The 57,671-nt window shown below is 65.2% G+C and carries 36 protein-coding genes, 1 tRNA gene and 1 pseudogene; 31 read left to right on the top strand and 7 right to left on the bottom strand.

The features are described from left to right. Window positions 1-14: 14 nt before the first annotated feature. Window positions 15-1,406, bottom strand: coding sequence for an MBL fold metallo-hydrolase (locus ASD55_RS16320; RefSeq protein ID WP_056767787.1), 1,392 nt, complete (start codon window positions 1,404-1,406; stop codon window positions 15-17). A gap of 164 nt (window positions 1,407-1,570) precedes the next feature. On the opposite strand from ASD55_RS16320, the gene ASD55_RS16315 reads away from it, so the two are divergent. From ASD55_RS16315 to ASD55_RS16295, 5 genes are read left to right on the top strand one after another with little or no spacing between them, the layout of a single operon-like run. After that, window positions 1,571-1,843, top strand: coding sequence for a PepSY domain-containing protein (locus ASD55_RS16315; RefSeq protein ID WP_056767785.1), 273 nt, complete (start codon window positions 1,571-1,573; stop codon window positions 1,841-1,843). Between the two features lie 29 nt (window positions 1,844-1,872). Continuing rightward, window positions 1,873-2,469: a cytochrome b/b6 domain-containing protein gene (locus tag ASD55_RS16310; protein WP_056767782.1), complete on the top strand. Its 597-nt coding sequence runs from the start codon at window positions 1,873-1,875 to the stop codon at window positions 2,467-2,469. 4 nt (window positions 2,470-2,473) lie between these two features. Next, window positions 2,474-3,148 (top strand): response regulator transcription factor, encoded by a 675-nt coding sequence (locus tag ASD55_RS16305; RefSeq protein WP_056767885.1) that lies wholly within the window; start codon window positions 2,474-2,476, stop codon window positions 3,146-3,148. Further along, the gene (locus ASD55_RS16300; protein ID WP_056767779.1) at window positions 3,145-4,524 is read left to right on the top strand and encodes an ATP-binding protein; all 1,380 of its coding nucleotides are present in this window, start codon (window positions 3,145-3,147) and stop codon (window positions 4,522-4,524) included. The genes ASD55_RS16305 and ASD55_RS16300 overlap by 4 nt, the downstream gene beginning before the upstream one ends. Window positions 4,525-4,555: 31 nt before the next feature. Further along, window positions 4,556-4,978: an OsmC family protein gene (locus tag ASD55_RS16295; protein ID WP_056767778.1), complete on the top strand. Its 423-nt coding sequence runs from the start codon at window positions 4,556-4,558 to the stop codon at window positions 4,976-4,978. A 103-nt stretch (window positions 4,979-5,081) separates the two neighbouring features. Here ASD55_RS16295 and ASD55_RS16290 read toward each other — a convergent pair whose 3' ends face one another. Next, window positions 5,082-6,368: a divalent metal cation transporter gene (locus ASD55_RS16290; protein WP_056767775.1), complete on the bottom strand. Its 1,287-nt coding sequence runs from the start codon at window positions 6,366-6,368 to the stop codon at window positions 5,082-5,084. Window positions 6,369-6,547: 179 nt separating this feature from the next. Between ASD55_RS16290 and ASD55_RS16285 the strand changes: the two genes are divergently transcribed. Next, the gene (locus ASD55_RS16285) at window positions 6,548-8,947 is read left to right on the top strand and encodes a phosphoketolase family protein (protein WP_056767773.1); all 2,400 of its coding nucleotides are present in this window, start codon (window positions 6,548-6,550) and stop codon (window positions 8,945-8,947) included. 14 nt (window positions 8,948-8,961) lie between these two features. Here ASD55_RS16285 and ASD55_RS16280 read toward each other — a convergent pair whose 3' ends face one another. The 5 genes and pseudogenes from ASD55_RS16280 to ASD55_RS16260 form a co-directional block, all read right to left on the bottom strand. Then, on the bottom strand, window positions 8,962-10,155 hold the full coding sequence (locus tag ASD55_RS16280) for an acetate/propionate family kinase (protein WP_056767770.1): 1,194 nt from the start codon (window positions 10,153-10,155) through the stop codon (window positions 8,962-8,964). After that, window positions 10,152-11,060, bottom strand: a pseudogene (locus tag ASD55_RS16275) (bifunctional enoyl-CoA hydratase/phosphate acetyltransferase); the annotation flags it as partial. The pseudogene ASD55_RS16275 and the gene ASD55_RS16280, both read right to left, overlap by 4 nt. A 113-nt stretch (window positions 11,061-11,173) precedes the next feature. After that, complete coding sequence (locus ASD55_RS16270; RefSeq protein WP_056767768.1) at window positions 11,174-13,699, bottom strand: cation-translocating P-type ATPase; 2,526 nt, start codon at window positions 13,697-13,699, stop codon at window positions 11,174-11,176. Window positions 13,700-13,721: 22 nt separating this feature from the next. After that, window positions 13,722-14,159 (bottom strand): universal stress protein, encoded by a 438-nt coding sequence (locus ASD55_RS16265; protein WP_056717146.1) that lies wholly within the window; start codon window positions 14,157-14,159, stop codon window positions 13,722-13,724. A gap of 193 nt (window positions 14,160-14,352) precedes the next feature. After that, window positions 14,353-14,913 (bottom strand): GspH/FimT family pseudopilin, encoded by a 561-nt coding sequence (locus tag ASD55_RS16260; protein ID WP_082542832.1) that lies wholly within the window; start codon window positions 14,911-14,913, stop codon window positions 14,353-14,355. Window positions 14,914-15,065: 152 nt separating this feature from the next. On the opposite strand from ASD55_RS16260, the gene uvrB reads away from it, so the two are divergent. From uvrB to ASD55_RS16135, 25 genes are all read left to right on the top strand, one after another. Then, on the top strand, window positions 15,066-17,090 hold the full coding sequence (uvrB, locus tag ASD55_RS16255; protein ID WP_056717148.1) for an excinuclease ABC subunit UvrB: 2,025 nt from the start codon (window positions 15,066-15,068) through the stop codon (window positions 17,088-17,090). A gap of 89 nt (window positions 17,091-17,179) precedes the next feature. Then, window positions 17,180-17,254 (top strand) — tRNA-Val (locus tag ASD55_RS16250). 1,067 nt (window positions 17,255-18,321) lie between these two features. After that, window positions 18,322-18,843, top strand: coding sequence for a type VI secretion system contractile sheath small subunit (gene tssB, locus ASD55_RS16245; protein WP_007807831.1), 522 nt, complete (start codon window positions 18,322-18,324; stop codon window positions 18,841-18,843). A 6-nt stretch (window positions 18,844-18,849) separates the two neighbouring features. Next, a complete protein-coding gene (gene tssC, locus ASD55_RS16240; protein WP_056767764.1) occupies window positions 18,850-20,343 on the top strand; it encodes a type VI secretion system contractile sheath large subunit in 1,494 nt (497 codons plus the stop codon). Between the two features lie 127 nt (window positions 20,344-20,470). Then, window positions 20,471-20,959 (top strand): type VI secretion system tube protein Hcp, encoded by a 489-nt coding sequence (locus ASD55_RS16235; protein WP_040673222.1) that lies wholly within the window; start codon window positions 20,471-20,473, stop codon window positions 20,957-20,959. A 206-nt stretch (window positions 20,960-21,165) separates the two neighbouring features. Next, a complete protein-coding gene (locus tag ASD55_RS16230) occupies window positions 21,166-21,957 on the top strand; it encodes a type VI secretion system accessory protein TagJ (protein WP_056717150.1) in 792 nt (263 codons plus the stop codon). A gap of 16 nt (window positions 21,958-21,973) precedes the next feature. Further along, window positions 21,974-22,477, top strand: coding sequence for a type VI secretion system baseplate subunit TssE (tssE, locus tag ASD55_RS16225; protein WP_056717151.1), 504 nt, complete (start codon window positions 21,974-21,976; stop codon window positions 22,475-22,477). A gap of 6 nt (window positions 22,478-22,483) precedes the next feature. Beyond that, window positions 22,484-24,367, top strand: coding sequence for a type VI secretion system baseplate subunit TssF (gene tssF, locus ASD55_RS16220; RefSeq protein WP_056717171.1), 1,884 nt, complete (start codon window positions 22,484-22,486; stop codon window positions 24,365-24,367). Further along, the gene (tssG, locus tag ASD55_RS16215) at window positions 24,331-25,353 is read left to right on the top strand and encodes a type VI secretion system baseplate subunit TssG (RefSeq protein ID WP_056767761.1); all 1,023 of its coding nucleotides are present in this window, start codon (window positions 24,331-24,333) and stop codon (window positions 25,351-25,353) included. The genes tssF and tssG overlap by 37 nt, the downstream gene beginning before the upstream one ends. 118 nt (window positions 25,354-25,471) lie before the next feature. Beyond that, window positions 25,472-28,216: a type VI secretion system ATPase TssH gene (gene tssH / locus ASD55_RS16210; RefSeq protein WP_056717172.1), complete on the top strand. Its 2,745-nt coding sequence runs from the start codon at window positions 25,472-25,474 to the stop codon at window positions 28,214-28,216. A gap of 287 nt (window positions 28,217-28,503) precedes the next feature. Next, on the top strand, window positions 28,504-29,796 hold the full coding sequence (locus ASD55_RS16205; RefSeq protein WP_157599038.1) for a hypothetical protein: 1,293 nt from the start codon (window positions 28,504-28,506) through the stop codon (window positions 29,794-29,796). Window positions 29,797-29,912: 116 nt separating this feature from the next. Further along, window positions 29,913-31,022, top strand: coding sequence for a hypothetical protein (locus ASD55_RS16200; protein WP_056717154.1), 1,110 nt, complete (start codon window positions 29,913-29,915; stop codon window positions 31,020-31,022). Between the two features lie 329 nt (window positions 31,023-31,351). Then, entirely contained in the window at window positions 31,352-31,639 is a 288-nt protein-coding gene (locus ASD55_RS16195) for a PAAR domain-containing protein (protein WP_056717155.1), read from the top strand. 53 nt (window positions 31,640-31,692) lie between these two features. Beyond that, a complete protein-coding gene (locus ASD55_RS16190) occupies window positions 31,693-33,138 on the top strand; it encodes a tetratricopeptide repeat protein (protein WP_235577853.1) in 1,446 nt (481 codons plus the stop codon). 149 nt (window positions 33,139-33,287) lie between these two features. Then, on the top strand, window positions 33,288-35,264 hold the full coding sequence (gene tssI / locus ASD55_RS16185) for a type VI secretion system tip protein TssI/VgrG (RefSeq protein ID WP_235577852.1): 1,977 nt from the start codon (window positions 33,288-33,290) through the stop codon (window positions 35,262-35,264). Between the two features lie 16 nt (window positions 35,265-35,280). Then, window positions 35,281-35,820 carry a hypothetical protein gene (locus ASD55_RS16180; protein ID WP_056717173.1) on the top strand — a complete coding sequence of 180 codons (540 nt, stop codon included), beginning with the start codon at window positions 35,281-35,283 and terminating at the stop codon, window positions 35,818-35,820. A gap of 392 nt (window positions 35,821-36,212) precedes the next feature. Then, a complete protein-coding gene (tagH, locus tag ASD55_RS16175; protein ID WP_056717158.1) occupies window positions 36,213-37,601 on the top strand; it encodes a type VI secretion system-associated FHA domain protein TagH in 1,389 nt (462 codons plus the stop codon). 125 nt (window positions 37,602-37,726) lie between these two features. After that, entirely contained in the window at window positions 37,727-39,064 is a 1,338-nt protein-coding gene (gene tssK / locus ASD55_RS16170; protein ID WP_056717159.1) for a type VI secretion system baseplate subunit TssK, read from the top strand. A 160-nt stretch (window positions 39,065-39,224) separates the two neighbouring features. Then, window positions 39,225-40,430, top strand: a complete 1,206-nt coding sequence (icmH, locus tag ASD55_RS16165; RefSeq protein ID WP_235577859.1) for a type IVB secretion system protein IcmH/DotU — start codon at window positions 39,225-39,227, stop codon at window positions 40,428-40,430. A 5-nt stretch (window positions 40,431-40,435) separates the two neighbouring features. After that, window positions 40,436-43,969, top strand: a complete 3,534-nt coding sequence (gene tssM / locus ASD55_RS16160; RefSeq protein ID WP_056767754.1) for a type VI secretion system membrane subunit TssM — start codon at window positions 40,436-40,438, stop codon at window positions 43,967-43,969. A gap of 4 nt (window positions 43,970-43,973) precedes the next feature. Next, entirely contained in the window at window positions 43,974-45,644 is a 1,671-nt protein-coding gene (gene tagF / locus ASD55_RS16155) for a type VI secretion system-associated protein TagF (protein ID WP_056767751.1), read from the top strand. Further along, entirely contained in the window at window positions 45,641-46,360 is a 720-nt protein-coding gene (locus ASD55_RS16150; protein WP_056717162.1) for a PP2C family serine/threonine-protein phosphatase, read from the top strand. Before tagF ends, ASD55_RS16150 begins: the two co-directional genes overlap by 4 nt. Window positions 46,361-46,376: 16 nt before the next feature. After that, entirely contained in the window at window positions 46,377-50,807 is a 4,431-nt protein-coding gene (locus ASD55_RS16145) for a bifunctional serine/threonine-protein kinase/formylglycine-generating enzyme family protein (RefSeq protein ID WP_056767747.1), read from the top strand. Continuing rightward, complete coding sequence (locus ASD55_RS16140; protein ID WP_056717164.1) at window positions 50,804-51,160, top strand: hypothetical protein; 357 nt, start codon at window positions 50,804-50,806, stop codon at window positions 51,158-51,160. The genes ASD55_RS16145 and ASD55_RS16140 overlap by 4 nt, the downstream gene beginning before the upstream one ends. A gap of 603 nt (window positions 51,161-51,763) precedes the next feature. Continuing rightward, on the top strand, window positions 51,764-53,356 hold the full coding sequence (locus ASD55_RS16135) for a ShlB/FhaC/HecB family hemolysin secretion/activation protein (RefSeq protein ID WP_235577851.1): 1,593 nt from the start codon (window positions 51,764-51,766) through the stop codon (window positions 53,354-53,356). Window positions 53,357-57,671: the final 4,315 nt, after the last annotated feature.

Below are 57,671 nucleotides of genomic sequence, written 5' to 3'. Positions count from 1 at the left end.
CCCACCCGCGTCGTTCAGTCGATCCTGATCGGTTCGTGCAGGCCGGGCAGCTGGCAGGTCACGCCTTGTGCGGTCAGCACCTCCTGCATCGCCTGCATGCCGCGGTCGTACTCGCCGTGCACCAGGTATACCTTGCGCCGCGGCGCATCGCCCAGCCAGGCCAGCAGCGAAGGCCGGTCGGCGTGCGCGGAGAAGCCGTTGATGGTCCACACCTGCGCGCGCACCGGGATATCCTCGTTGAACACGCGCACGCTGGCGGCGCCGTCGATGATCCGCCGCGCCAGCGTGCCTTCCGCGGCATAGCCGACGAACACCACGCTGCTGCGCTCGCGCCACAGGTTGTGCTTGAGGTGATGGCGCACGCGCCCGCCGTTGCACATGCCCGAGCCGGCCAGGATGATCGCGCCGCCGTCGACGTTGTTGATCGCCATCGACTCGCTGGTTTCGCGGGTGAAGTGCAGGCCGGGCATGGCGAACGGGTCGCCGTGCTGCAGCTCGTCCAGGAAGCGCGGGTCGAAGCATTCTGGGTGGCGGCGGAAGATCTCGGTGGCGGAGATCGCCATCGGCGAATCGAGGAACACCCGCACGTGCTGCGGAATCGCGCCGCTGGCGATGCCGCGGTGCAGGTAGTAAAGAAGTTCCTGCGTGCGCTCCAGCGCGAAGGTGGGGATCACCACGTTGCCGCGCCGGTTCACCGTGTCACGGATGGCCTGGTACATCTCGTCGACCGAATCCGGCACCGAACGGTGCGGGCGGTCGCCGTAGGTGCATTCCATCACCACATAGTCGGCCGGCGGCGCGGGTGTCGGATCGCGCAGCAACGGGCGGCCCGGGTTGCCGAGATCGCCGGAGAACAGCATGCGGCGCTGCCGCTTGCCGTCGTCGAGCTGCAGCAGGATCGACGACGAGCCGAGAATGTGGCCGGCATCGAGGAAGCGTGCGGTGATGCCTTCGACCACCGGCACGGTTTCGTCGTAGCCGGCATCCGGGCCGAAGAAATCCAGCGCGTGCAGCGCGTCGTCCAGCGTGTACAGCGGCGGCGGCACCTCCTCGCCACGGCGGTTGCGGCGTCGCGCGCGGCGCGCCTCTTCCTCCTGCAGGCCGGCCGCATCGAGCATCACCACCCGCGCCAGTTCGCGGGTGGCGGCCGTGGTGATGATGCGGCCACGAAAGCCCTGGCGCACCAGCAGCGGAATCCGCCCGCAATGGTCGAGGTGGGCATGGCTCAGCAGCAATACGTCGATGCCGGACGGGTCGAAGCCGAACGGCTCGGCATTGGCCCGCTCGACCTCGTCGCTGCCCTGGAACATGCCGCAGTCGATCAGCACGCGGCGATCGTTGCAGGTGACCAGGTGGCAGGAGCCGGTGACCTGTTTGGCGGCGCCGTGGCAGCTGTAGATGATCATGCGGGTCTTGCTCCGGATTGCGCAGTCCACCGGACTTTCCCATGAAGCCCGCGCCACCGTACTGACCGACGTCAACCACGGCGTCGACGCACGCTTAAGACCCACGTAAGCCTTCCCGGTTGCAATGCCGTCCAAGGCAATCATGCCGATACCGGAGAAGCACCATGAAGCGCATCGTCATCGCACCGTTGTTCCTTGCTGCCGCCGTCCTGTCGGCGTCCGCCTTCGCCGCACCCCAATGCACCAATGCGCCGCGTGCGCAGTGGCTGACCGAGGCGGCGATGAAGCAGAAGGTGCTCGACCAGGGCTACACCATCAAGGTGTTCCAGGTCTCGGGTAACTGCTACGAGATCTACGGCAAGGACAAGGCCGGCAAGAACGTGGAGATCTACTTCGACCCCACCGACGGCCGCATCGTCAAGAAGAAGGGCGGTTGATCGTCACCTGACTCGAGCGAGGACAAGCCATGAACGCGATGGTCAAAGTGTGGGACCCGCTGGTCCGCCTGTTCCACTGGTCGCTGGCGGGCTTGTTCCTCGCCAACTTTTTCACCGATGAGGGCGAGCTGGTCCACCGCGGTTTCGGTTACGCCATCCTGATCCTGATAGCCGTCCGTTTCGTGTGGGGCTGGGTTGGCACGCGGCACGCGCGCTTCGCCGACTGGGTGCCCGGCCCGCGCCGGGTGCGTGACTACCTGCGCCAGCGCCTGGCCGGGCGCTCGCGGCGGCAGCTCGGGCACAACCCGGCAGCCGCCGTGATGATCCTGGCCCTGCTGGTCGGCGTGCTGCTGGTCGGCGTCACCGGCTGGCTGCAGACCACCGACCGGTTCTTCGGTGAAGGCTGGCTGGAGGAGCTACATGAAGTGCTGGCCTACGGCGTGCTGGGGCTGGTGGTGCTGCACGTGCTGGCCGCGGTGGGCGAGAGCGTGCATTACGGTGAGAACCTGGTCGCCTCGATGATCCACGGTCGCAAGCGGGCGCTGGGGCAGGATGCCGCAGCCGGCGAAAAAACGGCGCCAATTGCTGCAAGTCAATTGAATGGCCCGATCGCGCGACAAGAATGAGGCCATGCGCATCCTGCTTGCCGAGGACGACCGGGCACTGGGGCAGGCGCTGGCCGACGGCCTGCGCCAGCTCGGCTATGCGGTGGACTGGATCACCGACGGCAACCAGGCCGCCGCCGCGCTGGCCGACACGACATACTCCGCCGCCGTGCTGGACTGGAACCTGCCGCGCAGCAGCGGCCCGGCGATCATCGCCGGCATGCGCCGCCGCCAGGACGCCACCCCGGTACTGCTGCTGACCGCCCGCGACGAGCTGGCCGATCGCGTCGCCGGGCTGGATGCGGGTGCGGACGACTACGTGGTCAAGCCGGTGCACCTGGACGAGCTCGCCGCGCGCCTGCGTGCGCTGCTGCGCCGCGCCGACGGCCAGGTGGAACCGGCGATCCGCCTGGGCGCTCTCGAAGTCATCCCGGCCGCGCGCGCCGCCATGCTGGAAGGCACGACGCTGGACCTCACCGCACGCGAATACCAGGTGCTGGAAACCCTGGTGCGCCATCCCGGCCGCGCCTACTCGCGCGACCAGCTGGAGGAGGCGCTGTACGGCTGGGACCAGGAAGTGGCCAGCAACGCGGTGGAAGTGCACATCCACCACCTGCGCCACAAGCTGGGGCCAGGCTGGATCCGCACCTTGCGCGGCATCGGCTACGCGATCAACCGGCCCGGCGGGGCGGCCGCATGATCCGACCCTCGCTCAACCGGCGACTGGTGCTGCGGCTGCTGACCGGCATCGTGCTGGTGTGGTGTGTCGCCGCCGGCTGGCTGGGCTGGCGCAGCCTGCACGAGGTCGACGAGATCTTCGACCAGATGCTGGTGCGCACCGCCGCCAGCGTGTTCGCGGTAATGCCGGATGACGCCGCCCGCGTCGGAACGGTGCGCCTGCCGGACAAGCCGCTGCTCGACTCGGACGATACCGCCCAGCGGCCGGCCATCGTGCTGCGCGATGCGCGCGGCGAACTGCTGGTCGAGAGCGCCGAACTGCCGCTGCTGCGCTTCGACCCGGGTGATGCGCACTTCCATTCGATCGTGCACGACGATCGGCGCTGGCGGGTGTTCCAGCGCTGGGATGCGCAGCATCGGTACTGGGTCCAGGTCGGCGCGCCGCTGGACGAACGCGACGAACTGCTGCGCAAGCTGCTGGCGCCCGCGTTGCTGGCCCTGCTCGCGCTGCTGGTGCTGGTGCCGCCGATCGTGTTCGCCGGCTTGCGCAGCGGGCTGAAGCCGCTGCGCCAGCTGGCGCGCGGCCTCTCCGCCGGTGCCGATCCGGCCGCCGCCTCGCTCACCGATGCGCGGGTGCCGGTCGAGCTGGCACCGTTCACCGAAGCGATCGACCAACTGGTCGACCGCCTGCGGCTCAGCCTGGAACACGAACGCCGCTTCACCGCCGACGCCGCGCACGAATTGCGTCACCCGCTGGCCGCGCTGCGGCTGGAACTGGACCTGGCCGGGCGCGGTGACGATGCGCCCGGGCGCGCGCAGCATCTGCAGCGCGCGCATGAGGCACTGGACCGCATGCAGCGGCTGGTGGCCCAGCTGCTGATGCTGGCGCGAGTCGAGAAACTGGCCGAACTGGACGACGCCGGCCCGTTGCGCCTGGTGAGCGTGGCCGAAGCGGTCCTGCGCGACGCCAGCGAGCGCGCGTCGGCGCGTTCCATCGAGCTGTCGCTGGACCATGACGGCAACGACTTCGTGCTGGGCAGCCGCAGCCTGCTCGACATCCTGGTGCAGAACCTGCTGGACAACGCGCTGCGCCACGCGCCCGACCACGGCCAGGTGAACCTGCGCGTGGGCGGCCGCGACGAGCAGGTGACGCTGGAGGTGAACGACAACGGCAGCGGCTTCGCGGACGCTGCCGTGGCGCGGCTGGGCGAGCGCTTCCACCGCCCCGAGGGCAGCGTCGGCGAAGGCAGCGGACTGGGCCTGTCGATCGCCCGGGCGATCGCCCACCTGCACCACGGCGAGCTGGTCTTCGGCCGTTCCCCGCTGGGCGGCGCGCAGGTCAGTTTCAGCCTGCCGCGCGTGGCGACCGACGCGGCGCATGCTCCCGGCTACGTTTGATCCATCGGCCCTCGTATCCTGGAGAACTCGCATGACCGAACCCGCCCGCAAGCTGAGCTTCCACGTCGTTGCGCATCGCACTGATGCCCACGGCAGCGTCGCCCGCTGCAAGAGTGCCGAACTGTCGCTGGATACCGATCTGGCAGGTCGCCTCGATGCGTTCAACCCCGCCGAACTGCTGCTGGCTGCCTTGTCGGCCTGCATGATCAAGGGCATCGAGCGAGTGACGCCGATGCTGAAGTTCCAGTGGCGCGGGGTCGAGGTGCGCGTGCACGGCGTGCGCCAGGACGTGCCGCCGCGGCTGGAGTCGATCGACTACGAGATCCTGGTGGACAGCGACGAGAGCGAGCAGCGGTTGGCCCTGCTGCACGATAACGTGCGCAAGTTCGGCACGGTGTTCAACACGGTCGCGCCGGGCACTCGTCTTTCCGGCGTGTTGCGGCGAGCGGATTGAGGATGTCCGACGCTTCAATGTCCGGCCCGAGGTTTTTAGCGGCGCCGTCGCATGAGCGAGCCACTCTGCGACCGGGTTCATCGAGAGCCATGCTGCCGTGCTTTCAATTCCCCCACGTGACGAACATCACCACGGCAGCCGTCGCCATGGCCGCGGTAGCCAACCAGCCGAAAATCTTCAGCGGCCACGGCATGGTGAATTTGCCCATGACCTTGCGCCGCGAGCCCATCAGCATCATCACGACCATCAATGGCACGGCGGTGACGCCGTTGATCACCGCGCTCCAGTACAAGGCCTTGATCGGGTCCAGCGGCGTCAGGTTCAGCGCGATGCCGGCGAGGCTGGCGACGATCAGCACGGTGTAGAAAAACCGGGCGTTCTGCGGCTTGTATTCCAGACCGCTGCGCTGGCCGAAGGCGCCAGCGGCGGCATAGGCGGTGGCGCCGGCCAGCACCGGCACGGCGAGCAGTCCGGTGCCGATGATCCCGGCGGCGAACAACGCGAAAGCCAGGTCGCCCGCCAGTGGCCGCAATGCCTCGGCCGCTTCGGCTGAGGTCTGGATGTCGACCTTGCCGTGTGCGTGCAGCACGATCGCGGCGGTGAGGATGATGAAGAAGGCGATCAGGTTGGAGAAGATCATGCCGACCGTGGTGTCGATGCCGATGCGGCGCAGGGCGCTCGGTGCCTGCTTCGGCGCGCGGCGCAACGGTTTGCGGCGCTTGCTGGACGTCATTTCCTCGACCTCCTGCGCCGCCTGCCAGCAGAACAGGTAAGGGCTGATGGTGGTGCCGAGCAGGGCGACCAGGCCGACCGCATATTGCGCATTCCAGCGGATGGGCGGCAGCACCACGCTCTTCAGCACGACCAGCCAGGGCACGCCGATCACCAGCACGGTGGCCACGTAGGCAAACAGGCTGAGGGTGAGCAGTTTCAGGATCGGGGCATAGCGCGTGAAAGGAATGAACACCTGCAGCACCAGCGACAACAGTGCGAAACCCGCGGCATAGATCAGTGCCGGGCCGCCGATCAACAGTTTCAGCGCGGCGCCCATGGCACCGATGTCGGCCGCCAGGTTGATCACGTTGGCGAACACCAGCGAGGCCGTCAACGCGTAGACCAGCGGATGCGGATAGTGCTTGCGCATGCCGTCCATCAGGCCGTGGCCGGTGACGCGGCCGATGCCGGCGCTGACCGCCTGGATCGCGATCATCAGCGGCATGGTCAGCACGATGCACCACAGCATGCCGTAGCCGAACGCGGCGCCTACCTGCGAGTAGGTGGCAATCCCGCTGGGGTCGTCGTCGGCCGCGCCGGTGACCAGGCCCGCGCTCAGGTTGGCCCACACCGGCCTTTCGGTACCGCCATCTTCGGTGTTCCTGCGCACAGTCATGGGTGTTTCCGGTGGAGTGGTTGCCGACCGGGCCGGTGTCGCAGGTCAGTGCCCGTTGCCCAAGTGTGGTCGGGAGTCGGCGCGGTTGCACGACATGCGGCAATGTGCTGCATCGGAATTCGCGAATACCGGTACATACTGCGGGCACACGGGCTTCCAGCCCGCCGGGGATACTGTCGATGGCGATCAACCTGGATGGTTCGCCGGCCGATGCCGGCTCGTTACGGGGTGTCGATGCCTGGTGGCGTGCGGCGAACTATCTCTCGGTCGGGCAGATTTACCTGCGCGCGAATCCGCTGCTGCGCGAGCCGCTGGCGCCGGCGCACATAAAGCGCATGTTGCTTGGCCACTGGGGCACCACACCGGGGCAGAACTTCATCTACGCGCACCTGAACCGGGTGATCAGGCAGCACGATCTGGACATGCTCTACATTTCCGGGCCGGGCCACGGCGGGCCCGCCGTCGTGGCCAACGCCTACCTCGACGGCACGTACAGCGAGGTCTATCCGCAGATCGGCCAGGATGAGGCCGGCTTGCAGCGGCTGTTCAAGCAGTTCTCGTTCCCCGGAGGGATCGCCAGCCATGCCTCGCCGGAGTGCCCGGGCTCGATGCACGAGGGCGGCGAACTCGGCTACTCGCTCAGCCATGCGTTCGGCGCCGTCTTCGACAACCCCGGCTTGATCGCTGCCTGTGTTGTGGGCGATGGCGAGGCGGAGACGGGGCCGCTGGCCACGGCGTGGCACTCGAACAAGTTTCTCGACCCGGTGGGCGATGGCGCGGTGCTGCCGATCCTGCATCTGAACGGCTACAAGATCGCCAATCCCACCGTGCTGGCACGCATCGGCCATGACGAGCTGGAGCAGCTGTTGCGCGGCTACGGCTGGACGCCGCATTTCGTGGTGGGCAGCGAACCGGCCGCCATGCACCAGGCGATGGCCGCGACGCTGGACGCCGTGGTGGCGCAGATCCGCCAGATCCAGCGCGACGCCCGCGAAGGCGGCGTCACCACCCGGCCGCGCTGGCCGATGATCGTGCTCGATTCGCCCAAGGGCTGGACCGGCCCGGCCGTCGTCGATGGACGGCCAAACGAAGGCACGTTCCGCGCCCATCAGGTGCCGTTGTCGATTTCGTCGACCAGCCCGCCGGAACACCTGGCGCAGCTCGAGGCGTGGTTGCGCAGCTATCGGCCGGAAGAATTGTTCGACGAGGAAGGCCGTTTCCGCACGGAGTGGGCCGCACTGGCGCCGACCGGGGCGCGTCGCATGAGCGCGAACCCGCACAGCAACGGTGGCCTGCAGTTGCGCGACCTGAACATGCCGGACTTCCGCGATTACGCCGTCGACGTGCCGATCCCCGGTGTGCCCGGCATCGGTGACACGCGGATGCTCGGGCCGTTCCTGCGCGACGTGATCCGGCTGAACGCCGAGCAGCGCAACTTCCGCCTGTTCGGGCCGGACGAGACGCTGTCCAACGGCCTGGGGGCGGCGTTCGAAGTCACCGATCGGCAGTGGCAGGCCACCACCGTGCCGGGCGACGAGTTTCTCGCCCCGAGCGGGCGGGTGGTGGAGATGCTCAGCGAGCACCAGTGCGAAGGCTGGCTGGAAGGCTATCTGCTGACCGGGCGCCATGGCCTGTTCAACTGCTACGAGGCGTTCATCCATATCGTCGATGCCATGTTCAACCAGCACGCGAAGTGGTTGAAGATGACCGCGGCGATTCCGTGGCGACGCAAGATCGCCTCGCTGAATTACCTGCTGGCGTCGCATGTGTGGCGGCAGGACCACAACGGTTTCACCCATCAGGATCCGGGTTTCATCGACCACGTGATCAACAAGAAGGCCAGCATCGTGCGGGTGTACCTGCCGCCGGACGCGAACTGCCTGCTGTCGGTGATGGACCATTGCCTGCGTAGCCGGCACTACGTCAACGTGGTGGTCGCCGGCAAGCATCCGGCGCCGCAATGGCTGGCGATGGATGCGGCGGCGAGCCATTGCAGCCAGGGCATCGGCCTGTGGCCGTGGGCCAGCAGCGATCAGCACGGTGAGCCCGACGTGGTGATGGCCTGTGCCGGTGACGTGCCCACGCTGGAGACGCTGGCCGCGGTGTCGATCCTGCGCCGTTACCTGCCGGAGCTGAAAGTCCGTGTGGTCAACGTGGTCGATCTGATGAAACTGCAGTCGCCCAGCGAACACCCGCATGGCCTGGACGATGACGATTTCGACCAGTTGTTCACCCGCGACACGCCGGTGATCTTCGCCTTCCACGGCTACCCGACACTGATCCACCGCCTGACCTACCGCCGCGCCAACCACAGCAACCTGCATGTGCACGGCTACCAGGAGGAGGGCACCATCACCACCGCCTTCGACATGACGGTGCTCAACCAGCTCGACCGTTTCCATCTGGTGATCGACGTGATCAACCGCGTGCCGCGGGCGGGCGAGCGCGGCTTCTACCTCAAGCAGAAGCTGCTGGACAAGCTGGTCGAGCACAAGCGGTATATCGACGAGAACGGCGAGGACCTGCCGGAGATCCGCAACTGGGCGTGGAGCGCGGAGAACGCAGGCATGCTGGCGTAAGGCCGTGCCGTGCTTCAGCAGCGAATGATGGTGGCGGCAGCGCTGGCGGCCACCCATTCCTCGTTGGTGGGTTCCACCACCACACGCACCTTGCTGGACGCGCTGGAGATCACGGGTGCATGGTCGGCATTCGCCGATGGCTCCAGCTCGACGCCGAGGAAACCCAGGCCGGCGCAGATGCGTTCGCGGATCGCCACGTTGTGCTCGCCGACGCCGGCGGTGAACGCCAGCATGTCCAGGCCGTTCAGCGCCGCTGCCAGCGCGCCCACTTCGCGCACCGCACAGCGCACATACAGCTCCAGCGCTTCGCGTGCGCGTGCGTCGTCCTCATGCTGCAACAACACCCGCGGATCGGAGGAGATGCCGGAAACGCCGAGCAGGCCTGACTCGTGGTACAGCATCCGCGCCACCTGTTCGAGCGTCAGTTTGCGGATCTCCATCAGGTAGATCACCGCGCCGGGGTCCAGCGCGCCGCAACGCGTGCCCATCATCAATCCATCCAGCGCGGAGAAACCCATGGTGGTGGCGACGCTGCGCAAGTCCTGCAGCGCGCACAGGCTGGCGCCGCTGCCCAGGTGCGCCACGATCGTGCGGCCGCGCGCGGCGGTGCCGTGGCGCTCGCCCAACACCTGCGCCACGTAGGCATACGACAAACCGTGGAAACCGTAGCGACGCAAGCCCTGCTGCCAGGCCGAGCGTGGCAGCGGCAGCATTTTTTCCACGGTGGGCATGGTCTGGTGGAACGCGGTGTCGAAGCAGGCGACTTGCGGCAGCTGCGGCTGTTCGGCCAGCAGCGCGGCGATCGCTTCCAGCGCAAAAGGTTGGTGCAACGGCGCCAGCGGGATATAGCTTTTCAGCTCAGCCAGCACCGCGGCGTCGACCCGCGTCGGCTCGAAATACTTGCTGCCGCCATGCACGACACGGTGGGCGACCGCCACGATGCGGCGCTCGTCCAGCCGATCCCGGATGCGCTGGCGCAGCAGCGTCAGGGCCGAGAAATACGGACGTTCGGCGTCCAGTGTCAGCGGCTCGACAGCGGCGTCGATGGCGCTGAACACCGGCGTGGCACCGGTGATGCCCTCGATCGCTCCGCTCCAGTACGGCGTGCGCGACAGCGGCGCGTGGCGGGCATCGAACAGCGCGAACTTGATGCTGGAGGAGCCGCAGTTCAGCACCAGGATCAGCGGGCGGCCGGTAGCGTCGATCATGGCGGGGAGCCGCGGTAGTGGTGGGCGATCAGCACGGCCAGCGCGCAGGAGGCGATGCGTGATTCGCGCGGGTCGGCGCGGCTGGTCAGCACGATCGGCACGCGCGCACCCACCACCACCGCTGCGCTGGTCGCGCCGCCGAGGTATTCCAGTTGCTTGGCCAGCATGTTGCCGCTTTCCAGGTCGGGCACCAGCAGGATGTCGGCGCGGCCGGCCACGTCCGAGGCGATGCCCTTGATCTTCGCGGCGGCGGCGGAGATCGCGTTGTCGAAGGCCAGTGGCCCGTCCAGGATGGCGCCGGTGATCTGGCCGCGATCGGCCATCTTGCACAGGGCGGCCGCGTCCAGCGTGGCCTGCATGCGCGGGTTGATCGTCTCCACCGCGGCCAGGATCGCCACGCGCGGTGTGGCCACGCCCAGGATGTGGGCCAGGTCGACCGCGTTGCGCACGATGTCGGCCTTGTCCTCCAGCGTCGGCGCGATGTTGATCGCGCCATCGGTGATGATGAACGGGCGGGGGTAGGCTGGCGTGTTCATCAGGTAGCAATGCGAGATGCGCCGCGCCGTGCGCAGGCCGGACGTGGCGGCAATCACCGCGGCCATCAGTTCGTCGGTATGCAGACTGCCTTTCATCAGCGCGTCGACGTGTCCGCTGGCGGCCAGCGCCACCGCCCGGTCCGCCGCCGCGTGGCTGTGGGGTACGTCTTCGATGGGAATGCCGGCCAGGTCGAGCGCGCCGTCTTTCGCGACCTGCTCAAGCTTGTGGCGTGGCGCCACCAGCACCGGCTCGATCAGTCCGCAGCGCCGGGCATCCAGCGCGGCGGCCAGGCTGGTGGCATCGCAAGGATGGACCACTGCCATGCGCACGGTACCCAGCCGCCCTGCGCGCTCCAGCAGCGGTTCTCCGACGGTGGTGTGGGCGGGCGTCGTGGTCATGGCGTGGCCTCCGCTGGACCGGCGTGAGGTGGATGGGGGCGGGCCGGCGTGGGTGAAGATATCGCCTGTGGCGCGGTCGCGGGTCAAGGCGCCACAAACGCGCGCGGCCGCACATGTGTCGCGCGGCGCAAGAACTCCAGCCACGCGATCGCTGCCAGCAGCATGCCGGCGCTGGCGAGCAGCAGAGGGGCGTTGGGCAGGGCCAGGCCCATCACGCCGCGGAAAAAGGGCACGCCGATCACGATGACGAGCATCGCCGCCACGGCGCCGAACATCCGCAGCAGCCAGGGGTTCTTCGCTGGATGGCGGGCCAGCACGGGATGGGACAGGTCGCGGTTGGCCAGGGTCAGCAGGAACAGCCCCGCGATCAGCGCGATGAACACCGCGCTGCGGCTCTGCGCGGCGTCGAGGCCGTAGCCGGGCAGCAAGCCGTAGCCGAGCAGCAGGATGCCGGCAAAGCCCAGTCCCTGGATCACCGCGTAGCGCAGGTTGGCGGCGGCGAACGGGGATTCCGATGCTGCGCGCGGTGGCCGGCGCATGATGTCGTCGTCGGCCGGCTCGGCTTCGAACACGATCGAGCAGGCCGGGTCGATCAGGAGTTCCAGCAGCACGATGTGCACCGGCATCAGCAACACGGGCCAGTGCAGCAGGGTCGGCACCAGCGCCAGCGCGATGATCGGCATGTGCACGGCGAACACGAAGCGGGTGGCCTTGGTGATGTTGTCGTAGATGCGCCGGCCCTGGCGGATCGCGCGGACGATGCTGGCGAAGCTGTCGTCCAGCAGTACCAGCGCGGCGGCCTCGCGCGCCACGTCGGTGCCGCGCTCGCCCATCGCGATGCCGACGTCGGCGGCCTTCAGCGCGGGCGCGTCGTTGACGCCGTCGCCGGTCATCGCCACCACGTCGCCGCCTTCGCGCAGCAATTGCACCAGGCGTATTTTCTGCTCGGGCTTGAGTCGCGCGCAGAGGTCGACGCGACGCAGCCTTTCACGCAGCGCGACGTCGTCCAGCGCGGCCATTTCCGCGCCGGTGATCACCTCGGCGCGCTCGCTCAAGCCCACCTCGCGGGCAATCGCCCGTGCGGTGGCGGGATGGTCGCCGGTCATCATGATGATGCGGATGCCGGCGCTGCGGCATTCGGCGATCGCCGCCGGCACTTCCGGGCGCGGCGGGTCGACGAAGCCGAGCAGGCCGAGGAGGCGGAAGTCGAAATCGTGCTGGCTGCGCGGCCACGCCTCGCCCTGCCATTCGCCGCGCGCCACGCCCAGCACGCGCAGGCCGCGCTCGGCCATCGTCTCGACCTGGCGCAGGATCGCGGCGGCGGCATCCGCATCCAGGTGGCACAGGTCGATCACCGCTTCGGGCGCGCCCTTGGTGGCCAGCAGGTGCGTGTCGCGCGCGTCACCGCGGAACACGTGGGTCATCGCCAGGATCTCCGGCGACAGCGCGTATTCGAATTCCGGCGCCCACTCGGCGTGCACGTGTTCGGTGTCGGTGAGCCAGCGCAGGCCGAATTGCTGGATCGCTTTTTCCATCGGATCGAACGGGTCGGCCGGCGTGGCCAGCATGGCGAACTCGACCAGGGCGTGAAACGGCTCGGGCAACTCGGTGGCGCCCGCATCGCGGAAGCTGTCGCCGATCAGGTCCAGCTCGGCCACCTGCATGCGGTTCTGGGTCAGCGTGCCGGTCTTGTCCACCGCCAGCACCGAGATCGCGCCCAGCGCTTCCACTGCCGGCACGCGCCGGGTCAGCACCTTGTGTTTGGAGATCCGCCACGCACCGAGCGCGAGGAACACGGTGAGGATCACGGGGATCTCTTCCGGCAGGAGCGCCATGGTCAGGGCGATGCCGGCCAGCACGCTCTGCAGCAGGCCGTGACCGTCCCACAACCAGCCGAGCAGCGTATACGCCGTGGCCAGCAGCAGGCCGCCGACGGTGAGGTTGCGGATCAGCCGGCGCGACGCACGCTGCAGGCCGGACACCGGTTCGGCTGTATCGACCAGCGCCTGGCCGATGCGGCCGACCGCGGTGGCGCCGGCGATGGCGCGGACCTCGGCGACGCCCACGCCCTTGGTCGCCACGGTGCTTGCGAACAGCTGGCCGGTGTCTTCGCCGGGGAGTTTGGTGACCGGCACCGCCTCGCCGGTGAGCAGCGATTCGTTGACGTCCAGATGGCCGTCCAGCAGCACCGCATCGGCGGCGATGCGGTCGCCTTCATGCAGCACCAGCAAGTCGCCAACCACCACTTCGCGACCGGGAATGCGCACTTCTTCGCCGCCGCGGATCACCAGCGCGCGCGGCGCGGACAGTTCGCGCAGCGATTCCAGCGCACGCTGGGTCTTGCGCTCCTGCGCCAGGGTGATGCCGATCACGACGAACACGAACGAGAGCAGGAACGCTGCCTCGGCGCGGTCGCCCAGCGCCAGATACAGGCCGCCGGCGACCAGCAGCATCAGGAACATCGGCTCGGTCAGCACGCCGCCGATGATCGTGAGCATGCTGCGGGGTGCGCTGCCCGGCAGCAGGTTCGGACCGTGCGCGGCCAGCCGGCGCGCCGCCTCGGCCAGGTCGAGGCCGCGGTGCGCCGGTGATATTCCCTTCGCCTTCATGCCGCGGTCTGCGGGCCGTCGCTCAGCGGCAGACCAGCACCGGTACGTCGCCGTTGAGAATCACCTTGTGCGTCTCGCTGCCCAGCAACAAGCGATCGAAGCCGCGCCAGCCGTGCGAGGCCATCACGATCAGGTCGCACTGCTGCTTGCGCGCGGCGCCGACGATGGCCGAGTAGGGTCGTGCGTCGGTCTCGTGGCTGCCCTCGCAGGGAACTCCGGCGGCCTGTGCGCGCCGGCTCACGTCGGCCAGGTACTTCTCGGCGTTGGCGATGGCCTCGCTGGTATAGGTCGGTTCGTTGGCCTGGATGATTTCCGCGAAGTAGATGGAGGCGGGGAACGGTGCGATCACGTGGAAGGCGTACACGCTGGCGCCCAGCCGGGCGGCCAGCTCGATGCCGGTATCGACGGCACGCAGGGACAGTTCGGAACCGTCGACAGGCAGCAGGATGCGCTTGAACATGGCGAACTTCTCATGGGTTGTGGAAGGTCAGCGGCAGGTGTGGCCGCCATCGATGCCGGCCACGAACTTCGATTCGTCGGACGCCAGGCAGATCACGCGCCACGCGGTCTCCTCGGGGCTCGGAAGACAGCATGTTCGCATCCGCTGGACGAGGTATTGACCGGGATCAAGTGGGCGTCGGGTGCGCCCAGGGTCAGTTCAGATGGGCGCAGGTGGCGATCTGCGCTGCACTGGCCGGTGCGCCGCGAACCCGGCCGGCGTTGGAGACTACGACGGTGAGTGCGTCGCTGGCGTGCGCCGGCTGGCAGAACAGCAGGGTGATATTGCTGCCACCGGCGGTGCCGTCCGGGTGGAAGCGGACGACGTGCCTGCCATTGCTGCTCTGGATCAGCAGCTTCCCGCGATGGCCGCTGCCGACGCGCAGGGGATGCCCGTCCGGCTGGTCGTCGCCATTGCTGTCGTGCCCGACCAGCCAGCCCTCGTCCCAGCGGGTTTCACCGCTGCAGTTGCCGCCATCCCGGGTAGGGCAGAACAGCGAACGCCTGCCGCTCATCACGGCTGTCTGACGCGTGTGCTGCAGGGCGCTGATGAAATCCATCTGGGCAACCCGCAGTTCGTTGCGGCCGACCATGCGATGCAGGGACGGTGTGGCCACGCTGGCCAGGATGCCGATGATGGCGAGCACCATGATCTGCTCGATCAGGGTAAAGCCGGTTTGCCCGTGCCATGGCCTGCGGTTCCCGGGTATCGTCACGGCGTCGCCTCCTGCGTGGACCGGACATCCATGCTATGGCGCGGGTGTTTCCTCTCCAGTGGCCGCGCAGCCTCCCGTTCGTCGGCTTCTGGTGACACTTCCTGTCAGCAGGCCCGATTTAAAATGTCGCACCGCGCCCACATCTGTAGCCGATGACTGATCGCTTCCAACTTGTTGCTCCCTATCAGCCCGCCGGCGACCAGCCGCAGGCCATCACGCGTCTGGCCCAGGGTTTCGAGGCCGGCCTAGCCGCGCAGACCCTGCTCGGCGTGACCGGTTCGGGCAAGACCTACACCATCGCCAACGTGATCGAACGCGTGCAGCGACCGACCATCGTGATGGCGCCGAACAAGACGCTGGCGGCGCAGCTGTACGGCGAGTTCAGGGAATTCTTTCCGCACAACGCGGTGGAATACTTCGTCAGCTATTACGACTACTACCAGCCGGAAGCCTACGTGGTGGCGTCGGACACCTTCATCGAGAAGGATGCCTCGATCAACGAGCACATCGAGCAGATGCGGCTGTCGGCGACCAAGGCACTGCTGTCGCGGCGCGATTCGATCATCGTGGCCACGGTGTCGGCGATCTACGGCCTGGGCAATCCGGAGGACTACCTCAGCCTGCGCCTGATCCTGGCCACCGGCGAGCGCATCGACCAGCGCAAGCTGATCCACCAGCTGACCGAGCTGCAGTACACCCGCAACGAAATGGAGCTGCGCCGCGGCACCTATCGCGTGCGCGGCGAGATCATCGACGTGTTCCCGGCCGAATCGGAAACCGAGGCGCTGCGCATCGAGCTGTTTGACGGCGAAGTGGAGAAGATGGCGCTGTTCGACCCGCTCACCGGAGAAACCATCCGCAAGGTGCAGCGCTACACCGTCTACCCCCGCACGCACTACGCCAGCACCCGCGAGAGCGTGCTGAACGCGATCGAGACGATCAAGGTCGAGCTGAAGGAGCGGCTGGAATATCTGTACAGGGAAAACAAGCTGGTCGAGGCGCAGCGGCTGGAGCAGCGCACCCGCTTCGACCTGGAGATGATGGCCGAGGTCGGTTACTGCCAGGGCATCGAGAACTACTCGCGCCACCTGACCAGGCGCGCGCCGGGGGAACCGCCACCTACGCTGTTCGACTACCTGCCGGCCGACGGCCTGCTGGTGGTCGACGAGTCCCACGTTACCGTGCCGCAGTTGGGCGCGATGTACAAGGGCGACCGCTCGCGCAAGGAAACCCTGGTCGAGTTCGGCTTCCGGCTGCCCTCGGCGATGGACAACCGGCCGCTGCGCTTCGAGGAATGGGAGGAGCGCGTGCCGCGGGCGATCTACGTCTCCGCCACGCCGCGCGACTACGAACTGCAGAAGTCCGGCGACGCGGTGACCGAGCTGGTGGTGCGTCCCACCGGCCTGGTCGATCCGGAAGTGGAGGTGCGCCCGGTGCGCACCCAGGTCGACGACCTGCTCAGCGAGGCGCACAAGCGCATCGCGATGGGCGACCGCGTGCTGGTCACCACGCTGACCAAGCGCATGGCCGAGAACCTCACCGAATACCTGTCCGAACACGACGTGAAGGTGCGCTACCTGCACTCGGACATCGAGACGGTCGAGCGCAGCGAAATCATCCGCGATTTGCGCCTGGGCGAGTTCGACGTGCTGGTCGGCATCAACCTGCTGCGCGAAGGCCTGGACATGCCCGAGGTGTCGCTGGTGGCGGTGCTCGACGCGGACAAGGAGGGCTTTCTGCGTTCCACCGGCTCGCTGATCCAGACCATCGGCCGCGCCGCGCGCAACGTGCGCGGCAAGGCGATCCTGTATGCCGACAACGTCACCCGCTCGATGCAGGCCGCGATGGACGAAACCGCCCGCCGTCGCGAAAAGCAGCTGGCTTACAACGAAGCGCACGGGATAACGCCAAAGACCGTGGTGCGCCGCATCGCCGACATCATGGAAGGGGCGCGCAGCGATGCTGGCAACCGCCGTGGCGGCAAGTCATCGTCCCGCAGTCAGGCCGCCGTGGCCGAGCAGGCTGCCGATTACGCAGGCATGAGTTCGCAGCAGGCTTCGGCACTGCTGAAAAAGCTGGAGACGCAGATGTACAAACACGCGCAGAACCTGGAATTCGAGGATGCCGCCCGTCTGCGCGACCAGATCCATCAATTGCGCGAGCAATCGCTGCGTTGAGCCCGGAAAACCCGTTGCCGGCGGGATATTGTCGATCGCCTTCGGCTCCCGTATACTGCGCGGCTCGCGTGGCAGGTCAGGCGCGATACGGGCGGTTAGCTCAGCGGTAGAGCACTACCTTGACATGGTAGGGGTCACAAGTTCGATCCTTGTACCGCCCACCAATTGAAATCCAGAAGCGGCGCGATCCCCAGGGTTCGCGCCGCTTCTGTTTTCGGTCATCGGAATCGGCATCCTGACGTTCCCGGCATGGCAGGCGGGCGCATCCCGATGTCGAACTGGACTCCGTTTAGCTGATGCATCGATTTTCCTGCAATGGGAGATTCAGTGAATCGGCTTACCAGCGGCGCCGCCGTTTTCGGCCGGGCTGGCCGGCTCCTTTCCCGTGTGCATGATCACCAGGACGGGGCAAAAACCTACAGGAACTCGCGTCCGGCGATGCTTCTCAATCACATGATGCAGCAGCAATTGTCGTGTCGCGGCTGTCATCGGGCGCCGGCTGGTTGTTAGTTTGTTGTCATTACCGTCGACAGCTTCAAATTCAGCTTGCAGACAGGCGATTGCAGATGTACGTTATCGGGCGAACCAAGTTGGTTCAGGATTGAAGCGAAGCGCAGAAACCTGCCGTTTCGCAGATATCAGATTCAGGGGCCTCCGGGTATCACGGACTGTGCTGGCAAGTGCAGCATTTCGGTGACGATGGTTGATACGGGGGTTGCAAGACACTTCATTGCTGCAATTCGGCAGCTGGTGCGTTCGTCCGGATGAGACGGGCTTGGCCATGAGGTGGAAAGATCAGGGCGAGGCAAGCAAGGAGCCTCGTCGAGCCTGTCCGACGCATGGAATGAAGGGGGTGGACGATCACGCTTGCGAACCATCTGGTGGTATCGGGTCTGATCCGGAGACTGTGCCGGGATCCCCGCCGTGTGCCCATGGGCGCCGGAACCTGCAGTTCGCAGTATTTCGAAATTGCGCAATTCCAATTGATGCAACGTCCGGCTGATTGAACGGGTCCGGCTGTGCAGCGCATGTGCGCTTGCAGCTTTCGGGATGTCGGGCAGCAGCAATGAAGGGCATCAATGCAAATCCCGGCAGTTCTCCATCGCGGTCATTTCGCGCTGCGGGAACGTCGGCCCACCGACGTAGGTTTTTTTGCGGCACGCGCACACAGGTACCGCACCGAATTGATCGTTCCGTTCGAACTGCAAGAGCATTTACCGGGAGACAAGGCATGGCCAAGCAAAGCAGTCAGAAGTTCATCGCGCGCAACCGTGCGCCGCGCGTGCAGATCGAATACGACGTCGAGGTCTACGGCGCGCAGAAGAAGGTCCAGGTTCCGTTCGTGATGGGCGTGATGTCGGATCTCTCCGGTGCGAACGCTGGCGAGCTGCCCTCGATCGAGGACCGCAAGGCGCTGGAGATCGATGTCGACAACTTCGACAACCGGTTGCAGTCGATGAAGCCCAGGGTGACGTTTGCCGTTCCCAACACCCTGACCGGCGAAGGCAATCTCGCGGTCGACATCACATTCGAGAGCATGGATGACTTTTCGCCGGCGGCGGTGGCCCGCAAGGTGGGCGCCGTGGCCAAGCTGCTTGAGGCGCGTACCCAGCTTGCCAACCTCGACACCTACATGGACGGCAAGGCCGGCGCAGAGAACCTGATCGCCCAGGCATTGAAGGACCCGGCGCTGCTGCAGTCGCTGGCTTCAGCGCCGAAGCCGTCCGACGACAACAACAAAGACGGGGAGTAAGCACGCATGGCAACCGAGAAACTAGCCGAACAGGGTGGCGCCACAGAGACTCTGGACGCCGGCGATTTTGCTGCGCTGCTTAACAAGGAATTCAAGCCCAAGAGCGACCGCGCCAAGGAAGAAGTGGAATCGGCCGTCCGTACCCTGGCCGAACAGGTGCTGAGCCGTTCCGACATCGTCTCGGACGACGTTGCGCAGACCATCAACGCCTACATCGCCGAGATCGATCGCAAGCTCAGCGAGCAGATCAACCTGATCATGCACCACGCCGATTTCCAGAAGCTGGAGAGCGCGTGGCGCGGCCTGCATCACCTGGTCAACAACACCGAAACGGATCAGCAGCTGAAGATCCGCGTGTTGAACATCTCCAAGAAGGACCTGGCCAAGACCCTGAAGCGCTACAAGGGCACGGCTTGGGACCAGAGCCCGATCTTCAAGAAGATGTACGAGGAAGAATACGGCCAGCTCGGTGGTGAACCCTACGGCTGCCTGGTGGGTGACTACTATTTCGACCACAGCCCGCCCGACGTCGAGCTGCTGGGCGGTATCGCGCAGGTCGCGGCTGCGGCGCACGCGCCGTTCATTTCCGCGGCGGCATCCACGCTGATGGGGATGGACAGCTGGAACGAACTGGCCAATCCGCGTGATCTGGCCAAGGTGTTTTCCACCCCGGACTACGCCGCGTGGCGTTCGCTGCGCGAGTCGGACGACGCCAAGTACATCGGTCTGACCATGCCGCGCACGCTCGCTCGCCTCCCGTATGGCTCCAGTACCGACCCGGTCGAGGAGTTCAATTTCGAAGAGGACACCAGTGGCGCCGACTCTTCCAAGTACACCTGGCAGAACGCGGCCTACTCGATGGCGGTGAACATCAACCGTTCGTTCAAGGAATATGGCTGGTGCTCGCGCATCCGCGGCATCGAGTCCGGTGGTGCGGTGGAAGGTCTGCCGGCGCACACGTTCCCCACCGACGACGGCGGCGTGGACATGAAGTGCCCGACCGAAATCGCCATCACCGACCGCCGTTCGGCCGAACTGGACAAGATGGGCATGATGCCGCTGGTCCACCGGAAGAACTCGGACATGGCGGCGTTCATCAGCGCGCAGTCGCTGGCCAAACCGGACGAGTACGACGATCCGGACGCGACCGCGAACGCGGCCCTCGGCGCACGTCTGCCGTACATGTTCGCCTGCTGCCGCTTCGCGCATTACCTGAAGTGCATCGTCCGGGACAAGATCGGTTCGTTCAAGGATCGTGATGCGATGGAGCGGTGGCTGGGGTCCTGGATCGGCCAGTACGTCGACGGTGATCCGGCGAACTCCAGCGAGGAAACCAAGGCGCGCAAGCCTCTGTCCGCGGCGGAAGTCATCGTGGAAGAAGTGGAGGGCGCACCGGGTTTCTACACTTCGAAGTTCTTCCTCAAGCCGCATTACCAGCTGGAAGGTTTGACGGTGTCCTTGCGGCTGGTTTCCCGCCTGCCGTCTGCGGCAAAGAGCTGACGCTCCTGCCAGATGTTCGTTTCATGGCTTCATGGCGCAAGTGGTTGCACGCAACATCGCCGGATCGTTGGTGAAGAGTAGAAGGCCAATCCGGTTCAATTGACCAAAACTGACAAGGAGAATTCTCATGGCATTAGACATGCATCTGGAGTTGAAGGGCGGTTCGGTCACCTTTACCGGTGAGTCGAAGCACAAGAAGCACGCTGGCAAGATTCAGCTCCTGGCCTGGTCGTGGGGCATGTCGCAGAGTGGCTCGTTCGGCCATGGCAGCGGCGGCGGCGCCGGCAAGGCCAACGTCCAGGACATCAGCATCACGAAGTATGTGGACAAGAGCTCGACGCAGTTCATGAAGGCCCTGACCACCGGCGCCCATTCCGATTCGGCCATCCTTTATGTGTCCAAGGCCGGCGGCACGCAGGATGACTACCTGAAAGTCACGCTCACCAGCGTGATGGTCACCAGCTACAGCACCGGTGGCTCGGGTGGTGAGGACATGCTGACCGAGAACATCTCGCTGGCGTTTGCCAAGTTCGAAGTCGCCTATTCCACCCAGGACGACAAGGGCAAGGTCAGCGAAGCCGGCACGGTCGCGTACAGCGTCGAAGAAGTCGCTTAAATCACGCGATGCTCCCCGGCTTGCAACACAGCCGGGGTTGAACCCCGGAGCTTCCGCTCTGATCGTCCGCTCGGTGCACGCGCAGGTCTGGTCCAGAACCAGGCCGTGCGTGGTCTTGCGGATCTCGTGCGCGAGCGGCTCCGGGGCCAAGCATGGACAACGGGCCTGTCTGTGGACATGTCCACAGATACGCTTCCGAGAATGACATGACGCCCGAGAGCAAGCTCAAAGATGGTCGGCCTGACGAGGCACTGCAATTGCTCACTGCAGAAGTACGCAACAACCCGGCAGACGCCAAGCGCCGGGTTTTTTTATTCCAGTTGCTGGCCCTGCTCGGACAATGGGAGCGGGCACAGAACCAGTTGAACGTCTGCGGCGAGCTTGATCCGCTCAACGCCATGATGGTGGGCGCGTATTCCGAAGCATTGCGCGGCGAGCTTGTGCGCGCCGAGGTCTTTGCCGGCAAGCGCATGCCGGTGATCATCGGAGAACCGGAACAATGGCTGGCGCTGCTGCTCCAGGCACTCAAGCTGGACGCCGAAGGACAGCATGAGCAGGCCGCCGCCCTGCGTGAACAGGCTTTCGAGCAGGCGCCGGCAGTGGCCGGAAATATCGACGGAAATGCGTTCGAGTGGATCGCCGACGCGGACCCGCGCATCGGCCCCTGTCTGGAGATCATCGTCAACGGTGGTTACTCCTGGGTGCCGTTCTCGCGCCTGAGCGAGCTGAAGTTCGAGGCACCAAGCGATTTGCGCGACAAGATCTGGGTGCCGACCCAGGTCACCTGGAGCAATGGCGGGAAAGCGATCGGTTTCATTCCGGGGCGTTATGCGGGCAGCGAGCTCACTGGGGATCATGACCTCGTGCTCGGCCGCCGTACCGACTGGACCGAGCAAGGTGAAGGACTGCATGTGGGCCTGGGCCAGCGCATGCTGGCCACCGATGCGGCAGAGTATTCGCTCTTCGACGCGCGATTGATCGCGTTCGACGCCGCCTGAGCCGGGATGCATCGCCATGGCTGAATTGACCACCCAGGAACGACTTCAGCCATCGCTGCTCGATCGCCTTACCGACGACGAACCGGGCAAGCTCGAAGAGAGCCGCGAGAAGCGGGTCATTTCGGCCACGCGGCTGCGTGACTGTGTCACGCGGGACATGTCGTGGCTGCTGAACTGCGTGAGCATGGATGCCGACAACGACCTGTCCGAATATCCCGAGGTGGCACGCTCGGTACTCAATTTCGGCATCCCGGACCTGACCGGCATGGCCTTGTCCGGAATCAATCCGGACGTACTGCAGCGCCAGGTCAGGGATGCGATTCTCGCCTTTGAGCCCCGGCTCACGGCCAACACGCTTCGGGTCACGGCCACGGCCATGTCCAAGCGCATGGATCGACAGGCACTGGTCTTCAATATCGACTCGGAAATGTGGGCGCAGCCGATCCCGCTGAATCTCTACCTGAAGACCGAAGTCGATCTGGAAACAGGCAACTTCAAGGTATCGGAAGGCTTCGGCTGATTGACCATGGACCCACGACTGCTGCGGTACTACAACCGGGAACTGCAACACGTCCGCGAGATGGGCGGCGAGTTTGCGCGCGAATACCCGAAGATCGCCGGGCGTCTTGGCCTGGAAGGCTTCGAGTGCGCCGACCCTTATGTCGAGCGTCTGCTCGAGGGTTTCGCCTTCCTCGCCGCGCGCGTGCAGCTCAAGCTGGACGCGCAATACCCGGTGTTCACCCAGCACCTGCTGGAAATGATCTACCCGCATTACCTGGCGCCCGTGCCGTCCATGGCCGTGGTCCAGATGCAACCGGATCTGAAAGAGAGCGGCCTGCTCGCCGGTCATACGGTGGCCCGGCACACGGCGCTGCGCAGTCTTGCCGGCAAGGATGACCGCACGACGTGCGAGTATCGCACTGCGCACGACGTCACCCTGTGGCCGCTGGAACTGATCGAGGCGAAGTATTTCGAGACACCTGCGGCCATCGCCGCGGCGGGGGTGGCCTTGCCCGCAGGCAAGACGGTGCGTGCCGGCCTTCGGCTCAAGCTTCGCGTCACGGCGGGCGCCCAGGCCAACATGCTGGCACTGGACAAGTTGCCGGTCTTCATCGCCGGCGCGGACGAATTGCCCAAGCGTCTTTACGAACAGCTGCTGGGCAATGCGGTCTGTTACATGGTGCGGGCCATGGGGGCCAGCGGCGAGATCAGCCAGACACATGACGCCAGCGCCATTCACCGGCGTGGTTTCGACGATGACGAGGCGCTCATTCCGTACAGTGGCCGGTCCTTCAGCGGCTACCGGCTGTTGCAGGAATACTTTGCCTGTCCCGAGCGCTTCCTGTTCGCCGAATTCACCGGGCTGAAGTCGTTGCTGAGTCGCTCCAGGGGCAACGAGTTCGAGATCGTCGTGCTGTTCGATCGCAGCGTGGCCAGCCTGCACAACGCGATCGACCTCAACAACTTTCGTCTGTTCTGCACGCCCGCCATCAACCTGTTTCCCCGCCGGGCCGATCGCATCCATCTGCAGCAGGGCAAGGCCGAGTACCACATCCTGGCTGATCGCACGCGGCCGATGGATTTCGAGATCCACAGCATCGGCAACGTCGAGGGTTTCGGTGACCGACAGGAACCGGAGCAGCGGTTCCTGCCCTTCTATGGTTGCGACGAACGCACCTGGCACAGCCAGCATTCGGCCTACTACACGATACGCCGCGAGCCGCGGCTGGTGTCCTCGCGACAGAAGCGGCAGGGTGCGCGTTCCAGCTACATCGGCAACGAGATGTTCATCGCGCTGGTTGACTCCAGCGAGGCGCCGTACTCGACCGAGCTGCGCCAGATCGGCATGCAGCTGATGTGCACCAACCGCGACCTGCCGCTGCAGATGCCGGTGGGCAAGTCCAAGACCGACTTCACCCTGGAGACCGGTGCGCCTGTCGAATCCATCCGTTGTGTTGCCGGTCCCACCAAGCCACGTGCGCCGGTGGCCACGGGCGAGACAGCGTGGCGGCTGCTCAGCCATCTGCAACTGAATTACGTATCGCTGTTGGAGAACAACGCCGGCGAAGGCGCCTCGGCCTTGCGCGAGATGCTGACGCTCTATTGCGACGAGTTCGACTCCAGTGCGCTGCGGCAGGTTGAGGGCGTGAAGGCGGTGAGCTCGCAGCCCATCGTGCGGCGTATTCCGGTGCAGGGACCGATCACTTTCGGTCGTGGCCTGGAAATCACGCTTACCTGTGACGATGGTGCCTTCGAAGGCACCGGCGCTTTCCTTCTTGGCGCGGTGATGCAGCAGTTCTTTGCGCGCTACGTGTCCATCAATTCCTTCACTGAAACAGTCCTGCGTACTTTGGAACGCAATGAGGTCGCTCGATGGCCGGCTCGGCTCGGAACACGGCAGACGTTGTAGTGCTGGAGAACGCGCTGCGCGATCGTCCGGAGGACTTCGAGTTTTTCGAAGCGATCCGGCGGCTTGAGTGTGCCCATCCCGAGCGGCCCAGGCTGGGGCATTCGGCCAAGGCCGCAGAGGATTTCGTGCGCCTGTGCCAGACGCCGTCGCTGGCGTTCGCACCCAGGACGGTCGATCGCTACCAGCCGGGCGGTGCTGGCCGTCCGGCGCGCATGCATGGCCTCTTCTTCGGCCTGTTCGGCCCGAATGCGCCGCTGCCGCTGCATCTCACCGAATACGCCATGGACCGCGAGCTGAACTCGCGGGATCGCACATTCTCCGCCTTCGCGGACATCTTCCATCACCGGATGATGAGCCTGTTCTACCGCACCTGGGCCGATTCGCAGCCTACCGTGCATCTGGATAGGCCGGATGAAGACCGGTTCCGCCTGTACATGGGCGCCCTGGTCGGCCTGGCCACGCCCAATCTCGAAGGGCGCGATGCCCTACCGGACCAGTTCAAGCGCTTCTTCGCCGGGCGGTTACTGCAGCAGGCACGCAATGCCGAAGGGCTGAAAGGCCTGCTCGAACGCTTCTTCCGCATCCCGGTGGGGATTGTCGAGTTTGTCGCCGAGTGGATGCGTCTGCCCCCGGAGTCCCACCTGCGCCTTGGTGCCTCGGGCGAGGTGGCGGCGCTGGGACTGACCACGGTCACCGGCCAGTACGTATGGGGCAGTCAGCAGCGATTCCGCCTGCGGTTGGGGCCGCTGAGCCGGGCCGAGTTCAACAATTTCCTGCCGGGGGGCGAGGCGCTGAAGCAGCTCGTGGCCGCGGTGAAGACCTATGTCGGCGAAGAAAAGGCCTGGGACGTGCAACTGGTCCTGAAAAGGGACGAGGTGCCTGCAACCCGGTTGGGACAGGGTGGCCGCATGGGGCTGACGACGTGGATGGGGCAGGTGCACCGGGACGATGACGCCGACCAGGTCGTCCTGAAGCCGGTGGGCTGACCAGACAGGGCGAAGACAGTTCGTTGCACGATCGCGCCGTCCGAACGGCGCGGGCAGATACCAGTTCGACATCGCAAGAAGTTCGCTGAACGACAACTACTGCAAAGGAACGATGATCATGGCCGAAATCAGTCGCGGCGCCCTGTTTGGAAAGCTCAACAAGCTTGCTTTTCGCGGCATCGAAAGCGCTACCGTGTTCTGCAAACTGCGGGGCAATCCCTACGTGGAACTGGTGCACTGGATTCACCAGATCCTGCAACTGCAGGATTCGGACCTGCATCGCATCGTCAAGCAGTTCAACCTCAATCCGTCGAACCTGGCGCGTGACATCACCGATGCGCTGGATCGACTGCCGCGTGGTTCGTCGTCCATCTCTGATCTGTCGAGCAACGTCGAGGAAGCAGTCGAGCGCGCCTGGGTATTCGCCACCCTGATGTTCGGCGAGGCCCAGGTACGCACCGGCTACCTGATCGTCGGCTGCATGCGCACGCGCAACCTGCGCAATGCCCTGGTGAACATCTCGGCCGAATTCGACAAGATCAAGCCCGAGGCCCTGGTCGAAAAATTCGCCGAGGTGGTCGGCGGTTCACCCGAAGACGGCTTGAGCGCCAACGACGGTTTCAAGATGGGTGGGGGATCGGCGCCGGGCGAAGCCAGCGGTGCGATGTCGCCGGCGCAGATGGGCAAGCAGGAAGCGCTGGCGCAGTTCACCATCGACCTCACCGCGCAGGCGCGCGACGGCAAGATGGACCCGATCGTCGGTCGTGACGACGAGATCCGCCAGCTGGTCGACATCCTGATGCGCCGCCGGCAGAACAACCCGATGCTGGTCGGCGAGGCCGGCGTCGGCAAGACCGCGGTGATCGAAGGCTTCGCCATGCGCATCGCCATCGGCGACGTGCCGCCGCCGCTGAAGGACGTGCAACTGCGCGTGCTCGACGTGGGCCTGCTGCAGGCCGGCGCCAGCATGAAGGGCGAGTTCGAGAACCGTCTGAAGCAGGTGATCGAGGAAGTTCAGTCCTCGACCAGGCCGATCATCCTGTTCATCGACGAGGCGCACACCCTGGTCGGCGCCGGCGGCGCGGCCGGTACTGGTGATGCGGCGAACCTGCTCAAGCCCGCGCTGGCACGCGGCAACCTGCGCACGATCGGCGCCACCACCTGGGCCGAGTACAAGAAGCACATCGAGAAGGATCCGGCGCTGACCCGTCGCTTCCAGACCGTGCAGATCGACGAACCCAGCGAAGAAAAGGCGATCCTGATGATGCGCGGCGTCGCCAGCGTGATGGAGAAGCACCACAAGGTGCAGATCCTCGACGAGGCGCTGGAAGCCGCGGTGAAACTGTCACACCGCTACATACCTGCGCGCCAGTTGCCGGACAAGTCGGTCAGCCTGCTCGACACTGCGTGCGCCCGTGTGGCGATCAGCCAGCATGCGGTGCCAGCCGAGGTGGACGACACCCGCAAGCGCATCCAGGCGCTGGAAACCGAGCTGGGCATCATCGCCCGCGAGAAGAACGTCGGCGTGAACGTGACCGCCCGCGAGGACAGCGCCAACGAAAAGCTGGCGACGCAGAAGGCGCGGCTGGAAACGCTGGAGGCGAACTGGGTCAAGGAGAAGGATCTGGTCGACAGGATCCTCGACATCCGTTCGAAGTTGCGTGGTTCTTCCGCGCCGGTCGAAGGCACCGGCAGCGCGCTGGAAGAGTCGGCCAACCAGGTTGCTGACGCCAAGGAAGCGCCCGCTGGCGAAGCGGCCCTTGCCGGTGACGATCGCGCGACCGCGCTGAAGGAACTGCAGGACTTGCAGGTCCAACTGGCCGAACTGCAGGGCGAACATCCGCTGATCCTGGCCTCGGTCGATCAGCAGGCTGTGGGTTCGGTGGTGTCGGACTGGACTGGCATCCCGGTCGGTCGCATGGTCAAGAGCGAACTCGAGACCGTGATGAACCTGGCCAGCCTGATGGGTGCCCGCGTGATCGGCCAGGATCACGCGATGGAGATGATCGCCAAGCGCATCCAGACCTCGCGTGCCGGCCTGGTCGATCCGAACAAGCCGATCGGCGTGTTCATGCTGGCCGGCACCTCCGGCGTCGGCAAGACCGAGACCGCGCTCGCCCTGGCCGAGGCACTGTACGGCGGCGAGCAGAACATCATCACCATCAACATGAGCGAATTCCAGGAAGCGCACACCGTCTCGACCCTCAAGGGCGCGCCCCCCGGCTATGTCGGCTACGGCGAAGGCGGCGTGCTTACCGAGGCGGTGCGGCGCAAGCCGTATTCGGTGGTGCTGCTGGACGAAGTCGAGAAGGCCCACCCCGACGTCCACGAGATCTTCTTCCAGGTCTTCGACAAGGGCGTGATGGAAGACGGTGAAGGCCGCTCGATCGACTTCAAGAACACCCTGATCCTGCTCACCACCAATGCCGGCACCGAGATGATCGCCGGCCTGTGCAAGGACCCCGAGCTGATGCCCGATCACGAGGGCATGGCCAAGGCGTTGCGCGAGCCGCTCCTGAAGATCTTCCCGCCCGCGCTGTTGGGCCGTCTGGTGACGATTCCGTACTACCCGCTCAGTCCCGAGATGCTGGGCAAGATCGTCAAGCTGCAGATCAACCGCATCAAGAAGCGCGTCGAGGCCCGCTACAAGATCCCGTTCGAATACAGCGAAGACGTGGTGAAGCTGGTGGTCGAACGCTGCACCGAGACCGAATCGGGCGGGCGCATGATCGACGCCATCCTGACCAACTCGATGCTGCCGGACATCTCGCGCGCGTTCCTCACCAGGATGATTGCCGGGGAGGACGTGGCGAAGGTGCAGGTGGGGGTGACGGACGGAGAGTTTTCGTACGCTTTCGGGTGACCGTCGGGCAAACGGCAGGTGATTGCCTTCCTGAAAGGACAAAGCGCGAAATCGCTGCAAGTCGACCGGACGTCTTCGCAACGCGCGCTCCCCTTCACGTCAGGGCAGTTGCGTGAGCCCGGAAACTCGGAGGATGACCGTCACCGCGCCCGGCTTGATCTGGCGCGGGCTTGCTGCGGACCTCAGGCGAAGGGATGCGAAGTTGAAGTTCCATTGGTGGGCATGACGTTGCCCATGTGCCGCGGGTACGCACCTCAGGGGGCGGCCAGCGATAACCAGGAATCGATATGACTACGTTCACGGTGTACTGCCACGGTACCGGGTTCAACCGGGTAAAGGCGACGGAAAGCAATGAGCTGGTGGCCTGGTTTCATAACCATACGGACGGCTCGGAGGCGAGGCTGGCAGGGTCGCTGGTTACTCCGGGCAGCTATCTGATCAACGAGGGGCCCGGCTCGGGAATGGTCGGGGGCATCGCGCTTCCCCAGCAGGTCAACCCGATCACGGGCAATCGCATTTCGGGGTCGGGTGGTGGTGGCTCGTTGTTCAGCAAGGCGTTGGGTGGCAAGACCTCCACGTCGAAACTGACGCGCTCGAACAAGGTCGGCAACGCGCTGGGGAATCTCAGCGGACTCGGCTGGGACGAGAACGTGATCCGTACGGTCAACATCATCCAGGACTTGATCTTCGAGCATGGCCAGGCCATCGATCGGGTGAACCTGGCGGGCTGGAGCCGTGGCGCGGTGACGTGCATCCGCATCGCGGCGGCCCTGAACGAGGTGTTCGGCAACGAGCTGGAGTGCAATATTTTCGGGGTCGACCCGGTCGCCGGGTTGAGTGCCGGCAAGACCATCGAGGACACCACACGACTGACCCCCAACGTGGCACGTTACATCGCGATCATTGCGATGCACGAGATGCGCAAGTCATTCAAGCCACAGGACTGGAGTCGCCTGACTGTCGTCGATCCGGGCCGCACCACGGCGGTGATGCTGCCGATGCCGGGCGTGCACAATGCCCAGGTGATCCCGAACGAGCCCGCCTATGCCGCATACATCACGCGGAACCTGGCCTGCGGATTCCTGCGCAGCCTCGGTACCTCGATCGATGGCGTTCCCTACAACTTCCTTTGCTCGGCAGCAGACATGTGCGAGGGGTACGCCCGCCTGGTCATGGGGCTTTCCGAACACAAGAGCTACCAGACCAGCGGGATGAAGAATCGCCTCGTTGGCGGTGGATTGCGACGGCGTTCCGCCGCCAAGCATTCCAGGATGGATCTTTACACCCGCGGCGGCAAGGAAAGCTACTGGATCAACGAACATCACCGGGCCTGTTTCGCGGCCGCCTATCCCGGTGCCTATCAAACGATCTTCGAGGATGTCGGCAACGGCAACCTGCTGCTGTCCAAGGTCGACAGCCGCTTGTTCCAGGCCGTCGGAAGCAGCGCGTTCCTGCGTGATTCGCTGATGAGCAAAGGATTGCTGACGGACGATCCCACGTACACCGTCGAGGTTGGTGGTGGCCGCTATGCGGATCGCCGCGTCAGTGTCTGGCCGGCAACTTTCCCCTTGCACGCATGAAGCGCGGGGTGGGTTCGCTGTGCTCCGGACCAGACAGGTATGGAGATTTTTCTGCTTTTCATTGATGCCCGAGTGCCCGCGATGCGTGCGCTCCCACCCCATTGAAGGATGTCGAAATGGCCATTGAATACCACTCGCTCGGCGGGCAGAAAAAGGTCAACGAGATCGTGATGGCCGGCAGCCACGACGCCGCGATCAATTCGGGCGGCATCCGTGCCCGTACCCAGAGCAAGTCGATCTATCACCAGGCCAAGTGCGGCGTGCGCATTTTCGATATCCGCATTTCGGGTCAGCGAACCGGCCACGGCGGCGCCAAGCTTTCCGCGTTCCACGGCAAGAACACGCCGGAGTTGAAGTCGAAAAACGTGGGCGGAACCACCCGGAACATCGAGGTCACGCGCATGGTGCTCGGCGATTGGGGCATGGACCTGGACGACATCCTCGATGGCGCGTTCCGCTTCGTCGAGAAGTACCAGGACGAATTCCTGATACTCAAGTTCGACAAGTCGGCCAACTACGAGTTGATCCTCGAAGCTTGCCAGAGCAAGTTGAAAACCCGGCTCTACAAGAAGCCGGGCAATCTGGCCAACCATACCCTCGACGAAATGGGCGGCAAGGTGGTCTGCGGGTTCATGCCTGACGGCTTTTCCAAATTGAGCCAGGCGGGCGCGACGATTGCGGATGGTGCGGCACAAGTTGTCAGCCTCTATCCCCATGGCGTGATGCCCGACCATATCAACGGCCTCGTCTATTACGGGAAGGGTGGAACGGATATCGTGCAGCCTCTGGACTATGCATTCAGCTCTCCGGTGAAGGGGAAGTTCCTCCAGAACATCGACAAGCAGAGGCGCATTCTTGGCGACGCCAATACGGCGCATTACTCGCGTGACGTGCTCCGGATGATGTATTGGACGCAGACCGGCATGGTGCGAAGCATCAAGGGCAGGGACAAGAAAGCCTGGACCACGAATGGAAAGCAGCAACTGAAGCAGTTGTGGACGGAAGGTGGCTACAACTACATGAGCAACAGCGTTCCGGAGGCCTTTCCCCTGGATTCGCACGCCACGAATTTCCAGATATACCTGCCGAATTTCATCATGGTCGATTTTGCCGACGAGAACAAAGGACAGACGATCTACGATCTGAATCGGCTGAGTCGGGCCGACATCATTCAGTTGAACAACGGTATCGACAAGCCGGGCAATTCCGTCCAGTTCAACGTGTAAATCAATTCAGGGGCGCTTTCCGCGTCTGGGTGAGTCAGCTTGATTCCTCATCGGACGCGCAGGGATATCGGAAAGCAGAACCGCGAGGGTTTGCCTTCCATCTTGGGGCCATGGGACATGCCATCGAAGCCATTGAGCATGGGCGAGTTCAGAGCCATGGGTGAGCTGGCGCGTGCCCGCCAGCGGCTAGTCGCCAACATGTTCGGCGGCACCGGACTGAAATTCGGTACCAGGAGCAAGTTGTCGGTGGCGAAGGAATTACTGTCAAACGACTAAGGACGCCCGGTACGGCGCATAATTCATCCAATCATTGAGGGAGAGGGAAGCTCATGCCTCCAGCAGCGCGACTTACCGACATGCATGTCTGCCCGATGTTTACCGGACCGGTGCCACACGTGGGCGGTCCCATTTCCGGCCCGGGTGCGCCCACGGTGCTCATTGGGGGATTGCCCGCTGCTCGGGTGACCGACATGGCCGTCTGCGCCGGGCCACCCGACATGATCGCCATGGGCTCGTTCAAGGTGCTCATCGCCAACATGCCGGCGGCCCGCATGGGTGACATGATGGCGCATGGCGGAACCATCGTGCTCGGTTGTTTCACGGTGATCATCAACTGACCGGGGAAAGTCATGGAGACGCCGCGTGCTGCAGTGATCACCGGCCTTGATCGTTGGCGGGCGCCAGAGGGCGGATCGCCATCCCGCGAGCCGGGCGCCAGGCATTTGCCTGGGATGCCGGAGCTCGGCGGGTGAGCCGGTCATCCGCTGGTCGGGTCGGAAGCGGTCGCCGCGGCCCGGATCTGTCGCATCGCGTGATGAAGACGATGCGGCAGGCAATCGAAGCGCATCAGGCAGGCCGTCTCGACGAAGCCGAGGCCGGCTATCGACATGCCCTGCAGATGAAGGCGGGCCAACCCGACGCCTTGCATTTCCTGGGAGTCCTGCGTCACCAGCGCGGCGACAGCGATGACGGCACCCGACTGATCAGGATGGCGCTGCGCGCGGTGCCTGGTCACGCGGAAGCCCACAACAACCTCGGCAACATCCAGAAGGAGTCGGGACATCTCGCCGAAGCAGAAGCCTGCTACCGCCGGGCGCTGGCTTGCGTCCCTCATCATCTCGATGCGCTGGGCAATCTTGCCATCGTACTGGAGGCCCAGCGGCGGCCCACGGAAGCCCTCCGGTTCTATGAAGAGTTGCTGCAACAGGCACCCCGTCTTGGCCGCGCCCACATGCTGATGGGCTTGTTCAAGAGCAGTCATCTGGACGTGATCGAGGACCTGGCCGACGCCGTGGACTGTTTTCGGGAGGCCTGGCACTGCGACCAGACCGATACACGTGCCTTGCAGGAGCTGGGGGTGTCGCTGTACGTGCTGGGCCGGTGCGAGGAGGCGGTTGACGTCTACCGCGACTGGTTGTCGCGCGAGCCGAACCATCCCGTGCCGCGCCACATGCTGGCGTCCTGTGGTGGCGGCACGATGCCTGCCCGCGCGGATGACGCCTACGTACGGGAGATCTTCGACGGGTTTGCGGACAGTTTCGACGAGCAGCTGCTGGACCGCCTCGACTATCGTGCGCCGCAGGTATTGATGGAGCACCTGGTCGGCATGCTGGGCCCGCCCGCCGCCCGCCTGGATGTGCTCGATGCCGGTTGTGGCACCGGGTTGTGCGCGCCGCTGGTTCGCCCGTACGCGCGGCGGCTTCATGGTGTCGACCTGTCCGGCAAGATGATCGACAAGGCGCGCAGCCGCGGCGGCTATGACGCGCTGGAGGTCGCCGAACTGGGCCAGTTCCTGGGCAGCGGCAGCGGGTGCTGGGATCTCGTGCTGTCGGCGGACACCCTGATCTATTTCGGTGATCTGCATGAAGTCGTGCAGGGCACCCATGCATCGCTGCGGCCCGGCGGGGTACTGGCCTTCACGCTCGAAGTGCTGGAGGGTGACGACGATCGCGTCGAGTTGCATCCCAGTGGCCGCTATCAGCACAGCCGGCGTCACGTGCTGCAGGCGCTGGAGGCAGCGGGGTTCGGCGAAGTGCAGATGGCGGCGCACCCGCTGCGCAAGGAGCTTGGCCGGCCCGTGTCCGGCTGGGTGGTTCTGGCTCGTCGCGGCAACTGAAAGCAAAGGGCCTGCCAGACTGTGCGCCGCAGGACGGGCGCTGACGGGATATTCGCCTCTCCCGGGCTGGACGGGAATATGATAAACATTGGGGATTCGCAAGAACGCAATCGCGTGCTCGCTGGGGGAGATGGGAAATGACGAATCGGATGACACTGAAGTCAGACCTCGGTGACAAGCTGCTGCCTGCCAGTCTGTCTGGTGGCGAGCAGCTGGGGAGGCTGTTTTCCTACCAGTTGAAGCTGATCAGCACGGACAGCGAAGTGAAGCTGCTGCCTCTGCTCGGCAGCTCGATGACGGTCACCTTCGAGTCCGAGGGTTACAAGCGCTATTTCAGCGGCATGGTCTCGGAAATTTCGCAGACCGGGTTCGAAAGCTTCAAGGAAGAGCGATTTGCCGAGTACGCGGTGACGCTGGTGCCGAAGGCCTGGCTGCTGATGCACAAGGTCGATTGCCGCATCTACCTCAAGCAATCGGTGCCCGACATCGTCAAGGCGGTGTTGGCCGAATTCGGCTATGGCGACGTGAAGCTGAGCCTGAGCGGCAACTATCCGGCCCGCGACTATTGCGTGCAGTACCGCGAGGATTACTTCAACTTCATCAGTCGGCTGATGGAGCAGGAAGGCATCTACTACTTCTTTCAGCACACCGATGGCGTGCACACCATGGTGCTCGCCGACTCGCTGGGGGCGCATGCCACCACCAGCGGGTACGCACAACTTCCGTATCGTCCGCAGGCCGGCGGAAGCCGCGCGGCGCTGGAGGTCTCGATCACCGACTTTTCATCGGCCCGATCGGTGCAGACGACCAAGTATTCGCTGACCGATTACGACCCGATGAAGCCGAAAACTTCGCTGCTGGGGGAGGAAACGATCAGCAACGCCGACGAAAACCACGCCGTCAACGGACTGGAGTCGTTCGACTTCCCCGGCGATCACGAGACCAGCGACGCGGGCAAGCACTACGCCCAGGTACGTCTCGAATCGATCAACGTGGCGCAGTCGCTGTGCTCGGGCTCGACCAACGCGCCGGGACTGTTGACTGGCGCGCTGTTCAAGCTGACCAAGTTCCCCCGCGCCGAACTGAACCAGGAGTACCTGGTCACCGGATCGACCGTGCACATCGAGAACGCCGCGCGCACCTCCGGTGGGTCGGATGGCGAGCTGTTCTTCTGCAACTTCTCGGTGATCAGCAGCCGCCAGCCGTTCCGCACCATGCAGACGGCGATCAAGCCGATGGTCGTCGGCCTGCAGACCGCCGTGGTGTCGGGAAGCGACAAGGCCGAAGACATCTCGGTGGACAAGTACGGCCGCATCCAGGTGACGTTCCACTGGAACAAGTCGGACAAGAAGAATGCCCACATTTCCTGCCCGGTCAGGGTGGCATCGTCCTGGGCCGGCAAGAACTGGGGCGCCGTGCACATTCCCCGGGTCGGGCAGGAAGTGGTGGTCAGCTTCCTCGAAGGCGACCCGGATCGCCCGCTGGTGATCGGCAGCGTCTACAACGCCGACAACCTGCCGCCTTACGCGCTGCCCGACAACAAGACCCAGAGCGGCGTCAAGAGCCGCAGCCATGAAGGCGGTGGCGCGGACGACTTCAACGAAATCCGCTTCGAGGACAAGAAGGGCAGCGAGGAGCTGTTCCTGCACGCGCAGAAGGACATGCGCGAGGAAGTGGAGAACGATCATTTCGTGCAGATCGACCACGACGAGAAGATCACCATCAAGAACGACCAGACCGAGGACATCACCGGCATTCGCACGGCGACGGTGGGCAAGGACGACAAGCTGGACGTCAAGCAGAACGGCACCACCACGATCGGCCAGAAGTTCAAGCTCGATGCGGGCACGGAGATCGAGCTGGTCACGGGTGCTTCGAGCATCGTCATGAAAAGCGATGGCTCGATCACGATCAAGGGCGTCAACATCACGATCGACGGCAGCATGAAGATCGCCGCCAAGGCTGGCGTCAACATGGACCTCGGTGCAGGCGTATCGCTGAAGGCCCATTCCGACGCGCAGGTCGAAGTGGCCGGCGGCGCCATGACGACGGTCAAGGGCCCGATGCTGATGCTCAAGGGCGAGGCGATGACGCAGATATCCGGCGGCATCATCATGATTGGCTAGGTTGGAGAGCACGTCGATGTCATCTGTCATGCAAGCATCCGTCCAGATGGAATTGTCCGAGCCGGCCAGTGCGCTGCTCACCCCCGACATGACCGCGCAGGCCGCCGTGCAGGCGCTGGTGGCGGCCGGGCAGGTGCAGGATGCGTTGAAACTGCTGGCCCGGATGCTGCCCAAGCGATACGCCGTGGCCTGGCTGTGCCAATGCGCACGCGACCAGGTACTGGACCCGGAAGACAAGGCCGGTGCCTCGCTGGCCGAGAAGTGGGTGCGCGAGCCGAACGAAAGCAATCGGCGCGCCGCCTTCGAGTTCGCCAACGCGGGTGGTTACAAGTCGGCTGGCGCCTGGGTGGCGGCGGCGGCGGGCTGGTCGGGCGGCAGTCTGGCGCCGGCTTCGCAGGAAACCCCGGTGCCCCCGGCCGACCATCTCACGGCCTGCGCCGTCGTGGCGGCGATCAACATGCTGGCTGCCTTGGTGAACGAGAAATTCGAAAGCCGTCGTGCCGCCTTCATCGAGCCGGCGATGAACCTGTTGAACGGGGTCGCCGGCGCCACCTGAGTTGCCGCGGGGCGAGCCAAGGAAAGGGGGTCGAGCCGACATGACCTTGCCCGGCGTGGCGTGGGGCGATACGATTGTGGACGGCAGATTTTTTGTGAGTTGCCGGCTGTAGTGGCCGGTCGCGCGTCGGTTTCCCGGTAGGTGGTTCGCAGTTTCGGGCACTACGGTAGTGCTCGGCTCGGGGCGGGAATGGAAGGTTGGAGGGGCAGGATGCTCGGTCGTGGATGTGGAAGTCCCAGTGCCAAATATGGTTGTGAACCCGGTTCACGGCCTTGCCGCGATCAGTCGCTGGTCTTCATGTGGGTTCGAAACCTGGTTCACTGCATGAGCCGTGATGATGCGTTCGTCACCGCCGTGCCGATCTGACAGTTGCTGGGGAAATACGCGTGCCGATGTCGCAGAGCCTGATCCTTGCAGTCGCTGGCCGTCAGGCTGCCCAGTTCGGCAGCCGAAGCAGCAAGGCGTTCGAGGGGGCGGGTGGAAGCATCGGACGTTCCGAGGATTGCGATTGGGTGCTCAGTGCATCTGGCGTGTCGCGTGTCCACGCGATGATCCGCTTCCTCAACGGCATGTATTTCATCGAGGATCGCAGCACCAACGGCATGCTGCTCAATGATGCGCCGCTGATCAAGGGCGATCCCTCGGCGTTGAAGAACGGCGATCGCCTGCTGATCGATACCTTCGAGGTCGAAGTGCGCCTGCAGGACGCGGGCAGCTCGACCGCGTTGCCTGATTTGTCCCCGCCGCCTTCGGCGCCATCCATTCCGGCGGGGTCCATCCCTGCGGGGGCGCTCGACCCGCTGGATTTCGGCTTGCTCGATATCGCTCCCCAGGCGCCTGCATATCCGCCGGCGATGGGCGGCGGCATTCCGCTCGACGCCGACCTGATTCCCGGCGCCGTGTCACCCGCGTCGGGCGGCGAGCTTGATCCGTTGAGTTTTCTGGGCTCTTCGGAGAGCACCTCCGGACTGCTTTCCGGCGCCACCACCGGCAATGCCAGTTCGAGCTGGAACCACTCGTCCAGCACGGAAGATTTCTTCCATCCGCCGATGACGACCGAGCAACGGCAGTCCACCGCGAACGCGCTGCCGGAGAACTGGGACCTGACCATGGGCGACTTTTCGTCGCCGCCAAGTCCGGCGCCGGCGCCGGTCATGCCGCCACCCGCAGCCGTGGCGCCGCCTCCGGTGGTAGCGCCGCCGACCCATGCGCCGCCGGTGGCCGCGTACATGCCGCCTCCGGCGGCTTCGACGGCCTTGCCCACGGATGTCGACCAGATCTTCCGGGTCGTCGTCGATGGCGTGATGGACGTGCTGCGCGCGAGGGCGGAGATCAAGAACACGTTCCGCCTGCCGGTCACGATCATCCAGCGTTCCGAAAACAACCCGCTGAAGTTCGCGCCCAATCCGGAGGATGCGCTGGCCAAGATCATGGCGCCCTCGAACGGCGCCTTCATGTCGGGGACAGCGGCCTTCGAGGATGCCTTCGACGACATTCGTTGCCACCAGATGGCCATGCTCGCCGGCGTCCGCGCCGCGTTCGAATCCCTGCTGGTGCATTTCAACCCGGACCGCTTCGAACAGGAAACCGATGGCGCGAAGCGGTCGGCATTCGCCGGCAAGGGCAAGTACTGGGAAAAGTACCGCGAACACTTCGAAGGTCTCTCGCGTGATCCCGACGAATGCTTCCGGCGCCTGTTCGGCGACGAGTTCGCACGGGCTTATGAAGAACAGTTGTCACGCCTGAAGTCGGCGCGGAGAATGCAGAAGGCACATCACTAGCGGCGCCGGGGGGCATTGCAGGTCGCAGATCGAAGGACGGATTCAGGGGACGTGCCGGCACGCTGATGGCCGGCACCGACACACCCGGCAATGCTGTCGGGGACTCACAGGGGCAGGTGCGACGCATGACGGATATGAACAAGGTCGTCTGGAGCGAGGGACTCTTCCTTCGGCCCCAGCATCTGCAGCAGCAGGAACGCTATCTCGAGCGCTTCGTGGAACTGCGCGCCGGCAGTCTGCGCCCTTACACCTGGGGCTTTTCGGAACTGGAACTGGAGACCGATCTGCTGGCGATCGGCAAGCTCGGGATCAAGCGCGCCCGCGGCGTGTTCCCCGATGGCACGCCGTTCTGCATGCCCGCGGACGACCCGCTGCCGTTGGCGCTGGAGGTCGATGGCAACTGGCGCGACCAGACGGTGTTCCTGACCTTGCCGTTGCGCTCGCCGGCACAACCGGACAGCGGGCGCCCCGAGGCACCTGCCGAAAAGCTGTTCCGTTTCCGCGTACGCGAAACCGAGGTGCGTGACGCCTCGGGCAGCGTCGACGGGATGACGGCGTTGGAGGTGGGCGGTCTCAACAGCCGGCTGTTGCCGCAATCGCAACCGCTGGAGGGCCTGGCCCAGATTCCCGTGGCGCGGATCGTGGAGTGTCGTTCCGACCGGCGGGTGATCCTCGAAGAGGCGTTCATGCCGACGGCGCTGAGCTGTCATGCCGCACCGAAGCTCACCACCTTCCTCACCGAGCTGCTTGGCCTGCTGCACCAGCGTGGCGAGGCGCTGGCCAGCCGCGTGGCGGTGACCGACCGCGGCGGCGCCGCCGAGATCGCCGACTTCCTGTTGCTGCAGGTGGTCAACCGCTACCAGCCACTGATCGCCCATCTTGCCGCCGCGCCGATCCTGCACCCGGAGGACTTCTACCGGGTGCTGACCGAGATGGCCGGCGAGTTGTGCACGTTCACCGCGCCGGGCAAGCGGCCGCCGGCATTTCCGCCGTATCGGCACGAGGCGCTGTACGAGAGTTTCGAGCCGCTGATCCAGGCCCTGCGCAGCAGCCTGAGCGCGGTGATGGAGCAGACGGCGATTCCGATTCCGCTGCAGCAGCGCAAGTTCGGCGTGTGGGTGGCCGTGGTGCCCGATCTCAGCCTGGTCGACAGCGCCGCGTTCGTGCTGGCGGCCAAGGCGGACATGAAGTCCGAAGACCTGCGCCGGCAGTTGCCCGCGCAGTCGAAGATCGGTCCGGTGGAAAAGATCCGCGACCTGGTGAACCTGCAGCTCCCCGGCATCCCGGTGGCGCCGATGCCGGTCGCGCCGCGCCAGATTCCCTACAACTCCGGCTACCTGTATTTCGAGTTCGACAAGAATTCGCCGATGTGGCGGGCCTTGAAGACGTCGGGCGGCATCGCCTTCCACTTCGGTGGCGAGTTCGCCGGTCTCGACTTGCAACTGTGGGCGATCAGAGGTTGAGCGCATGAACAGCAACGGTCCCCATGACGACGATCCCATGCGCGATGCGACGGTGGTCCGTCCGCGCGGAGCACCGCCGGCGCCCATGCCCGCCCCGCCACCGACTGCAGCGCCCGTCGCACCCGCGGCAGCTGCACGCGGCCCGGTGTCGCGCGCCGAGATGGCCCCTCCGGCCGCGATCAGCGACTTTCTGGGCGGCGGTCTCAACGCCCTGGTGCAGGCCGCCAGCCCGCTGCTGCTGCTGGCCGTACAGTTGCGCAACAGCGTGTCACAACCCGATGCGGCTCATCTGCGCGAGCAGGTGATTGCCCAGGTCCGTCAGTTCGAAAGCAACGCGCAGGCCGCCGGCATCGTCGCCCAGACCATCACCGCGGCGCGCTACGTGCTGTGCTCGACGCTGGACGAATCGGTGATGAACACGCCGTGGGGGCAGCAGAGCGGTTGGGCGGCGAAGACGCTGCTGGTGGTCTTCCATGGCGAGTCGTACGGTGGCGAGAAATTCTTCATCATCCTCGACCGGCTGTGTGCCGATTTCTCGAAACACATCGACCTGATCGAACTGATGTACATCTGCCTGGCGCTCGGCTTCGGCGGGCGCTACCAGATCGAAGCCGATGGTCGCGCCAAGCTGGCCGACATCCAGGAAGAGCTGTACCGCCGGATCAAGGCGCAGCGCCCGCCCGCGGCAGAGGAACTGGCACCGCATTGGAAGGGCATCGAGGATCGGCGCAATCCGCTGGTGCGCCACGTTCCGCTTTGGGTGATCCTGGCCGCGGGCGCCTGCCTGCTGCTGGGCGCCTTCCTGTATTTCTTCACGCGGTTGAACGAACTGTCGTCACCGGTCAGCGCGCAGGTAGTGCAGATCGGCCTGAAAACCGCGGTGCCGCCGGACGACGCGCAGCGTCGCCAGGCCCAGCCCAAGGTCGAGCGCAAGAGCCTGAAGCAGCTGCTGGCGCCGGAGGAACGGGCTGGCGCCCTGACGGTGGACGAGAAGCCGGACGGTTCGGCACTGGTCCGCCTCAATGCCGCCGCCATGTTCGCCTCCGGCGGCACCGAGGTGGCCGACAAGCAGGTTCCGATGCTGCATGCGATCACCGCCGCGCTGAACCAGGTTCCCGGTCGGGTCGTCGTGGTGGGCCACACCGATGACCAGCCGGTGCACTCGCTGCGCTTCAAGGACAACTACGCGTTGTCCGCCGAGCGCGCAAGGTCGGTGCTGCAGATACTCGGCGAGGGTATCGACAACAGCGGGCGGCTGGAATCCAGCGGCGCGGGTTCCTCGCAACCGATCGCATTGCCGCCCGACCTGCCGGCCAATCGTGCGCGCAATCGGCGCGTCGAAATTCTCTACAGCCCGGAGGACTGAACATCGTGGGCAAGCTTCTTGCGTTGTTCAAATCCCGCCTGTTCATCACCCTCGTCGGCTTGCTGCTGCTGTCGTTGCTGATCTGGTTCGGCGGCCCCTACCTCGGCTTCGGCGAGTCGCAGCCGCTGGCCAGCCCGGTGGTCCGCTTGCTGGTGATCATCGTGATCGTGGTGATCTGGGCGGTCTGGTTGCAGCTGCAACAGATGCGGGTGCGCGGCAAGGCCAAGCAGATGGCCAGCGACCTGAGCGATCAGGGCACCGCCCAGGCCGGCGGCGAGCGTGACGATCGCTCCGCCAACGAGCGGGCGCAGTTGCAGAACCGCTTCCAGGAGGCGGTGGAAACCCTGCGCAAGAATCGCAGCGGCGGAACCAATCTCTACGCGCTGCCCTGGTATGTGGTGATCGGGCCGCCGGGGTCCGGCAAGAGCACGCTGCTGCAGAACTCGGGCCTCAACTTTCCGCTGTCGAACAAATTCGGCAAGGAAGCGATCCGCGGCGTCGGCGGTACGCGCAACTGTGACTGGTGGTTCACCGACGAGGCGGTATTCCTCGACACCGCCGGTCGCTATACCACCCAGGACTCCGACCGCGGCGCCGATGCTTCGGCCTGGACCGAGTTCCTCAACCTGTTGCGCAAGTACCGCAAGCGCCGCCCGATCAACGGCGTGATCGTGGCGATGAGCCTGTCCGACCTGCTGACCCTGGATGCGAATGGCCGCCAGCAGCACATCCAGGCGGTTCGCCAGCGCCTGGACGAACTGGCCAAGCACCTGCGCATCGGCGTGCCGGCCTATCTGGTGTTCACCAAGTGCGACCTGGTCGCCGGCTTCACCGAGTTCTTCGACGACCTCAATCCCGAGTTGCGCAGCCAGGTCTGGGGCATGTCGTTCGCGGTCGACAAGACCATGGACGGCAGCGCGGCGAAGCAGTTCCTCGAAGAATTCAACCTGCTGCTGGATCGGCTCAACACGCGCATCCTCGATCGGCTCCACGGCGAACGCGATCGCACCCGGCGCGCGGCCATCCTGTCGTTCCCGCAGCAGCTCGGAGCCTTGCGCGACATCACGCGGCAGTTCGTCGAAGGCGTATTCACCGGTCATCAGTACGACACGCCGTTGCTGCTGCGTGGTGCCTACTTCACTTCGGGCACGCAGGAAGGCACGCCGATCGACCGCATGATGGGCGCGGTGGCGCGCACCTTCGGGCTGGACGCCTCGCGCCTGCACGTGCCTGGCGCCCAGAGTCGCACCTTCTTCGTCGAGCGCCTGCTTCGGGACGTGCTGTTCAAGGAATCCGGCTTTGCCGGCACCAATCCGAAGCTGGAGCGCCAGAAGACCCTGCTGCAGGCGGCCGCGTACATCGGCGTGCTGCTGGCCTGCGGCCTGCTGATCCTCGGCCTGGCCAGCAGCTACCGGCGCAACGGCGCCTACCTGGGCCAGGTGCAGGCGGCATTGCAGAAGTATCCGGCGCAGAGCGACGCATCGCTGGCACCGAACCAGCAGGCCTATTTCGCGATGGTGCTGGAGCGGCTGGAGTCGCTGTCCAGCGCGGTGGATGTCGCCGAGCAGCACAAGGGCGACGTGCCGCTGTCGATGCGCTTCGGCCTGTACCAGGGCAATGCGGTCGGCGACGAAGTGCGTGACGCGTACTATCGCGAGCTGAACGCGCTGCTGCTGCCTGGCGTGGCCTCGCAGTTCCGGGCCGGCCTGGCCGCGAATGCGGGCGACCCCCAGATGCTCTATTACTACCTCAAGGGCTACCTGATGCTGGGCCAGCCCGAGCACTTGGATCACGACCAGATCGTGGCGCTGGCGGCGATCGAATGGCGGCGACTGTTCCCGTCCGACCCCGTGCTGCAGAAGGCACTGACCAAGCACTTCGACGCGCTGGTCGGACACGAGGGGCGGCTGCGCGCGCTGAACCTGGATGCCAGCCTGGTGGAACAGGCGCGCAACACGCTGCGCACCGCGGATCTGGCCACGCTGATCTACGGCAACATCAAGTTGAATGCGGACAGCGGTGCGTATCCGCCGCTGCGACTGGACAAGGAGTTGGGGCTGCTCGGCAACGTCTACCGGCGCAAGAGCGGTGCGCCGCTTTCGGAACCGTTGCCGGCGCTGTTCACGCAACCGGTATTCAAGGATGAAGTCGACAAGGGCATCGATCAGGCGGTCACGCAGTTCGCCGCCGATGACTGGGTATTCGGCGCCACCAAGATCGATTCGTTGCAGAAGGCCCGGCTCGCCCAGCAGGTGCTGGCACTCTACGAGCAGGACTACATCAAGGCCTGGGATGACATCCTGGCGGATCTGGAGCTGCAGCCGATCGGCAACATCCAGGATGCCAGCACCATCGCGGCCAAGCTGGCCGGCCCCAACTCGCCGATGAAGCTGCTGCTGAAGGTGGTGAGCGACAACACCCACGACCTGATGCGCGCACCGCCCGCCGATGCGAAGGACAAGGCCGAGGACGTGGCCAAGAAGCTGGCCCAGAAGAAGGCGACCCAGTCCGCCCTGGCGCGCGCGCTCGCCCAGGCCGGCGCCGGGACCGCCGCGCCGGGTGACGATGCGGCCGCCGCCAAGCCGGGGCAGGTGATCAGCGACCATTTCGAGCAGATCAACAAGTTGAGCGAAGGTGGTCCGGGCGCCGCGCCGATCGATCAGACGCTCAAGGTGCTCGACGATCTCAGCAAGACCTTGCTGACCATGGGCGATTTCAGCTCGGCCGCCGGCCAGCCCAATCCGCAACTGCTGATGGCGCAGCAGGCGGCCGGCCAGCTGCCGGCGCCCGCTTCGGGCTGGTTTGCGGCGCTGACCGGCAAGAGCCAGGCGCTGGTGGCCAGCGGCACCAAGGGTGCTCTCGACGATCAGTACCAGCAGATGGTGGCCAAGGACTGCGCCGACTACACCCGCGGGCGCTATCCGTTCTCGCCGTCCAGCAACAACGATATCCCGCTGCAGAACTTCGGCGAGATGTTCGGCTATGGCGGCCGTTTCGATGGCTTCTACAACCAGACCGTGGGCAAGCTGATCGATGCCAGCGGCCGCAACTGGCAGTGGAAGACCGGCCCGGGTGCGATCAGTGGCTCGGCCGGCATGCTGGCGCAGCTGCAGGGTGCCGACCGGATCAAGCAGATGTTCTTCCGCAGCGGCAACATGCCCGAGGTCGACTTCACGCTGCTCGCGCCGGTGCTCGACGCAGGCATCGGCAAGCTGGTGATCGAGGTCGATGGCCAGAAATACGAATACCAGTCCGGTGGCTCGACCATGGCCACCATGAAGTGGCCGGGGCCCACGCCGGGTCATGTCTCGATCTCCGCCTACGACACCGCGGGGACCCTGCTGACCACCTTCGACTATCGCGGCGACTGGGCGTTCTTCCGGGCGCTGCAGGCGGCGAATCTGCAGAAGCAGTCCGATCTGCGCTTCGTGGCCAGTTTCAACTTCGGTGGCCATGTCGCCAAGGTGACCGTTCAGGCCAACAATCTGAAAAACCCCTTCCTGAGCAACGCGCTGTCCAGTTTCCGGTGCGGGGGCTAGACGCATGCCGACTTCCGTCGCGGGCTTTTTCGGAAAGCTGCCTTGCGCGGGAGACTTCGTGCAGCGCCGGCTGCCACCGGCTTTCGTCGATGTCTGGGACATGCATTTCGAAGAGGCGGTGGCAGCAAGCCGTGCCGAACTGGGCGGCGGCTGGCATGACGCCTACCATGCCAGTCCGGTGTGGCGCTTTCTTTTCGCCCCGGGAGTGTGCGGTGATTCCGCCTGGTTCGGGATCATGGGGCCTGGCGTGGACCGAGTGGGGCGCTGCTTCCCGATGGTCATCGCCGCTCCGCTCGGCGCGGACATTGCATCCGGCACCCGCGCGCTGACCGAGGCGAAAGCCTGGTCCGACGCGGCCGAGCAGGTGCACGCCACGGCGCAGTGCGATGCCCGCATCAGCGTGGAGGCGTTCGACGAGCAGGTGGCTGCGCTGGGTGACCCGCTGGCGAGGGCGTCGTCGCCGGCCGCCACGTCGCTGCGCGACATCGACTGGAATCGCGCGACACACTGGCGCCTGCCCCTCGGCGGGGCCTCCTCGCTGGAGCCGTTCCTAGGCGAAGTGTGGGAGCGTCTGGCCGCCGTCCCGGGTCCCTGGTGCCTGTGGTGGACGGCAGGTAGCGAACGTGTTCCGGCGTGTGTGCTGGCCACCCGCGGATTGCCGGCGGCATCCGCCTACGTGACCTTCCTAGATGCGCAACACGGCACCGCGGCGTGGCAATCGCCGATGGCGTTCGAACGATCGGCGCCGCGCGCGGTACCGATGCCGGAACGCGCGGACAGCCTGCTCGACGACCTCATGGCGACAGCGCCGGCCGCCTCGGTGTCGGCTGCCGCGGCGTCGGCCATCCCGGTGTCGGCCATGCCGCCACCACCATCGACACCTTCCGGCGCATGGCTGCCTGATGATCCGGATCTGCTGGCCGATCTCGTCGGGACGTCCGAAGTGGCGACCTTGGCACCGCCGGTCCCGTTGGTTGCCCCGATGGCTCACGCAATGTCAGCCGGGGAGGGGGACATCGTCGCGGCCGTCACCGTGGTGGAACGAACAGACTGCGGACTGACCGTGCTGTCGGCCGAGGTCGGCATGGCCGATCCACGCCAGCGGGCGGTCGGCGAGGTGTCCGGAATCATCCGCACGATGTCGTGCAGCGACCTGATCGGCGGCATGCATTCGCTGCGCAGGCAGTTGCTGATGCTCAATCCGCCGTTGCGTCGGGCCAGCGAGGACCTGATCGACCCGGTGCTGGAGGACTGCGCGGTGATTGCCGCCCACGTCGTCGCGGGTCAGGCCGGCTTGCTGCGGATTGGCGCCGCGGGCGCCTGGCACTGGCGCCATGGACGCGCGCAGCCCCTGTTCGCGCAAGCCGACGATCCCCTGCCCGGTGGCGTGGACGACGGTGAGTTCGACGACCTGTTGTTCAGCAGCGTGGTGCCCGCTGCTCCCGGGCTGGGCGCGTCGGAGCAGCCACTGTGCGGAGAGGTTCGCTGCGAGCTCGTCGCGGGTGATCGCCTGTTGCTGATGGCGGGCGAGTCCTTGTTGCACCTGTCACCGGACGTCGTGGCCAGCCATCTCGCGCTGCCCGTCGACGAAGCACGCCTGCGGCTGGCGAATGCCGCGGGACTGGGCGTGGATGCGGCAAGGTGGCCGCTGACGATCATCGAGGTTGGTGCATGATGACCCGCTATGTTTCGGCCGGACGCACGGTGACCGGAAAGGTGCGCAAGCACAACGAAGACTCCATTCTCGTGCGCGACGAAGTCGGCCTGTGGGTTGTCGCCGACGGACTGGGCGGCCATTCGGCAGGCGACTACGCCAGCTCGATGATCGTCGAACGCCTCGGTGCCTTGCCCCGTTCCGGCAGCGCCCTGGACTTCATCGAAGCGATCGAGGACACGCTCTCCCAGGTCAATGCCGAACTGTTGCAGACCGCCGCCACGCGAGGGGTTGACCTGATCGGATCCACCGTCGTGGTGCTGGTGCATGACGGCGACTACATGCTGTGCGGATGGGTGGGAGACAGCCGCGTCTACTGTTTCGAGGATGGCCAGCTGCGTCAGATCACCCGCGATCACGTGCATGGCGGCGATGATGATGTCACCCATTTTGGCGCCCCGGCGGCGCCGGCTCAGGCGGGCTCGGGCGTCCTCACGCGTGCGGTGGGTGCGGAGGAACACTTGTTCGTCGACTGGGTCGTCGCGGGCAATCGGCCCGGCATGGGCTTCGTGCTTTGCTCTGACGGCATCAACAAGGAAATGTCCGATGCCGAACTCGACGACGAATGCCGTCGCCACCCACAACCGCAGGATCTCGTCGCCAGCCTGTTCGACCTGGCGATGAGCCGCGCCGGACGGGACAACATCTCGGCCGTCGTCGTTCGCATCCAAGAATGAAGAAAACCTCCCACTCATGAATTCCATAGCCGAACTGGTTTCCGCCTACCAGGCCGACAAGCTCAAGCTCGCCGCCCTGTTCGACGCACTCGGTGCGCGCGGAGCCGTGTCCGAGGCGCAATACCATGCCGAACAGGAGTGGCTCGAACAGCAGCGTGATGCCGGTGCGCTCGATTCGATGGTGGCCAAGGCCCTGTTGGCCAAGCTGGCGTCCGTACAGGCTTCCCCGGCAGACGCGTCGCATGACGAAGACGTTACCCAGGTAAAGCCCGCCACGCAGCGTCCTGCGCCGGTCGCTCCGGCGGCTCCGCCGACCGGAGCCGGCAGTGATGACGCGACCCGGGTGCAGCTCGCTTCCCGTCCGCCAGCCCCGCCGCTGGATGATGTCACCGTGGTCAAGCCCACCTCGCGTCCGGTCCAGCCGCCGGCGGCGGACGACGAAGCCACCATGGTGAAACCGGCCTCGGCCGCGCCACGGGAACCGGCCGAAGGGCAGACCGTCGGCGCGACCGGCACGCAAGGCACCCGGCAGGGAATGACCGGCACCAGTTCCAGCATGAGCAGTTCCAGCTGGAACCACATCGCCGAAGGCGATGCGTCCGACTTCGTCACCGTCGGTTCGCTGCTGAAGGGACGTTTCTACCTCGAGAAGGAGATCGGCCGCGGCGGCATGGGCGTGGTGTTCAAGGCCCGCGACGAGCGCAAGGTGGAAGCCCGTGACCGCGACCCCTACGTCGCCGTCAAGATCCTGAACGACGAATTTCGCCGCCATCCCGACTCGCTGATCTCGTTGCAGCGCGAGTCGCGCCGCTCGCAACAGCTGGCTCACGACAACATCGTGCGCGTCTACGACTTCGACAAGGACCGCACCATCGTCTTCATGACGATGGAGTATGTCGACGGCTCCGATCTCAAGCAGTTGATTCGCGAGAAGGCCTACAACGGCATGCCGCTGGCGCAAGCCCGGCCGCTGATCGAAGGCATGGCGCGGGCGCTCACCCGCGCCCACTCGGCCGGCGTGGTCCATTCGGACTTCAAGCCGGCCAACGTCATGGTCACCCGCGAAGGCGTGCCGAAGGTATTCGACTTCGGCATTGCCCGCGCCGGCAAGCACATGGGCGATGCCGTCGGCGAACAGACCGTGTTTGACGCCGGTACGCTGGGCGCGCTTACCCCGGCCTACGCCAGCCTGGAGATGATCCGGGGTGAAGACCCGGTGCCCGGCGATGACGTCTACGCACTGGGTTGCGTGACGTTTGAACTGCTTACCGGCAAGCATCCGTACGACAAGGCCAGCGCCGAAGTGGCGATGAAGGAAGGCCGCAAGCCGCCACCGGTGAAGGGGCTGACCAAGCATCAGTACAAGACGCTCTGCGCCAGCGTGGCCTTCACCAAGGCGCAGCGCCTGAAGAGCGCCAACGAGCTGATCGAAGGCCTGCGCGACGTGGGCGCGCGTGAACGCGCGCTGCCGTACCTGCTGTACGGCGTGCCGGCCATTCTGATCATTGCCGGCGGCGCCTGGGCATGGACGACCTACCAGCGCAATCATCATCTGGCCGAGGTGATCGCCCGCTTCACCATGACGCGCGCCGACCACTACGCGGATGAAGGCCAGGCCCTGCAGGCCCTCGACACCCTGAACGACGACGACCGCAAGCGTACGATCATCGATCAGGGCGAATTGATCCAGAGCTACCTGCTCGGCCGCATCGACGCCTACTGGAATCCGGCCAGGGACCGTTACGACTATGCCGGCACCCAGAAAGTGTTCAAGCTGCGCGACGACCTCAAGCTTTACTCGCCAGCGCTGGATATCAAGCGCACCGAGGTGGAGAAGCAGCGCAACGACTTGCTCAACTCGCTCGACACCAAACTGACCGACCAGATCAGCGCCGACGCGATTTTCGAGAACCAGCCGGACAACGTCGTCACCACGCTGACCCGCATCCGCGCGATCGATCCGAACAGTGCCCTGCTGAAGAACGCCGAACTGGAGTTGAAGTACGACACCGCCATCGGCAAGTCGATCGACGCAGGGCGTGTCGACGAGGCAACCGTCGAACTCAAGCTGGCAAGCAGTCTGTTCCCCGATTCGGCGAGACTGAAGCAGCGCAGCGCGCAGCTCGATGAAATCGGCAAGGCGCTGGCGGCGCAACGGCTGCAGGAGCGGAAGGCGCAGGCGCTGCAACAGCAGCGGGAACAGGGCTTGCAGACGCTCACCGGCTTGCTGGACCAGCCGGTCAGCGCCGATGACTGGCGGACCAAGGTGGCCACGGCCTATCGCGATGCGGCCAGCCTGCTGGGAGACGATCCGCGACTGGCGGCGCAGGCGGCGCGGCTGAAGGATGTTCTGGAAGCCCAGGCAAAGGAAAGGCAAGGCGCGGGCGACCTGCCGGGTGCGATCAGCATTGCCGGCTTCGGCATCGACCTGTTCCCGGGCGACTCCAGCTTGTCGGCGACGCGGCAGGCCTTGCTGGAACAGCAGAACCAATTGGCGCAGAAGGCCGCCAGCGAAGCACAGCGCACCGCATTGGCGAAAAGTCGGGTAACCGACCTGCTTGCCAGCCCCCTGGCCACGGTGGTCTGGCTGCAGGACGTCAGAAGCGCCCTGAATACCGCACGCACCCAGATCGGCGCCGATTCTCCGGACTACGCGGCAGTGAAGGCTCAGGCCGATGCCGGCCTGATCAAGCTGGCGCGTGATCAGATCGCCGGCGGCAACCTGGATGCGGCCGAGCGGGTCGCCCAGGCCGGCCAGCAGATAGATCCCGCGGAAGCCGGCTTCGCCAGGGTGCTGGCCGACGTGGCCGCTTCCCGTTCGGCGGCGCAACAGAAGACCTTGCAGCAGCAGACGCAGGCACTTGCCGACGCACGCACCACGCTGGCCAGCCTGGGCACGAAGCCGACCCTGACACCCGACTGGCAGCGTGACGTGGCCACCGCGATGGCCACGCTCGGCGCCGACAAGTCTCCCGAAACCGAACGGGCGGTCAACGCGCTGGGTGCGGCCATCGCGGCGGAAGCCGCGCGGCTGGCTGACCCGCAGCATCTGCCGCAGGCAAGGATCGCGGTCGATTTCGGCCTGAAGTACGTACCGAAATCGGCCGAGCTGATCGCGCAGGGTGCGGCACTGGATGCGCTGCAGCAGCAGTTGCAGGCGAAGGCCGCGCAGGAAGGCGCCGACGCCGAAGTCAAGTCGCGTATCGAGTCGATGAAGAGCGCGGTGGCCGCTGGCGACGTCAGCAAGGCAAGCCAGTCGCTGGCGCGGATCAAGACCCTGCAGCCAGACAATCCCTTCCTCAAGACTGAGGGACCGAAGCTGCTGGCCGACGCCTATCTGGGCCAGGCCGAGGACGCCTTTCAGAAGGGGCGCTACCAGCGTGCGTCCGATGTCCTCGGGCAGGGCCTGGGAGCACTCGGCAACAACGCGAACTTGCGCGCGGCAAAGGCCCGCTACGATGTGGTCGCCGCCATCATGGCCGCCTCGAAGCAGCCACTGGGCAGTGCCGAGTACGCGCAGTTGCAGAAGCAACTGGACAGCGTGCGCAGGAATGACGCCACCGAACTGGGCAAGCTGGAAACGAGCATGAAGGCGCGAGGCCAGCTGACTGCCCGGTCGCTCGCCGAGCAGCTCGACAAGCTGAAGCGCGCCGCTGCGGCAGCACCCGCCCCGCAGGTGACGGCACCGGTATCGACGCCGGTGACCGAGACGCCGGCGCCGACGCCGGGGCGGCCGCCCGTGACGACCGGAAAGACCGGCACGACACCGGTGGTGCAACCCGTGCCCAGCGGAGGCGTGGCTGCGGCGGGTGGTCCCGATCCCTGCGCGAAGCCGGGGTTGGCGGGCAAGGGCAAGTTCTGTTCGGATGCCATTAATGGTGGGCGTGGGCCATTGCTGGTGGTTGTGCCCGGCGTGAACGGCGGCAAGGCTTACGCCATTTCGCGTGCGGAAATCTCGATCAACGAGTTCAACCAGTTCTGCCGCTCCAGCGGCAAGTGCGCGGCGGTGTCGGTGGCCGACAAGGATCTTGGCAACGCGCCGATAAGCAACATCAGCCTGGATCAGGCGCGTGCCTACGCGCGCTGGCTCAGTGACCTCAGTGGCGGATTCACCTATCGCCTGCCGACCGACGCGGAATGGCTGCACGCGGCGAAAGGCGGTGGTGGCTGGAAGCAGGCCGAGGACAGCAACTGCATCCTTCCCTCGGCCGGCGGCGGTGACGGCGGCGGCGCTGCGGTTTCCCCGCGTGGCCGCTCACGCAACCCCTGGGGCCTGGTCAATTCGACCGGCAACGTGTGGGAATGGGTGGTGAGCGGCGGCAGCGTGATGGTGCGTGGCGGCAGCTACAGCAGCTACTGGTCGGATTGCAGCGTTGATTCCAGCCGTGCCGATGGTGGATCGCCACAACGGGACGTGGGTTTCCGGATACTGAGGGAGCTGAAATGACCGAACGCGAAGCTGCCATCAACCGGGATCTGCGTGCGCTGGATGATGCCCATCGGCTCGGCCGGATTTCCCGCGTGGAATATCGCAACCGTCGCCGTCGTGTATTGCAGTCCTTGTCGGATGGAGGTGGCGTGGTCACGGCGCGCAAGGCGCTGGTGCCGCCGGGAAGCGTCAGGGCGTCGCGCTCAGGTGATCCGGCCGCGGCGAGCGTCAGTGATTCTTCTGCTGACGCCGGACGAGCACTCGCCTCGCTGGTTTCGATGCGGCCGACGTTGTCCAGGAAAGTGCTGCTGATCCTGATTGCCGCAGCCGTTCTCGTGGTGGTGGCTGGATGGCTGATGCTGCGTCACTGATTGGCTGCCATGGCAGTCGCTTCAGGTTGCGATTCTATCCATGACAGGCATCTGCGTATCGCGTTCTTTCGTTTGCGCGAACGCGAACCTGGGCGGCCATGGTTGTGTGTGTGAAATCCAGCCGGAGTTGCCTTGTGGAACTTTGGCACGGATCGGCGCGGACCCTGCTTTTTAGGTGATTTTTGACTGTCGCGGATCTGTAAAGCAGTCCTTTTCCGACACGCCCTGTCAGAACTTGCCGGGCATGCTCGTGGGCATCTTTTTCGATGCCGAACGGCTCTTCCTTTGGAAGGGCAAAGGTGTATCCTGATAGAGGTAAGACGAGCCAGCAGGCAGCAATTGCCTGAATGCCGGGGGCTTGGGAAGTTCGCAGCTGGTGGGCACCGATCATCGGGGCACACCGTCAATGGATCGATTAGATGCGGCCAAGGGGAATGTATCGTGCGCATTGTTTGCTTCGCGGCAGCGTTGGCATTTGCACTTACGGGCGGAAACGTTCAGGCACAGGACGCTGGCGGCGGATCAGCTGACCAGGGTTCCGGCAACGCAGCGCCTGTCGGCAGCTCCCCACAGACTCCGCCGGCGCAGGTCCAGGCGGGCAACGTGGTGCCGCCCGTTCGTGATCGTGACGCCGCTGCCGAGCAGAAAATTGCCGTGCAGGGTTTCCACGTGACGGGCGTGGCCGACCACTCCGATGTTGGCGTGACCCCGGCCAGCATCCAGGCGCTGGCCGACGCGCAATACCAGGAATTGGCAGCCAAGGCCGGTACCCCGGTGGAGCTCAGCTTCGACGACATGCAGGGAGTCGCCAACAAGATCGTCGAGCGTTATCGCAGTGCCGGCTTCATCGTCTCCAACGCGTTCCTTCCGGCGCAGACGGTGGGCCCGGACAAGATCGTGCAGATCCAGGTGCTGGAAGGGAAGATCGGCAAGATCATCGTCAAGGGCACGAAGCGCTATCGGCCCAGCGTGATCTCCGCTGCGGCGCAGGAACTCCGCGGCAAGCCGTTGCTGAAGAGCGATGTGGACACCGCCTTGCTCTACGCGCGCGATCTCCCCGGTGTCACCGTGGCCTCGACGTTCCAGCCTGGCGAGAACACGGGCGATACCGACCTGGTGATGATCGCCACCGAAGCGAAGCGTCCGGTCAAGTTCATGCTGGGTGCCAACAATTACGGCACCGAGCTGACCGGCCGCTACCGGGCACAGGCCGGCATCGAGTGGGCCAATCCGCTGGGCATCGGCGACGTATTCAACCTCAACGTCGACTATGCGCTGGATCCCAGCGACAACATCTACGGCGCGACCACCTATCGTGCGCCGGCGCCCTGGGTGCCCGGTTTGTCCGCCGTGGTAGGCGCCTCCCGCAACGAACTGCAGATCAACACCGGTTCGTTCGCGGCGCTGGACGTGAAAGGTCCCAGTTCGCTGTATTACGGCGGCATGGACTGGAAGTTCATCAATCGCGACGACATGCAGGCGCTGAGCACGCTGCATGTGATCCGGGAAGAGTCCAGGCTGGACAGCCTGGGGTTCCACCTGTCGGACGAGAAATTCACCGTGGGGGAGCTGACCTACGGCATGCTGCACACCGACCGTCGCTTCAACGGTGTCGACATCCTTCAGGTCGGCCTGCGCAAGTCCATCAGTGACGACTCGCTCGTTCCCGACCTGGTCAGTCCGCAACACTCGCGCAGCTTCCTGGTGACGAAGCTGTCGTACACGCGCATGCAGTTCCTGACCAAGTCGCAGCGGCTCTACCTGAAGCTGGTGGGCCAGTACACCAATGATGCTCTGGTCCCGCTTGAGCAGTTCGCCCTGGGCGGCCCCGACAGTACCCGTGCCTACCCGATCGCCGATGCCTTGCGCGATCGCGGTTACTACACCTCGCTGGAGTACCACGTCGACGCCCCGGGTTTCGGCGACAAGGTGTCTCCTTTCTACGGAAGGCCGTGGCGCGAACTGCTCGAGTTCCAGGTGTTCGTCGACTACGCCAAGGGTTTTTCGGCAGGCGCCAACCGCGAGATCACGCCCGACACGGCCACCTTGAGTGGCGTGGGTGCCGGCCTGATTTTCCGCCTGCCGCGATTCCACAACTTCGAGTTTCACCTCAACGGTGCCGTGCCCCTGAGTTCGCAGGATGCGTCTGACAAAAAGGGCTACCACATCTACTCCCGGTTCAGCTTCACGTTCTGACGGATGACGACCATGAGCAAGAGCACAAAGCAGCGCACGATGCGCACGACGGCGCGCGTCCATGCAGATCGGACTTCCGGAGCGGCACTGCCCTTGAGGCGAACCTGGCCCATCAGTCTTTGCGTGGGTCTGGCCCTGGGGTCGATCGTGTTCAGCGGCGAAGCACTCGCCGGAGGACCGACCGGTGGCGTGGTGGTGGGTGGTTCGGGTTCCATCACCCAAAGCGGCAACAGCACCGTCATCAATCAGGTGTCGCAGAGGCTGGCGCTGAACTGGCAGACCTTCAACCTGGCGGCCAACGAATCGGTGCTGTTCAATCAACCGGGCCGTTCGGCGGTGGCCCTGAATCGCATCCTCGATCAGAACCCCAGCCAGATTTTCGGCAAGATCAATTCAAACGGCCAGGTCTTCCTGATCAACACGCACGGCATCATCTTCGGCGCCACGGCGCAGATGAATGTCGGTGGCCTGCTCGCCAGCACGCTGGACCTGACCCCGAACGACTTTCTCGCGGGGCGCTACAACCTCAACGTGGCGGGCGCGAGGGCCGGCATCGTCAACCACGGGCTGATTCAGGCCGCGAGCGGCGGTTCGGTCAGCCTGGTAGGCGGCAGCGTCCTCAACGACGGCGTGATCTTCGCCAACTACGGCAAGATCAACCTCGACGGCGCAGACCATGCCACGCTGGACTTCGATGGCAATGGCCTGATCAACATCCAGATCACCGGTGAACTGAAGGAACGCCTGGACGCGAAGGAAGCCGCGGTCACCAACAAGGGCACCTTGCGCGCCGAAGACGGCACCGTGGTGCTGCAGGCCTCGGCCACCAAGGACCTGTTCACCAACCTGGTCAACAACGCCGGTGTGATCGACGCCAGCGGCATCAGCACTGACGGCGGCGTGGTGCGGCTGGTCGGCAACGGCGGCAACGTCGAGAACAGCGGCAACATCACGGTGTCCGGCGTGCACGGCGGCAGCGTCCAGTTGCTGTCCGACCAGGATGTCAACGTCAGCGGCAGCGTTGACGCCTCCGGTACCCTGGGTGGCGGCAGCATCCGCATCGGCGGAGGCCAACAAGGCGGGGAAGGACTGCTCAGGGCCGCCAACAGCACGCTCGGCGCCAGCGCCACGTTGAATGCCGACGCCACGCAATCGGGCAACGGCGGCTCCGTGGTCGTATGGGGCGACCAGTCCAGCACCATCGCCGGCAGCCTGAGCGCCCGCGGCGGTGCCCTGGGCGGTAACGGCGGCGCCATCGAAACCTCGGCTGCGCACGTCAGCATCGCTGACAGCGCCCGCGTCAATACGCTCGCTCCCAATGGGCAAGCCGGCAACTGGCTGATCGACCCGAAGGATTTCAAGATCGCCGCCAGCGGCGGTGACATGACAGGGAGCGCAGTTGCCACTGCCTTGAGTGGCGGCAACTTCACGATCCTGTCCAGCAGCGGCAGCGGCGGCGGCAGCGGCAACATCAACGTGAATGATGCGGTGAGCTGGAGCGCAAACACGCTTACCCTCACCGCCGCCAACGATGTCAACATCAACGCCGCATTGACGGGCACCGGGACATCCGCGCTGGTGTTGAACTCGGCGTCCGCTGCCAGCGGGGATGCCGCCGTGGCCGGCGGTTCCATCAATATCAGCAAGAACATCGCTACGGGCGGCAACCAGACCTACAACGGTCCGGTGATCCTTGGTGCCAACGTGATTCTTGCCAGCAGCGGCAGCGGCACCATCAATTTCATCTCGACGGTGGACGGTGGGCACACTCTCTCGGTGAATACGGGCGGCCAGACGACGTTTGGTGGGGCGGTTGGTGCGACGAACGCCCTGACAAGTCTGACCACGGACGCGGCGGGCGTGACGATGCTGGGCGGTAATGTCCACACCACCGGCGCGCAGACCTACAACGACAGCGTGACGTTGGGTAACAGCGACATCCTGACGGGAACGACGGTAAAACTGCTCGGCGGTGTAACCGGATCGGGCAACAGCCTGACTGTTACGGGCAATGCCGTGCTCGGTAGCGTGTTGTCCGGCCTGAACACGTTGTCGGTCAGTGGCACGACGGCGCTCAACGCCACGGGTGTGAGCACGAGTGGCGATCAGATGTACAGCGGCGCAGTGACGCTGGGCGCCGATACGCTGTTGACGAGCACGGGCGGTGGGATCGACTTTGCCTCGACGGTTGACGGTGCGCACACGCTGGCAGTGCAGAGCACGAGCGGCGCGGCAACTTTTGGCGGTGTGGTGGGTGGCGTGACGGGTCTGACCGGTCTGACCACGAACAGCAGCACGTTCAACGCGGGCGCTGTAACCGTCAACGGCCCCCTGTCGGTGACCACCACGACCGGCAACATATCGCAGGCGTCGGGCATCTTCAGCGTAGCCGGCACCTCGGCGTTCAACGCCGGCAGCGGGACGATCATGCTGAACGGCCTCAATGCATTCACCGGCGCGGTAAGTCTCACCGGTGGAACTACTCAGGTCACGAACAGCGGCGATCTGGTTCTGGGTACCTTGAATACGGGCGCGCTGACCGTAGTCAGCAACAGCGGTGCGCTGGATCTGGGCACCGGCACGATCAATGGCGATTTGTCGGCGACCGCGGCAACGACCATCACGGTCGACGGCACGCTTGCAGGCCTGGGCAACGCTGCATTTTCCGGGGTTGCGCCAACGGGGACGGGAAGCATCACCGGCACCGGTTCGATCACTGGCCTGGGCAGCGCCGCGTTCAACCTGACCGGCAACACGACTGGCAGCACCGGCGGCGTCACCTTCAATGGTTTCACCGCCGCCGACACCACGACGGTTACCGGAGCCTCGGGATTCGACGACGGCGCACTGACCAGCCTTGGCATGACCTTCGCCAATGCCACCAACGTGGCGGGTAACGGCACCATTGCGAACGTTGCCGGCAGCTTCGACGATCACGCCGGAGCATCGTCGACAAGTGGCATAAGCTATACCGGGTTCAGCGCAGTGTCCGGTGCCGGCGGCGACGTCACCAACGTGACCGGAGCTTTCGACGTCGGTACGAAGACCTCGAGCGACTCGGGCCTGGATTACAGTGCTTTCGGCCTCACCACGATAGCCGGCAACGGCTCCGAGGCGACGATCACGGGTTCGGGAGAAACCTATCTGCTGGATAATGCCGTCGCGGACAAGGGCAGCAGCAACGGCCTGAACTGGACGTCGTTCGGCAACATCGCTGATGCCACCGGCACGGTGAACTTCGGTACCGGCGGCAGCGTCACGGGCAACATCACGGCGCAGACGCTGAATTACGCCAGCTACGCCACGGCGGTGACGTTCGACCTGTCCAATGGCGCCGGCGCGACCACCGGCATTGGCGGTACCTGGGCGGGTGTCACCACGGTGACAGGCAGCGGCAACAGCGACACGCTCACGGGTTCCGGCCAGACCTACCAGTTGGACAACACCGTTGCCGACCAGGGCAGCAGTGGCGCACTGGGCTGGACCTCGTTCGAGAACATCAACGACACCACCGGCACGGTCAATTTCGGCAGCAACGGAAACATCAGCGGCAACGTCACCGCGCAGACACTGGATTACAGCGACTACCTCCACGATTTGACGCTGAACGTGGATACCGGCGTGCTCTCGGCCACGGGCGTGGGCGGAAGCTTGAGCGGATACACCACCTTCAATGCGAACGCGGCGCAAAACAACACGGTGATCGGTACGGGCCAGACCTATGTGCTGGACAACACGGTGGCCAACCAGGGCAGCAGCAACGGCTACAACNTCAATGCGAACGCGGCGCAAAACAACACGGTGATCGGTACGGGCCAGACCTATGTGCTGGACAACACGGTGGCCAACCAGGGCAGCAGCAACGGCTACAACTGGGGCGGTTTCCAGACCATCACCGACGCCATCGGCACGGTGAACTTCGGCACGGCCGGCAGCGTTAGCGGCAATGTCACGGCGCAGGCGCTGAATTACGCCAGCTACGGCACGGCGGTGTCGCTGGATCTGTCCAACGGCAGCGGCGCGACGACTGGCATCGGCGGCACCTGGAGCGGCGTGACGTCGGTGACCGGCAGCGGTCACAGCGACACGGTGCATGGCAGCAGCCAGACCTACAACCTGACTGGCGCGAACGCCGGCAGCAGCGGCTTGCTGAACTGGACTTCGTTCGAGAATCTGAGCGACAGCGCAGCGGGCAACTTCGTGTTTGCGAACGGTGCRAGCGTCAGCGGCACGCTGGCGGGCGGTGGTGCGGGCACGCTGGATTACAGCGCGTACACCACGGCGGTGAGCGTGGGCCTGGGCGGTACGGCCACCG

The sequence above is a fragment of the Rhodanobacter sp. Root561 genome (assembly GCF_001427365.1).
GTDB lineage: Bacteria > Pseudomonadota > Gammaproteobacteria > Xanthomonadales > Rhodanobacteraceae > Rhodanobacter.
Note: the sequence above shows the minus strand (reverse complement) of the source record. Positions and strands in the feature narration are given on the sequence as shown.

Coding starts and splice junctions, on each gene's coding strand:
- ASD55_RS16310 (WP_056767782.1), top strand. CDS start 1,873: ATGAACGCGATGGTCAAAGTGTGGGACCCGCTGGTCCGCCTGTTCCAC.
- icmH (WP_235577859.1), top strand. CDS start 39,225: ATGGCCCCTCCGGCCGCGATCAGCGACTTTCTGGGCGGCGGTCTCAAC.
- tagH (WP_056717158.1), top strand. CDS start 36,213: ATGTCGCAGAGCCTGATCCTTGCAGTCGCTGGCCGTCAGGCTGCCCAG.
- tssK (WP_056717159.1), top strand. CDS start 37,727: ATGACGGATATGAACAAGGTCGTCTGGAGCGAGGGACTCTTCCTTCGG.
- ASD55_RS16145 (WP_056767747.1), top strand. CDS start 46,377: ATGAATTCCATAGCCGAACTGGTTTCCGCCTACCAGGCCGACAAGCTC.
- ASD55_RS16320 (WP_056767787.1), bottom strand. CDS start 1,406: ATGATCATCTACAGCTGCCACGGCGCCGCCAAACAGGTCACCGGCTCC.
- tssE (WP_056717151.1), top strand. CDS start 21,974: ATGGCTGAATTGACCACCCAGGAACGACTTCAGCCATCGCTGCTCGAT.
- tssH (WP_056717172.1), top strand. CDS start 25,472: ATGGCCGAAATCAGTCGCGGCGCCCTGTTTGGAAAGCTCAACAAGCTT.
- tagF (WP_056767751.1), top strand. CDS start 43,974: ATGCCGACTTCCGTCGCGGGCTTTTTCGGAAAGCTGCCTTGCGCGGGA.
- tssC (WP_056767764.1), top strand. CDS start 18,850: ATGGCAACCGAGAAACTAGCCGAACAGGGTGGCGCCACAGAGACTCTG.
- tssG (WP_056767761.1), top strand. CDS start 24,331: ATGGCCGGCTCGGCTCGGAACACGGCAGACGTTGTAGTGCTGGAGAAC.
- ASD55_RS16265 (WP_056717146.1), bottom strand. CDS start 14,159: ATGTTCAAGCGCATCCTGCTGCCTGTCGACGGTTCCGAACTGTCCCTG.
- ASD55_RS16305 (WP_056767885.1), top strand. CDS start 2,474: ATGCGCATCCTGCTTGCCGAGGACGACCGGGCACTGGGGCAGGCGCTG.
- ASD55_RS16230 (WP_056717150.1), top strand. CDS start 21,166: ATGACGCCCGAGAGCAAGCTCAAAGATGGTCGGCCTGACGAGGCACTG.
- ASD55_RS16200 (WP_056717154.1), top strand. CDS start 29,913: ATGGCCATTGAATACCACTCGCTCGGCGGGCAGAAAAAGGTCAACGAG.
- ASD55_RS16205 (WP_157599038.1), top strand. CDS start 28,504: ATGACTACGTTCACGGTGTACTGCCACGGTACCGGGTTCAACCGGGTA.
- tssF (WP_056717171.1), top strand. CDS start 22,484: ATGGACCCACGACTGCTGCGGTACTACAACCGGGAACTGCAACACGTC.
- ASD55_RS16280 (WP_056767770.1), bottom strand. CDS start 10,155: ATGATCGACGCTACCGGCCGCCCGCTGATCCTGGTGCTGAACTGCGGC.
- uvrB (WP_056717148.1), top strand. CDS start 15,066: ATGACTGATCGCTTCCAACTTGTTGCTCCCTATCAGCCCGCCGGCGAC.
- ASD55_RS16235 (WP_040673222.1), top strand. CDS start 20,471: ATGGCATTAGACATGCATCTGGAGTTGAAGGGCGGTTCGGTCACCTTT.
- ASD55_RS16270 (WP_056767768.1), bottom strand. CDS start 13,699: ATGAAGGCGAAGGGAATATCACCGGCGCACCGCGGCCTCGACCTGGCC.
- ASD55_RS16140 (WP_056717164.1), top strand. CDS start 50,804: ATGACCGAACGCGAAGCTGCCATCAACCGGGATCTGCGTGCGCTGGAT.
- ASD55_RS16295 (WP_056767778.1), top strand. CDS start 4,556: ATGACCGAACCCGCCCGCAAGCTGAGCTTCCACGTCGTTGCGCATCGC.
- ASD55_RS16195 (WP_056717155.1), top strand. CDS start 31,352: ATGCCTCCAGCAGCGCGACTTACCGACATGCATGTCTGCCCGATGTTT.
- ASD55_RS16285 (WP_056767773.1), top strand. CDS start 6,548: ATGGCGATCAACCTGGATGGTTCGCCGGCCGATGCCGGCTCGTTACGG.
- ASD55_RS16180 (WP_056717173.1), top strand. CDS start 35,281: ATGTCATCTGTCATGCAAGCATCCGTCCAGATGGAATTGTCCGAGCCG.
- ASD55_RS16300 (WP_056767779.1), top strand. CDS start 3,145: ATGATCCGACCCTCGCTCAACCGGCGACTGGTGCTGCGGCTGCTGACC.
- tssB (WP_007807831.1), top strand. CDS start 18,322: ATGGCCAAGCAAAGCAGTCAGAAGTTCATCGCGCGCAACCGTGCGCCG.
- ASD55_RS16315 (WP_056767785.1), top strand. CDS start 1,571: ATGAAGCGCATCGTCATCGCACCGTTGTTCCTTGCTGCCGCCGTCCTG.
- tssI (WP_235577852.1), top strand. CDS start 33,288: ATGACACTGAAGTCAGACCTCGGTGACAAGCTGCTGCCTGCCAGTCTG.
- ASD55_RS16150 (WP_056717162.1), top strand. CDS start 45,641: ATGATGACCCGCTATGTTTCGGCCGGACGCACGGTGACCGGAAAGGTG.
- ASD55_RS16290 (WP_056767775.1), bottom strand. CDS start 6,368: ATGACTGTGCGCAGGAACACCGAAGATGGCGGTACCGAAAGGCCGGTG.